Annotated in this window: 52 protein-coding genes and 1 pseudogene (1 of these 53 running past the window's edge); 21 read left to right on the top strand and 32 right to left on the bottom strand. The window is 70.2% G+C overall.

Annotated elements, in window-relative coordinates; translation table 11 throughout:
• Nucleotides 1-153, top strand: the final stretch of a protein-coding gene (locus tag DS079_RS15840) for a restriction endonuclease subunit S (protein ID WP_126988761.1). The gene continues 1,020 nt to the left of window position 1, outside the view; 153 of the gene's 1,173 nt are visible here — the last part of the coding sequence; the start codon falls outside the window, past its left edge; it ends in the stop codon at nt 151-153.
• A gap of 13 nt (nt 154-166) precedes the next feature.
• On the opposite strand, the gene DS079_RS15835 is transcribed toward DS079_RS15840, so the two are convergent.
• Both DS079_RS15835 and DS079_RS15830 read right to left on the bottom strand, forming a co-directional pair.
• Nucleotides 167-976: a hypothetical protein gene (locus DS079_RS15835; protein WP_126988760.1), complete on the bottom strand. Its 810-nt coding sequence runs from the start codon at nt 974-976 to the stop codon at nt 167-169.
• A gap of 2 nt (nt 977-978) precedes the next feature.
• Nucleotides 979-2,043, bottom strand: coding sequence for a hypothetical protein (locus DS079_RS15830; protein ID WP_126988759.1), 1,065 nt, complete (start codon nt 2,041-2,043; stop codon nt 979-981).
• 143 nt (nt 2,044-2,186) lie between these two features.
• Here DS079_RS15830 and DS079_RS15825 point away from each other — a divergent pair, with 143 nt between their 5' ends.
• Nucleotides 2,187-5,609: a DEAD/DEAH box helicase family protein gene (locus DS079_RS15825; protein ID WP_126988758.1), complete on the top strand. Its 3,423-nt coding sequence runs from the start codon at nt 2,187-2,189 to the stop codon at nt 5,607-5,609.
• Between the two features lie 41 nt (nt 5,610-5,650).
• Here DS079_RS15825 and xylB read toward each other — a convergent pair whose 3' ends face one another.
• Nucleotides 5,651-7,042: a xylulokinase gene (gene xylB / locus DS079_RS15820; protein ID WP_126988757.1), complete on the bottom strand. Its 1,392-nt coding sequence runs from the start codon at nt 7,040-7,042 to the stop codon at nt 5,651-5,653.
• Between the two features lie 308 nt (nt 7,043-7,350).
• Nucleotides 7,351-8,544, bottom strand: a complete 1,194-nt coding sequence (gene xylA, locus DS079_RS15815) for a xylose isomerase (protein ID WP_126988756.1) — start codon at nt 8,542-8,544, stop codon at nt 7,351-7,353.
• Nucleotides 8,545-8,747: 203 nt separating this feature from the next.
• Here xylA and DS079_RS15810 point away from each other — a divergent pair, with 203 nt between their 5' ends.
• Complete coding sequence (locus tag DS079_RS15810) at nt 8,748-9,911, top strand: ROK family transcriptional regulator (protein ID WP_126988755.1); 1,164 nt, start codon at nt 8,748-8,750, stop codon at nt 9,909-9,911.
• Nucleotides 9,912-9,920: 9 nt separating this feature from the next.
• Here DS079_RS15810 and DS079_RS15805 read toward each other — a convergent pair whose 3' ends face one another.
• A complete protein-coding gene (locus DS079_RS15805; protein ID WP_126988754.1) occupies nt 9,921-10,967 on the bottom strand; it encodes a LacI family DNA-binding transcriptional regulator in 1,047 nt (348 codons plus the stop codon).
• 312 nt (nt 10,968-11,279) lie between these two features.
• On the opposite strand from DS079_RS15805, the gene DS079_RS15800 reads away from it, so the two are divergent.
• From DS079_RS15800 to DS079_RS15775, 6 genes are all read left to right on the top strand, one after another.
• Nucleotides 11,280-12,608: an extracellular solute-binding protein gene (locus tag DS079_RS15800; protein WP_126988753.1), complete on the top strand. Its 1,329-nt coding sequence runs from the start codon at nt 11,280-11,282 to the stop codon at nt 12,606-12,608.
• 2 nt (nt 12,609-12,610) lie between these two features.
• Complete coding sequence (locus tag DS079_RS15795; RefSeq protein ID WP_010551881.1) at nt 12,611-13,585, top strand: carbohydrate ABC transporter permease; 975 nt, start codon at nt 12,611-12,613, stop codon at nt 13,583-13,585.
• Between the two features lies 1 nt (nt 13,586).
• A complete protein-coding gene (locus DS079_RS15790) occupies nt 13,587-14,399 on the top strand; it encodes a carbohydrate ABC transporter permease (protein WP_126988752.1) in 813 nt (270 codons plus the stop codon).
• Nucleotides 14,400-14,499: 100 nt separating this feature from the next.
• Complete coding sequence (locus DS079_RS15785; protein WP_241237697.1) at nt 14,500-15,663, top strand: Gfo/Idh/MocA family protein; 1,164 nt, start codon at nt 14,500-14,502, stop codon at nt 15,661-15,663.
• The gene (locus DS079_RS15780; protein ID WP_126988750.1) at nt 15,660-16,421 is read left to right on the top strand and encodes a ThuA domain-containing protein; all 762 of its coding nucleotides are present in this window, start codon (nt 15,660-15,662) and stop codon (nt 16,419-16,421) included. The genes DS079_RS15785 and DS079_RS15780 overlap by 4 nt, the downstream gene beginning before the upstream one ends.
• Nucleotides 16,418-17,506: a Gfo/Idh/MocA family protein gene (locus DS079_RS15775; protein WP_126988749.1), complete on the top strand. Its 1,089-nt coding sequence runs from the start codon at nt 16,418-16,420 to the stop codon at nt 17,504-17,506. Before DS079_RS15780 ends, DS079_RS15775 begins: the two co-directional genes overlap by 4 nt.
• Nucleotides 17,507-17,518: 12 nt before the next feature.
• On the opposite strand, the gene DS079_RS15770 is transcribed toward DS079_RS15775, so the two are convergent.
• Both DS079_RS15770 and DS079_RS15765 read right to left on the bottom strand, forming a co-directional pair.
• The gene (locus DS079_RS15770; protein ID WP_126988748.1) at nt 17,519-18,193 is read right to left on the bottom strand and encodes a maleylpyruvate isomerase N-terminal domain-containing protein; all 675 of its coding nucleotides are present in this window, start codon (nt 18,191-18,193) and stop codon (nt 17,519-17,521) included.
• Between the two features lie 15 nt (nt 18,194-18,208).
• Nucleotides 18,209-19,780, bottom strand: coding sequence for an aspartate:alanine exchanger family transporter (locus DS079_RS15765; RefSeq protein WP_126988747.1), 1,572 nt, complete (start codon nt 19,778-19,780; stop codon nt 18,209-18,211).
• Between the two features lie 288 nt (nt 19,781-20,068).
• Here DS079_RS15765 and DS079_RS15760 point away from each other — a divergent pair, with 288 nt between their 5' ends.
• Nucleotides 20,069-21,151: a Gfo/Idh/MocA family protein gene (locus tag DS079_RS15760; protein ID WP_126988746.1), complete on the top strand. Its 1,083-nt coding sequence runs from the start codon at nt 20,069-20,071 to the stop codon at nt 21,149-21,151.
• A gap of 79 nt (nt 21,152-21,230) precedes the next feature.
• On the opposite strand, the gene DS079_RS15755 is transcribed toward DS079_RS15760, so the two are convergent.
• On the bottom strand, nt 21,231-22,925 hold the full coding sequence (locus DS079_RS15755; RefSeq protein ID WP_164736295.1) for an HNH endonuclease signature motif containing protein: 1,695 nt from the start codon (nt 22,923-22,925) through the stop codon (nt 21,231-21,233).
• A gap of 211 nt (nt 22,926-23,136) precedes the next feature.
• On the opposite strand from DS079_RS15755, the gene DS079_RS15750 reads away from it, so the two are divergent.
• Both DS079_RS15750 and DS079_RS15745 read left to right on the top strand, forming a co-directional pair.
• Entirely contained in the window at nt 23,137-23,607 is a 471-nt protein-coding gene (locus DS079_RS15750; protein WP_126988745.1) for a MarR family winged helix-turn-helix transcriptional regulator, read from the top strand.
• A gap of 73 nt (nt 23,608-23,680) precedes the next feature.
• Nucleotides 23,681-24,985, top strand: coding sequence for an MFS transporter (locus tag DS079_RS15745; protein WP_126988744.1), 1,305 nt, complete (start codon nt 23,681-23,683; stop codon nt 24,983-24,985).
• 287 nt (nt 24,986-25,272) lie between these two features.
• Here DS079_RS15745 and mgtE read toward each other — a convergent pair whose 3' ends face one another.
• The gene (gene mgtE, locus DS079_RS15740; RefSeq protein ID WP_126988743.1) at nt 25,273-26,628 is read right to left on the bottom strand and encodes a magnesium transporter; all 1,356 of its coding nucleotides are present in this window, start codon (nt 26,626-26,628) and stop codon (nt 25,273-25,275) included.
• 94 nt (nt 26,629-26,722) lie between these two features.
• On the opposite strand from mgtE, the gene DS079_RS15735 reads away from it, so the two are divergent.
• Complete coding sequence (locus DS079_RS15735; RefSeq protein WP_126988742.1) at nt 26,723-27,463, top strand: sulfite exporter TauE/SafE family protein; 741 nt, start codon at nt 26,723-26,725, stop codon at nt 27,461-27,463.
• Nucleotides 27,464-27,535: 72 nt separating this feature from the next.
• Here the strand turns inward: DS079_RS15735 and DS079_RS15730 are convergent, their stop codons facing one another.
• The 4 genes and pseudogenes from DS079_RS15730 to DS079_RS15720 form a co-directional block, all read right to left on the bottom strand.
• Nucleotides 27,536-28,045, bottom strand: coding sequence for an SRPBCC domain-containing protein (locus DS079_RS15730; protein ID WP_164736294.1), 510 nt, complete (start codon nt 28,043-28,045; stop codon nt 27,536-27,538).
• 116 nt (nt 28,046-28,161) lie between these two features.
• The gene (locus DS079_RS15725; RefSeq protein WP_271190710.1) at nt 28,162-28,950 is read right to left on the bottom strand and encodes an MFS transporter; all 789 of its coding nucleotides are present in this window, start codon (nt 28,948-28,950) and stop codon (nt 28,162-28,164) included.
• A gap of 64 nt (nt 28,951-29,014) precedes the next feature.
• A pseudogene (locus tag DS079_RS17665) lies at nt 29,015-29,335 on the bottom strand (MFS transporter); the annotation flags it as partial.
• A gap of 299 nt (nt 29,336-29,634) precedes the next feature.
• On the bottom strand, nt 29,635-30,210 hold the full coding sequence (locus DS079_RS15720; RefSeq protein WP_126988740.1) for a mycothiol transferase: 576 nt from the start codon (nt 30,208-30,210) through the stop codon (nt 29,635-29,637).
• A gap of 135 nt (nt 30,211-30,345) precedes the next feature.
• Between DS079_RS15720 and DS079_RS15715 the strand changes: the two genes are divergently transcribed.
• Nucleotides 30,346-31,323 carry a helix-turn-helix transcriptional regulator gene (locus DS079_RS15715; RefSeq protein WP_126988739.1) on the top strand — a complete coding sequence of 326 codons (978 nt, stop codon included), beginning with the start codon at nt 30,346-30,348 and terminating at the stop codon, nt 31,321-31,323.
• Between the two features lie 32 nt (nt 31,324-31,355).
• Here DS079_RS15715 and DS079_RS15710 read toward each other — a convergent pair whose 3' ends face one another.
• Nucleotides 31,356-32,198: a sulfite exporter TauE/SafE family protein gene (locus tag DS079_RS15710; protein WP_126988738.1), complete on the bottom strand. Its 843-nt coding sequence runs from the start codon at nt 32,196-32,198 to the stop codon at nt 31,356-31,358.
• Between the two features lie 196 nt (nt 32,199-32,394).
• Here DS079_RS15710 and DS079_RS15705 point away from each other — a divergent pair, with 196 nt between their 5' ends.
• Nucleotides 32,395-32,595 (top strand): hypothetical protein, encoded by a 201-nt coding sequence (locus DS079_RS15705; RefSeq protein WP_126988737.1) that lies wholly within the window; start codon nt 32,395-32,397, stop codon nt 32,593-32,595.
• Nucleotides 32,596-32,673: 78 nt separating this feature from the next.
• Here DS079_RS15705 and DS079_RS15700 read toward each other — a convergent pair whose 3' ends face one another.
• Nucleotides 32,674-33,345 (bottom strand): DAK2 domain-containing protein, encoded by a 672-nt coding sequence (locus DS079_RS15700; protein WP_126988736.1) that lies wholly within the window; start codon nt 33,343-33,345, stop codon nt 32,674-32,676.
• Between the two features lie 11 nt (nt 33,346-33,356).
• The gene (locus DS079_RS15695; protein WP_126988735.1) at nt 33,357-34,355 is read right to left on the bottom strand and encodes a dihydroxyacetone kinase subunit DhaK; all 999 of its coding nucleotides are present in this window, start codon (nt 34,353-34,355) and stop codon (nt 33,357-33,359) included.
• A gap of 130 nt (nt 34,356-34,485) precedes the next feature.
• Between DS079_RS15695 and DS079_RS15690 the strand changes: the two genes are divergently transcribed.
• A complete protein-coding gene (locus DS079_RS15690) occupies nt 34,486-34,989 on the top strand; it encodes a DUF3592 domain-containing protein (RefSeq protein WP_126988734.1) in 504 nt (167 codons plus the stop codon).
• Between the two features lie 232 nt (nt 34,990-35,221).
• Here DS079_RS15690 and DS079_RS15685 read toward each other — a convergent pair whose 3' ends face one another.
• From DS079_RS15685 to DS079_RS15645, 9 genes are all read right to left on the bottom strand, one after another.
• Complete coding sequence (locus DS079_RS15685; protein ID WP_126988733.1) at nt 35,222-36,334, bottom strand: dioxygenase family protein; 1,113 nt, start codon at nt 36,332-36,334, stop codon at nt 35,222-35,224.
• 487 nt (nt 36,335-36,821) lie between these two features.
• Complete coding sequence (locus DS079_RS15680) at nt 36,822-37,151, bottom strand: metal-sensitive transcriptional regulator (RefSeq protein ID WP_126988732.1); 330 nt, start codon at nt 37,149-37,151, stop codon at nt 36,822-36,824.
• A gap of 26 nt (nt 37,152-37,177) precedes the next feature.
• Nucleotides 37,178-39,307 (bottom strand): heavy metal translocating P-type ATPase, encoded by a 2,130-nt coding sequence (locus DS079_RS15675; protein WP_206516183.1) that lies wholly within the window; start codon nt 39,305-39,307, stop codon nt 37,178-37,180.
• A gap of 66 nt (nt 39,308-39,373) precedes the next feature.
• Complete coding sequence (locus DS079_RS15670; protein ID WP_164736293.1) at nt 39,374-40,567, bottom strand: FAD-dependent oxidoreductase; 1,194 nt, start codon at nt 40,565-40,567, stop codon at nt 39,374-39,376.
• A gap of 73 nt (nt 40,568-40,640) precedes the next feature.
• Nucleotides 40,641-40,904 (bottom strand): YHS domain-containing protein, encoded by a 264-nt coding sequence (locus tag DS079_RS15665; RefSeq protein ID WP_126988730.1) that lies wholly within the window; start codon nt 40,902-40,904, stop codon nt 40,641-40,643.
• Nucleotides 40,905-40,940: 36 nt separating this feature from the next.
• A complete protein-coding gene (locus DS079_RS15660) occupies nt 40,941-43,157 on the bottom strand; it encodes a heavy metal translocating P-type ATPase (RefSeq protein ID WP_126988775.1) in 2,217 nt (738 codons plus the stop codon).
• A gap of 105 nt (nt 43,158-43,262) precedes the next feature.
• Complete coding sequence (locus tag DS079_RS15655; protein ID WP_241237695.1) at nt 43,263-44,009, bottom strand: Ig-like domain-containing protein; 747 nt, start codon at nt 44,007-44,009, stop codon at nt 43,263-43,265.
• A gap of 200 nt (nt 44,010-44,209) precedes the next feature.
• Entirely contained in the window at nt 44,210-44,425 is a 216-nt protein-coding gene (locus DS079_RS15650) for a heavy-metal-associated domain-containing protein (RefSeq protein WP_126988729.1), read from the bottom strand.
• A gap of 124 nt (nt 44,426-44,549) precedes the next feature.
• On the bottom strand, nt 44,550-46,115 hold the full coding sequence (locus tag DS079_RS15645) for an MFS transporter (protein ID WP_126988728.1): 1,566 nt from the start codon (nt 46,113-46,115) through the stop codon (nt 44,550-44,552).
• Between the two features lie 168 nt (nt 46,116-46,283).
• Here DS079_RS15645 and DS079_RS15640 point away from each other — a divergent pair, with 168 nt between their 5' ends.
• Nucleotides 46,284-46,910, top strand: coding sequence for a TetR/AcrR family transcriptional regulator (locus tag DS079_RS15640; protein ID WP_126988727.1), 627 nt, complete (start codon nt 46,284-46,286; stop codon nt 46,908-46,910).
• Between the two features lie 95 nt (nt 46,911-47,005).
• Here the strand turns inward: DS079_RS15640 and DS079_RS15635 are convergent, their stop codons facing one another.
• Both DS079_RS15635 and DS079_RS15630 read right to left on the bottom strand, forming a co-directional pair.
• Nucleotides 47,006-48,508 (bottom strand): multicopper oxidase family protein, encoded by a 1,503-nt coding sequence (locus DS079_RS15635; RefSeq protein ID WP_126988726.1) that lies wholly within the window; start codon nt 48,506-48,508, stop codon nt 47,006-47,008.
• Between the two features lie 31 nt (nt 48,509-48,539).
• Nucleotides 48,540-48,776, bottom strand: coding sequence for an SHOCT domain-containing protein (locus tag DS079_RS15630; RefSeq protein ID WP_010550444.1), 237 nt, complete (start codon nt 48,774-48,776; stop codon nt 48,540-48,542).
• Between the two features lie 191 nt (nt 48,777-48,967).
• On the opposite strand from DS079_RS15630, the gene DS079_RS15625 reads away from it, so the two are divergent.
• Nucleotides 48,968-49,648: a response regulator transcription factor gene (locus DS079_RS15625; protein WP_126988725.1), complete on the top strand. Its 681-nt coding sequence runs from the start codon at nt 48,968-48,970 to the stop codon at nt 49,646-49,648.
• Between the two features lie 67 nt (nt 49,649-49,715).
• The gene (locus tag DS079_RS15620) at nt 49,716-50,786 is read left to right on the top strand and encodes a sensor histidine kinase (RefSeq protein WP_126988724.1); all 1,071 of its coding nucleotides are present in this window, start codon (nt 49,716-49,718) and stop codon (nt 50,784-50,786) included.
• 34 nt (nt 50,787-50,820) lie between these two features.
• Here DS079_RS15620 and DS079_RS15615 read toward each other — a convergent pair whose 3' ends face one another.
• The 4 genes from DS079_RS15615 to DS079_RS15600 form a co-directional block, all read right to left on the bottom strand.
• A complete protein-coding gene (locus tag DS079_RS15615; protein ID WP_126988723.1) occupies nt 50,821-51,588 on the bottom strand; it encodes a cytochrome c biogenesis CcdA family protein in 768 nt (255 codons plus the stop codon).
• Entirely contained in the window at nt 51,588-52,184 is a 597-nt protein-coding gene (locus DS079_RS15610) for a TlpA family protein disulfide reductase (protein WP_164736291.1), read from the bottom strand. The genes DS079_RS15615 and DS079_RS15610 overlap by 1 nt, the downstream gene beginning before the upstream one ends.
• Nucleotides 52,185-52,243: 59 nt before the next feature.
• Nucleotides 52,244-52,807 carry a CueP family metal-binding protein gene (locus tag DS079_RS15605; protein WP_126988721.1) on the bottom strand — a complete coding sequence of 188 codons (564 nt, stop codon included), beginning with the start codon at nt 52,805-52,807 and terminating at the stop codon, nt 52,244-52,246.
• An 89-nt stretch (nt 52,808-52,896) separates the two neighbouring features.
• Entirely contained in the window at nt 52,897-53,481 is a 585-nt protein-coding gene (locus tag DS079_RS15600) for a YdhK family protein (protein ID WP_126988720.1), read from the bottom strand.
• A 221-nt stretch (nt 53,482-53,702) separates the two neighbouring features.
• On the opposite strand from DS079_RS15600, the gene DS079_RS15595 reads away from it, so the two are divergent.
• Nucleotides 53,703-54,113 (top strand): four-helix bundle copper-binding protein, encoded by a 411-nt coding sequence (locus tag DS079_RS15595; protein ID WP_126988719.1) that lies wholly within the window; start codon nt 53,703-53,705, stop codon nt 54,111-54,113.
• Nucleotides 54,114-54,189: 76 nt separating this feature from the next.
• On the opposite strand, the gene DS079_RS15590 is transcribed toward DS079_RS15595, so the two are convergent.
• Nucleotides 54,190-55,020, bottom strand: a complete 831-nt coding sequence (locus DS079_RS15590) for a C40 family peptidase (protein ID WP_126988718.1) — start codon at nt 55,018-55,020, stop codon at nt 54,190-54,192.
• 549 nt (nt 55,021-55,569) lie between these two features.
• Here DS079_RS15590 and DS079_RS15585 point away from each other — a divergent pair.
• Nucleotides 55,570-55,866 carry a transposase gene (locus DS079_RS15585; protein WP_126988717.1) on the top strand — a complete coding sequence of 99 codons (297 nt, stop codon included), beginning with the start codon at nt 55,570-55,572 and terminating at the stop codon, nt 55,864-55,866.
• Nucleotides 55,867-55,961 lie beyond the last annotated feature (95 nt).

The following is a 55,961-nucleotide window of genomic DNA, read 5'->3' as shown; positions in this document are numbered from 1 at the left end:
CTCCTTCCGAAACCATCGATAGACGAACAAAGAGTATTCGCCAACAGCGTGAATGCAATCCGCGCCGAACGTGATCGCGTCGCCAAGGCCCTCGAGGCCGATGAGGAACTGTTCGCCGCGCTCCAGCACACGGCGTTCCGCGGCGAGCTCTGACCGCCCCGTCTCGTCAGAGCTCGCCGAACAGCTCCGCCACCAGCGCCGCGAACGACGGCGCAATCGTCCTGTCGCCGTGGGCGGCGGCCGCTGCGAGCTGCGCGATACGGCCGCCCGCCGTCGACGCTTCCGCGCGGTAGATCTCTATGGCCTCCGCCGTGACCGCACGCGCGTGCTCGTCGACCGCGTGCGAGGCGAAGCCCTGCACGAGGACCTCCGTCTCGACCACCTGAAAGATGCGGAAGGCATCCAGGGCGTCCTTCTCACGCAGACGGCTCGGCTGAACCGCGGCCTGCTCGAGCCGCTCCCCGAGCTTGATGGCCTTCGCCGTCAGCAGTGCCGCAGGCCCCGCCACCTTCAGCCCCACCTGGCGGTCATCGCCCGGTTCGAGCGCCGCCATGCACACGATCTCGTGATCGACGAGCGCGGGCTCGAGCCCTCGGGCGACGCGCGCAGTCGCCTTGTCATGGGGCGGCAGGCTTGCTGCACGCGCGGAGGGCTTCGTCCTCCCCGACTGGTGCGGCACGACCATCAGATCGACCGCCACCTGCCGGGCATCGACCCAGTGCCCCGGATTCGTCCCGGGCGAGAAGCCCGCCGCTCGCAGGATGTCGCCGATCTCCGGGCTGTCCTCGAGTCCTTGCGTATCGATCGCGAGATCCGCGTCTGTGGTGAACAAGGGGACACGGAGTTCTGTGTCGCCGGTGTGGTGATAGACCGCCTGCGCGCCCACGAGCACCAGATTCGGGACGTGACACTCGAGTGCATCGAGGGCGTCGAGCAGCACCCGTCGGGCGACGACGTACTCCGGGGCGACATCCATGGTCAGTCCTTCCAGGCCGGGTCGGTGAGGGCGAGGGCGTCAGCGAGCTGCTCAGCCTCGGCGTCCGCGCGCCCCGGCAGGGTGAGCAGGTCTGCGATCACGAGCGCCGCAGGGGCGAGTGGCATGTCCAGTACACGCTCATCCTGGGGCGCGGCGATCACGACGTTCGCCTCCGCAGGGTCCGCGGGAACCAGCCGCAGCTCAGCCGCGAGCGCCTCGGGGTCGGAGCTGTAGAGCGCGAGAAGGCGCAGTGGCACGACGGAAGTCGCCCCGTCGGGCAAGTACCGACGGGCTGCCGCCGAGCCTGTGAGCGTTGTGGGCTGTTCGAGTTCAGCCAGCCGGCTCTGCGTGCGGTCGAGACCTCGCGGCGCGATGAAGTGGCGCAGGGACAGGTTGGTCCTGCGGAAGCTGTAGTCCTGCACCCACCGTCTGACCAGCGCACGTCGGCGCACCGCCATCACCGCACCGCGACCACCTCGGTCGAGCACACCCTCCCGAGCGAGTGTCGGAAGCACCTTCGACACGGACCCCGGAGACACACCCGCGCGGTCGGCGAGCGCGCGCACACCAAAGGGAACTTCGACGGCACAGAGCGTCCGGATGATCCGGCCTGCGGCGATACCGTCGAGACGTGCGACAGCCGACGACTCCCTGGCTCGAGGCGACCGATCCGCCCCGCGCCCGGTCAGCAGGATGAGCGGAGCGGTCGTGGACACCCGGACCCATCCCGTCCCGTCGGCATAGCTGAATCCCTCTGCGGCGAGCGCGTCTCGCAGAGCGGGACCCACGTAGTCGGTGACGAAGAGGACCGGCAGTTCGAACTGGACCGCCATCTCGCGCAGGCGGGGAAGCAGCACACCGACCGACGCTCCGGAGGGCTTCGCCTCGACCACGAAGCGCACCGTCGACCCGTCCGAACCCGTCAGCACTGCCAGAGCATCAGCGCGCAGCGGGCCTCCCTGGCCGTCGGCCTCCGTGCGCAGTGACCATGACGCAGGCAGCAGCGCTGAGATGCTCCGCAGAGCGGCGTCCACCAGTGTCGTTTCTCGGTTCGAAGCGTTTCCCATAGCGAGAAACATGCTAGATCGAGAAACACGTGACGGGCAACCACCCCTGTGGACATCGCACCGCGCCTCGTGCGTCATTCTCACGCCACCCGTCCCATCCCGTCGATACACTCTGACCTGGGGAACGACCAAGGAGGGCGGCAGTGAGCAACTTCAGGTTCATCCGGCAGCAGTGGCCGGAGCTCTTCGACACTTGCCAGCGCGCCGAGTCCTATGCCCTCTCAGACCCCGACAGCGCCGCCTTCCACGCGCGTGTCGCCGTGGAAAAGGTCGTCGAGTACCTCTTCGTGGACGTGTTCGGACTGCCCGAGGGGTACCGCTCCGATCTCAGCGCCCGGATGAACGACCCGGCGTTCAAGAACCGCACGAACGCCATCAACAACCAGCTGAACCTCCTGCGCCGGCGCGGCAACGACGCCGCTCACGGCAACCGTCGGCTCTCCCGCCAGGAGGGCGTCGCCACACTGCGGGACCTCTTCGACGTGATCATCTGGACGGTCAAGCACCAGTCCACGTTCCCGGAGGCCGCACCGTTGGGCACCGCCTTCGACGTCAGCATCGCCCAGAAGCGCGCACCGCTCGGTCCCGCCGAGCTCGCCAAACTGGCGAAGCGGTTCACCGAACAGCAGGAGGCTTCCCGGCGCGAGATCGCCGAGCGCGACGAGAAGCTCTCCGCCCTGGAGGAGGAGCTCAAGGAGCTGCGGAAGCAGATCGCCGCGGCGAAGGCGGCCGACGCCGCAGCAGACACCCACGACTACCGCGAGAACGAGACGCGCGCCGCGCTCATCGACGAGCAGTTGCGCGATGCGGGGTGGGCGCTCGACGAACCACAGGACCGCGAGTATCCCGTCGACGGGCTCCCGATCACCCCCGGTACCAACGCCACTGGGACCGGCCGCGTCGACTACGTGCTGTGGGGAGCCGACGGTCTCCCGCTCGGCATCGTCGAGGCCAAGCGCTCCTCCCTCGACCCGTCGGCCGGAGAACGGCAGGCGACCCTCTATGCCAACTCACTCGACGCGAAGTTCGGGCAGCGCCCCGTCATCTTCCTCAGCAACGGCGACCGGCACCTGCTGATCGAGGACCCGGACACGCCTGCTCGAGAGGTCGCAGGTTTCTTCACCCGTGGCGAGCTCGAGACGATGATCCGACGCCGCACCCTCCGCTCACCGCTCTCTGGAGCGCCCGTCGACCCGGCGATCGCGGGTCGCCCCTATCAGCAGCGGGCGATCGCGAAGGTGGGGGCCCACTTCGATCAGAAGCAGCGCCGCGCTCTGCTCGTCATGGCCACCGGCACCGGCAAGACTCGCACCACGATCGCGCTGGTCAAGCAGCTCATGGAGCAGGGATGGGCGAAGCGGGTGCTGTTCCTCGCCGACCGTGCCGCGCTCGTGAAGCAGGCGCACCGCGCCTTCTCCAGCCTCCTCCCGGACGTCGCGTCCGTGAACCTCACCGTCGACAAGGAGACCGAGGCCAGGGTCTACCTCTCGACCTATCCCACGATGCTCAACCTCGTCGATGCCGCACGCAATACGACAGGGCGACGCTTCGGTCCGGGGTTCTTCGACCTGGTCGTCATCGACGAGGCGCATCGTTCCGTCTACCAGAAGTACGGAGCGCTGTTCGACTGGTTCGACGGGCTCCTGCTCGGACTCACGGCGACCCCCGTCGACGACATCGCGCGCAGCACGTTCCGGCTGTTCAACATCGAGGACGGGGTCCCTACGGACCTTTACACGCTGGACGAAGCCATCGCTGAGGGATACCTCGTGGGTCCCGAGAACCACGTCTACGATCTCGGATTCCATCGCAAGGGCATCCGCTACGACGACCTCCCCGAGGACGAGAAGGAGAAGTGGGAGGAGATCGACTGGGAGCGCGTCGACGGCGAGGAGCATCCCGAGACGGAGATGCCCACCGAGGTCGAGGCGCCGCGGGTGTTCCGCTCGCTGTTCAACGCCGACACCGCGGACAAGGTGCTCGCCGAGCTCATGCAGCACGGGTTCACCGTCTCGGGCGGCGACCGCATCGGCAAGACCATCGTGTTCGCAATGAACCAGCGCCACGCGCAGTTCCTCAAGGAACGCTTCGACGCGCAGTATCCCCATCTCGGTGGGGACTTCGCGCAGGTCATCACGAGTCACTCCGCCTACGCGCAGACCCTCATCGACTCCTTCTCCCAGCCGGAGAAGGCCCCGCACATCGCGATCAGCGTGGACATGCTCGACACCGGCATCGATGTGCCCGAGGTGCTGAACCTGGTTCTCTTCAAGCAGGTGTTCTCCAAGACCAAGTTCTGGCAGATGATCGGCCGCGGCACACGGCTCTCGCCCGGGATCTTCAGCGACGGGGACAAGACGGCGTTCCGCGTCTTCGACGTCTGCGGGAACGTCGAATACTTCTCCCAGGATCCAGCTGATCGGACCGTCAGCGTCCAGGTCCCCCTCTCGCAGCGACTGTTCACGGTCCGTGCACGACTCGTCGCAGGCATCGACGCGACCGCCGGGGATGACACGGTCCGTGCCGACGCGGTCGACTGGCTGAGCGGCTTCGTCGCCGGCGTCCCCGCCGACTCCTTCCTCGCCCGTCCCCACCGTCGGCTTCTCGACGCCTACTCGTCACCCGAAGGATGGGACGCCCCGCTGACCGCACTCACGGCCGACGACATCTCGAGCGCCCTCGGGGCTCTGCCGTCGTCGGCCGCTACAGACGATGAGCAGGCCAAGAGGTTCGATCTCGTGGTCCTCCAGCGGGAGCTGGCCCAGCTCGAGAACGACGACGCCCTCGCCGCGCGCACGCGGACGGTCATGCAATCGGTGGCGGCCCAGCTTCTCGAGAAGCAGACGATCCCGCAGGTCGCCGCCGCTGCGGAGCTGCTGCAAGAGGTGGCCGGGGACGACTGGTGGGAGGACATCACCCTCCCGATGCTCGAACGGGCCCGTCGCGGAATGCGCAGCCTGGTGCAGTTCCTCGACCGGAAGAAGCGCTCGATCATCATCACGGACTTCGAGGACGATCTCGGGGAGTCCCGCTCGGTCGATCTGCCGCTCGCCACCGCCGGCGTCGACCAGAAGCGCTTCCGCGAGAAGGTCACCGCCTACATCCGCGAGCACCGTGACCACGTCGCCATCCAGCGACTGCGACGTAACATGCCGCTGACCGAGACCGACCTCGAGGAGCTCGAGCGGATCCTCGTCGAACAGGGAGAGGGCACCCCGGAAGCCCTCGCCGCGGTCAGCGGTGAGCGCGGACTCGGGATCTTCGTGCGCTCTCTCGTCGGCCTCGATCGTGCCGCCGCCGAGGCTGCGTTCGCCGAGAAGATCGCGCCGGGTGGGCTGAACGCCACTCAGCTCGAGTTCCTCACGATGGTGATCGACGAGCTCACGCGACGCGGCGAGATGACACCCGATCGGCTGTTCCAGTCCCCCTACGAGGACAAGTCCACGACTCGCATTGACTACGTCTTCCCCCGTGAACAGGACGCCGACGCCGTGATCACCGTGCTGCACGACATCGAGCGCGCCGCGAACCCGTCCGGCACCGCCGACGAGCGCTCGCTCGCCTGACCACGGCCCGCCGACGTTCCCGCGGGAACGCCTCCGCGCCGTCAGCCCCACCCCTCGGTGCGCTCCTTCAGCTCCCGATACGCCTCGAGCACCTGCGGCGTCGCCTCGGCCGAGACCACGCGGGAGCCGCTGATCTCCCAGCTCGGCGGCTCCTCGGTGCCGGCGAGCGCCCAGGCGGCCTGACGAGCGGCACCGAGCGCGACGAACTCCCCGTCGGGCGCGATCGTGACCTCGCGGCCGAAGATCGCGGGGGCGAGCTGCTGGACAGCGCGGGAGCGGGCTCCGCCGCCGATCAGGGTGATGCGGCGGGCGGCCGTGCCGGTGCGCTCCTCGAGGGAGGTGATGCCGTCGGCGAGGGAGCACAGCAGGGCCTCGACGTAGGCGCGGGCCACGTCCTCGCGGGTGGTGGAGGTGCTCATGCCGGTCAGGGTGGCGCGGGCGTGGGGGCGGTTCGGGGTGCGCTCCCCGTCGAAGTAGGGCAGCAGGGTCACGCCGTTCGCGCCGGGCTCGGAGGCGAGCGCCAGCTCGGCCATCTCGTCGTGGCTGACGCCGAGCAGGGCGCGGCCGGCCTCGAGGATGCGGGAGGCGTTGATGGTGGTGGTCATGGGCAGGAAGCGGCCGGTCGCGTCGGCGAAGCCGGTCACCGTGCCGCTGGCATCGCCGGGACGCGCATCGCTGACCATCGCGCACACCCCGGAGGTGCCGATCGAGACGGAGACGTCGCCGGGGCCCAGCGACAGGCCGAGCGCGGCGCCCATGTTGTCGCCGGTGCCGGCCGCGATCGCGGCCCCGGAGGCGGTCCGGGCCATGACCTCGTTCGGGGCCGAGGGCAGGCGCGGCAGCTCGAGGTTCTTCCCGAGCGCGGCCTCGACGAGCTCGGGCTTCCATGCCTCCTCGCGGGTGGAGTAGTAGCCGGTGCCGGAGGCGTCGCCGCGGTCGGTGAACGGGGCGGTGCCGGACTCGGCGAGGTGGAGGGAGACGAAGTCGTGCGGGAGCAGCACCTGCGCAGCACGTTGCGCGTTCTCGGGCTCCTCGTCGCGCACCCAGCGCAGCTTGGACGCGGTGAAGGAGGCGACCATGAGGCTGCCGATCTCCTCGACGCTCGCCTGCGGCCCGCCCATCTCATCGATCAGCGTGGTCGCGGCGTCGGCGGAGCGGGTGTCGTTCCACAGCAGCGCAGGCCGCACCACCTCGCCGGCCTCGTCGAGCAGCACCATGCCGTGCTGCTGGCCGCCGACGGCGAGCGCGTCGGCCCGCTCGAGCAGGGGGCCCGCCGCCTCGTCGACCGCCCGGAGCCAGGCACGGGGATCGACCTCGGTGCCGTCGGGGTGGGAGGAGCGGCGCTCCTCGAGCACCTGCCCGGTCTCGGCGTCGACGAGCAGTGCCTTCGTGGACTGGGTGGAGGAGTCGATGCCGAGGACGAGCGGGGCCATGAGGGGTCCTTTACGAGCGGGTCGGGACGGAAGGGCAGGTGGGGCGGGGCATGTCAGGCGGCCTGCGGGGCGCGGAAGCGCACCGCGCACGAGGCCAGGGTACGGGCGAGGAGCGACCGGCCGCCCCCGGAAGCCGGCCTCGGGCCGGGGCGGTGCCGGAGGGTGCGCGGGCCCGGCCGCTGCATCCAGTGGCGCTCAGCCCGCAGCCACCCGGCCTATGGCCGATGGCTGCGGGTTGAGCGCCAGTGGAAGACACGGGCCCGATGCAGGGCGCCCGCCGACCAGCCTCGGGCCCCGGTCCGCGATCCTCAGGCGCGGAAGCCGAGGAGGTGCTGCATGGCCAGCTGCTGCAGGCGCACGAAGCCGTAGTTCCGCTCCCCTGCCGCATCGGCGTCGAAGTCCTCGAAGGTCGAGCGGTCCGCGAGGAGGTCCGCGAGGGTCTCGCCCTCGCCGAGGGTGGGCTGCGAGAGCTCCTCGATGCCGGAGTAGGCCATGGCCTCCTGCACCTCGGAGTCCTGGCGGAACGCGATCGCGCGCTCCTTGAGCATCAGGTACATCTCCATGTTCGCCGCGGCAGAGTCGTACTGGCCCTGCTCGTGCTCGGTGCGGGAGGGCTTGAAGTCGAAGTGGCGGGCGCCCTCGTAGGCGCCGGGCTTCGAGGGGAAGCCGTTCTCGAGCAGGTCCACGGTGAAGAACGCGCTGATCAGGTCGCCGTGACCGAACACGAGGTCCTGGTCGTACATCGGGCCGTGCTGGCCGTTGAGGTCGATGTGGAAGAGCTTGTCGCTCCACAGCGCCTGGGCGAGGCCGTGGGTGTAGTTCAGGGTCGCCATCTGCTCGTGCCCGGTCTCGGGGTTGATGCCGACGATGTCGCCGTGCTCGAGCTGCTCGATGAAGGCGAGTGCGTGGCCGACGGTGGGCAGGAAGATGTTGCCGCGGGGCTCGTTGGGCTTGGGCTCGAGGCCGATGCGCAGGTCGTAGCCCTTGTCCTTGATGTAGCCGGCGACGGTGTCGAGGCCCTCGCGGTAGCGCTCGAGCGCGGCGTGGAGGTCCTTGGAGCCGTCGTACTCGGAGCCCTCGCGCCCGCCCCACATCACGAAGGTGCTCGCGCCGAGCTCGGCGGCGAGGTCGACGTTGGCGAGCACCTTGCGCAGGCCGAAGCGGCGCACGGAGCGGTCGTTGGAGGTGAAGGCGCCGTCCTTGAAGACGGGGTGGGCGAAGGTGTCGGTGGTGACCATCTCGATCACCAGTCCGGTCTCCTCGGTGACCTTCTTGAGCTGGTCGATGATCCGCGAGCGCTCTGCGGGGGTGGCGTCGAAGGGGATCACGTCGTTGTCGTGGAAGGTGAAGCCCCAGGCGCCGAGATCGGCGAGGCGGCGCACGTGGGCGGTCAGCTCGAGCGGCGGGCGGGTGGCGGAGCCGAACTGGTCCTGCGCCTGCCAGCCCGTGGTCCACAGGCCGAAGGAGAACTTGTCGTCACGGGTGGGGGTGGGGGCGGTCATGGGGTGCTCCTCGGTGGTGGTCGACGGCGTCGTCGGGGGTGCTGCGCACGGCGGCGGTCCGCCATGGCGGGGGTGCACCCCTTCCCTTAGTAAGTTTCCGTTACTAATCTACGCATGGGAGGCTGTCCCGCACAACCCGGGGAGCCGACGAACCCCGAACGCCGACGACGACGAGCACGGACGAGCACGAGAGGACGGACGCGATGCAGTCCACCCACCTGCGCGAGCACAACCTCTCCGCCGTGCTGCGCGCCCTGCAGACCGCCCCCTCCCCCGCCTCCCGCGCGGGCCTCGCGACGCTCACGCAGCTCACCAAGCCCACCGTCTCCAAGCTCGTCGAGGAGCTGATCGGCGCGGGCCTCGTGACCGAGGGCGAGCCGATCGCGGCGGGCGCCGGGCGGCCGATGGTGCCGCTGCGCCCTGCCGCCGGGACGCTGCTCGCGATCGGGCTCGAGATCGCCGCGGACCACATCTCCTGCCTCGGCATCGACCTCACCGGCGCCGAGCTCGCGCGCCGCACCACCTACCACCGGGTCGCCGAGGGCACGGCCGAGGACGCCCTCGCGCTCGCGGCCCAGCTGGTCCACGAGGTGCGGGAGGAGGCGCCGGAGCTGCCTGTGGTCGGCGTGACCGCCGCGATCCCGGGCCGTCTCTGCCCCGAGGACGGCCGGATCCTCTCCGCCCCGGGGCTGGACTGGGCGGACGTCCCCGTGATCTCCCGCCTGCAGGAGCTGCTGGCGCCCGCGGACTGGCCCGTCGGCGCCCAGAACGACAACCGCCTCTCGGTGCTCACCGAGATCGACCGCCGCCCCGGCGAGTCGTTCCTCTACGTGCGCGGCTCGACGGGCGTCGGCGGCGCGGTGGTGCTGGACGGCGCGGTGCTCGAGGGTGCGCACGGCTGGGCCGGCGAGTTCGGGCACACGGTCGTCGCGCCCGACGGGCGGCAGTGCCGCTGCGGGCGGCGCGGCTGCCTCGAGGCCTACATCTCCTACCTCTCTCTGGTGCGCCAGGCAGGTCTCTCCGACGAGGTGCGGATCGAGGACCTCGTCGAGGAGCTCGCGCGCAGCTCGAGCCGTGCCGAGGTGATCGGGGTGATCGGCCGCTCGCTCGGCCTCGCGATCGCCAACGCCCTGAACGTGCTGGACCTGTCCACCGTGGTGCTCTCCGGCTATCTCGCGCCGATCGCGGAGGAGATCACGCCGGTGGTGCAGGAGACCGTGGACCGCCACGCCCTGGCCGCCGAGGCCGGCCCCGTCGCGATCGAGCGGGCCGACGCACTCGCGGACCCCGCGCTGCACGGCGCGGCGCGCGCGGCGCGGCAGCCGGTGTTCGACGCGCCGGGAAGCTGGATCGAGAAGGAGCGCTGAGCCCGCGCCTCAGCCCTGCTCGGCCCGGCCGGGGTCCGGCGGCCCCGCCGTGGTCCCCCGCACCATCAGGCGGGTGCGCAGCTCGAAGGGGTGGGCGAAGCGGCGCGGGTCGTCGAGCAGGGCGAGCAGCCGCTCGACCGCAACCTGCCCCATCTCGAACAGCGGCTGGCTGACGGCGGTGAGCTGCGGCTGGGTCCAGCGGGTGATCATCGTGTCGTCGAAGCCGACGATGCTGAGCTGCGCGGGGATCTCGAGCCCGTGGGCGCGGGCGGCGCGCATCGCGCCGTGAGCGAGGTTGTCGGAGGTCGCGAAGAGCGCCGTCGGCGGATCGGCCAGGGCGAGCATCCGCGCCGTCCCCTCCTCGCCGAGCTCCGCGCTGAAGTCGCCGCCGTGGATCAGCTGCTCGTCGACCTCGATGCCTGCCGCCGCGAGCGCACTGCGGTAGCCCTCGGTGCGCTGGCGGCCCGGGACGGAGCCGGCGGGGCCGTTGAGCAGCCCGATCCGGCGATGCCCGAGGTCGAGCAGGTGCTGGAGGGCGCTGCGCCCACCCTCCCAGTTGGTCGCGGAGACGGCGAGGAGCCCGTCGACGTCGGCCTCGCGCAGGATCGGGTCGATCACGATCAGCGGCAGGTTCAGGCTCCGGCTCCAGCGCACGTGACGGGAGTCGATCGGGGTGGTGAGGGCGACGACGCCCTCGACCCCGTCACCGGCGGCCTGCGCCATCCAGGCCCGGGAGATCCCCTGCTTCTCGGAGCTGATCACGAGCAGATCCGCGCCGGCGCCTCGCGCCGCGGACTCCGCCCCGGCCAGGACCCCCATCACGTAGGGGCTGTCGGCGACCTCGAGATGGAGGGCGATCCGACGGCGGCTCTGCGCACGGCGCGGGCGCAGCGCGTAGCCGAGGGACTGCGCGACCTCGGCCACCCGTTCGGCGGTGGAGGCGCTGACCGTGCCGCGGCCGTTCATCGCCTTGGACGCCGTCGCGAGGGACACCCCGGCCGCCTCTGCCACCTGCGCGAGCGTGACCTGCCCGCGCGACCTCCGTGTGCTCTCCATGGCGCGCATACTACTCCCGCGATAGAAACTTTCTGCCATCTGTGCCACGCCTGCCCATCGACCCCGGCGGCTGGCGGCCATCACCGCCCCGAGCAGGCAGGGCGACACGCCATGGCACACCCCGTCACCGGCAGATCGCCGCAGACATCCGCATACCCCCAGGTCACAAAGCGACCGCGCTTCCCAAGGTCTCGATCCCGCCACCCTGTTGACCCACACCACCCCGATTGGTAAATTGCGCTTACTTACCGGCGACGCCCCCACGGCCCCCGCCGAGCACGGCCCCGTCAACGTCGACACCAGGAGCAGGTCATGCGAAACATTTCACTCACCCGTCGCGGCATGCTCGGCGCCACCGCCGGGCTCTCCGCCCTCACCCTCGGCGCCTGCGGCACCTCCGGACCCGGCGGTGCCGGCGGCGGCGGAGGCGGCGACAGCGCCTCCTACTGGGCCCTGTCCGGAGAGCCCAACGAGACGATCTACGGCGATGCCGTGAACGCCTTCAACGAGGGTGATTCCGGTCAGGTCGAGGTCACGTTCTTCCAGAACGACGCCTACAAGCAGAAGATCCGCACCGCGATCGGTGCCGGCGAGGCGCCGACGATCATCTACGGATGGGGAGGCGGCGGTCTGCGCACCTACGCCGAGGAATCGCAGGTCCTGGACGTCACCTCGTGGCTCGAGGAGAACGCGGACTACAAGAACCGATTCGTCGAGTCCGTCTGGGACGCCGCGACGGTGGACGACAAGATCTACGCCCTCCCCCAGGGCGCCACTCAGCCCATCATCCTGTTCCACAACAAGAAGGTGCTCGGCGACATCGGCGCCGAGGCGCCGGAGACCTGGGAGGACCTCCTCGGCGTGGTCGAGAAGGCGAAGTCCGCCGGCATCGCGCCGATCTCGCTCGCCGGGCAGTCGAGGTGGACCTCGATGATGTGGCTCGAGTACCTCCTGGACCGCGTCGGCGGCCCCGAGGTCTTCGCGAAGATCGCCGCCGGCGACAAGGAGGCGTGGCTCGACGACGCCGTCCTCGCGATGGGCGAGAAGGTCCACGAGCTGCTCGAGATCAAGGCCTTCGCCGACGGCTTCGAGTCCATGGCTGCCGACTCCAACACGGACCAGGCCCTGCTCTGGACCGACCAGGCCGCCCTCATGCTCCACGGCGGCTGGACCTTCGGCAGCATGAAGGCCAGCGGCGGGGAGTTCGTGCCGAGCGGCAATCTGGGCTTCGGCCCGTTCCCCACGATCGAGGGCGGTGCCGGCGAGCTGAAGAACCTGGTCGGCAACCCCTGCAACTACCTCTCGCTCTCCTCGGCCGCAGCCGACGAGGAGATCGAGGTCGCCAAGGCGTTCCTCCAGGACGGGGCGATGTCCGACCAGGTCGCCTCCGACCTGATCGCCGCCGGCTCGGTCCCCGTGATCGTCGGGCAGGACGAGGCCCTCGCCGCGAGCGAGGACGCCGAGTACCTCCAGTGGGTCTACTCCTCGATCCAGGAGGCCCCCGCCTTCACGCAGTCCTGGGACCAGGCGCTGCAGCCCACTGACGCCGAGACCCTGCTGGTGAACACCGAGCAGCTATTCCTCGGCGCGATCACCGCCGAACAGTTCGCCGAGAACATGAGCACCGGCAAGGGGGCCTGAGCATGACGGCGCTGTCCAGGGAGTCCGCCCTCCCCGCCACCGGGGCGGGGGTCGAGCGCGCGGAGTCGGCGCGCTCGACCCCGTCGGTCCGTCGTCCTCGCGAGGACCGGGTGAAGATCTCCCACCTCCTCTTCGTCCTGCCGGCGCTGCTGTTCTTCGCGGTGTTCGCCCTGCTGCCCCTGGTGGGGGTCGTGGCCCTCTCCTTCACCACCTGGAACGGGATCGGCGCCATCGAGTTCACCGGGCTGACCAGCTGGATCGAGGCGCTCGGGAGGTCCAGCACCTGGAACGGCCTCGGGCTGGTCCTGCTCATGATCGTCGCCACGTGGCTGCTGCAGACCCCGATGAGCATCCTGCTCGGAGCATTCCTGGCGGGCCCGCAGCGGTACCGCAACGTGCTCGCGATCCTGTACTTCCTGCCCCTGCTGCTCTCCTCCGCGGCGATCGCGATCACCTTCAAGTCGCTGCTGGACCCCAACTTCGGCCTGGCGAACGGCCTGGACATGCCGCTGCTCAAGCAGAACTGGCTGGGCGACTCCGTGCTGGTCTGGGTGGTGCTGCTGTTCATCATCTCGTGGCAGTTCATCCCCTTCCACACCCTGATCTACCAGGGCGCGGTGCGGCAGATCCCCCGCTCGATGTACGAGGCGGCGGAGATCGACGGGGCGGGCCGCGTGCGACAGTTCTTCTCGATCACACTGCCCCAGCTGAAGTACACCCTCATCACCTCCTCGACCCTGATGGTGGTGGGTGCCCTGACCTACTTCGACATCATCTTCGTGCTCACCCAGGGCGGCCCGGGCGCCGCCACCCGGATCCTGCCCTTGGACATGTACCTCACCGGCTTCCGCGGCAACGAGATGGGCGTCGCGAGCGCCCTCGCCGTGATGCTCGTGGTGCTCGGGCTGGGTCTCGCCCTCGGCGTGCAGCGTCTCGGCGGCAAGGACTCCGCCGCCAGCCAGATGGAAGGAGCCTGACATGAAGCGCAACTGGATAGGTGGGGCCTTCGGCTGGCTGTGGCTCGCCGTCGTGCTGCTCCCGATCTACTTCGTGCTGATCACCAGCCTCAAGTCGATCTCGACCTACTTCGGCTCCAACCCGGTGCTGCCCTCGCTGCCGCTGGCGTTCGAGAACGTCACCGCGGTCCTCGAGGCGGACTTCACCCAATACCTGCTCAACAGCGTGCTGGTCGCCGTGGGCACCGTGATCCCCCTGGTCCTGATGGCCTTCATGGCCAGCTACTCCCTCGTGCGCGGGACCCGCCGGGTGTTCAGCCCGATGCGGAGCCTGTTCCTGCTGGGACTGGCGATCCCCGTGCAGGCCACCATCGTGCCGATCTACCTGATGATCATCTCGATGCGGATGTACGACTCCCTGGCCGCGCTGATGATCCCCGCGATCGCCTTCGGCCTGCCGCTGAGCATCCTGATCATCTCGAACTCCCTGCGCGATGTGCCGAGGGAGCTGTTCGAGGCGATGGACGTCGACGGCTCCACCGAGTGGCAGAAGATGTGGCGCCTCGCCTTCCCGATCGTGCGCCCCGCGCTCGTGACGGTCGCGGTGTACCAGGCGCTGATGTCCTGGAACGGGTTCCTGTTCCCGCTGATCCTCACTCAGAGCCCGGACAAGCGCACCCTGCCGCTGGCGCTGTGGAGCTTCCAGGGCGAGTACGCCACCAACGTCCCGGTCGTGATGGCCGCCGTGGTGCTGTCCTCGATCCCGATCGTGATCCTGTACGCCTTCGGCCGCCGCTACCTGGTCAGCGGCATGACCGCCGGCTCCGGCAAGTGACCCCCGACCCCGCCCGCGAACTGCAAGGAGACGTCCCCTCGTGACCTCGACGCCCACCCGCTCGACCCCCCTGAACGTCGGCCTGATCGGCTACGGCTTCATGGGCGCTGCCCACTCCCACGCCTGGCGCACCGCGCACCGCTTCTTCGACCTGCCGGCCTCCCCGGTGCTGCACACCATCGCGGGCCGCACCGCCTCCGCGGTCGCCGATGCCGCCGAGCAGTACGGCTTCGCCCGCCACACCACCCGCTGGCAGGACCTGATCGAGGACCCGGCGATCGACGTCATCGACATCTGCACCCCGGGCGACACCCACCACGAGATCGCGCTCGCCGCGCTCGCGGTGGGCAAGCACGTGCTGTGCGAGAAGCCGCTGGCGAACTCGGTCGCGGAGTCCGAGGAGATGGCCCGCGCGGCAGCCGACGCCGCGACCCGCGGCATCCGCTCGATCTGCGGCTTCTCCTACCGCCGCACCCCGGCGCTCGCCTACGCGCGCCAGCTGGTGGCCGACGGGTTCGTCGGCGAGATCCGGCAGGTGCGCGCCCAGTACCTGCAGGACTGGCTCTCGGACGCCGACGCCCCGATGACCTGGCGACTCGACAAGGACAAGGCCGGCTCCGGGGCGCTCGGGGACATCGGCGCGCACGTCATCGACCTGACCCAGTGGATCACCGGCACCCAGATCGATCAGGTCTCCGGCACCCTCGCCACCGTCGTCCCCACCCGTCCCGCGGCCGGGACCGCTCAGGGCCTCGGCGGGAAGGGCGATGCCTCCGGCGAGCGCGGCCAGGTCACGGTCGATGACGTCGCCCTGTTCTCCGCCCGCTTCGCCGGCGGCGTGCTCGGCGCCTTCGAGGCGACCCGCATGGCGCAGGGCCGCAAGAACGCGATGCGCGTGGAGATCAACGGTGCGAAGGGCTCGGTCGCCTTCGACTTCGAGCGGATGAACGAGCTGGAGGTCTACGACGCCACCGCCCCGGCGGGCCGCCAGGGCTTCACCCGCGTGCTCACCACCGAGCCGGAGCACCCCTACGCCGCGGCATGGTGGCCCACCGGCCACGGCCTCGGCTACGAGCACACCTTCACCCACGAGATCGCCGACCTGATCCGCGCGATCGGCGAGGGCACCGATCCCTCGCCGTCCTTCGCCGAGGCGCTGCACGTCCAGCGTGTCCTCGCCGCCGTCGAGGCGAGCGACGCCGACGGCTCGCGCTGGACCGCCGTCGGCCCCCAGCACCCCACCACCGAGGAGACCACCGCATGAGCACCGCCCCCACCCGAGTCGCCCTCGTCGTCCGCGGCGGCTGGGACGGCCACCAGCCCGTCGAGGCCACCGACATGTTCCTCCCCTTCCTCGAGGAGAACGGGTTCAGCGTCCGGATCGAGGAGTCCCCCGCGGTCTACGCCGACGCCGAGTACATGGCCACGGTCGACCTGATCGTCCAGTGCAACACCATGAGCACCATCGAGCGGCCCCAGTTCGAGGGGCTGCGCGCCGCGATCGAGGCCGGCACCGGCATGGCCGGCTGGCACGGCGGGATCGCCGACAGCTACCGCAGCGAGTCCGACTACCTCACCCTCATCGGCGGCCAGTTCGGCTGCCACCCCGGCAAGCACCCCGACGAGCGCAAGGGCGAGCAGGCCGACAACTACGTCCCCTACACCGTGAACCTGCTCCCGGAGGCGGCAGACCACCCGATCACCGCCGGGATCAGCGACTTCGACCTGGTCACCGAGCAGTACTGGGTGCTGGCCGACGACTACTGCGACGTCCTCGCCACCACCACCCAGAAGGTCCGCGACTGGGACCCGTGGCACCGCGAGATCACCTCCCCGGCGCTGTGGACGCGACTGTGGGGCAAGGGCCGCATCTTCGTGACCACCCCCGGGCACCGCGTCGAGGTGCTCGAGGACCCGAACGTCCGCACCATCGTCGAGCGGGGCCTGCTCTGGGCCGCGCGCGGCAGCGACATGCCCTACGGCGACCACGGCAGGACCCGAGCGAAGGAGGCGACCCGATGAAGGTCGGCATGATCGGCTGCGGGGTCATCTCGCGCCAGTACCTGGAGAGCTTCGACCGTCTGCCCGACGTGCAGCTGGTCGCCGTCGCGGACCTCGACCGCGCCCGCGCGGAGGCCGCGGCCGAGGGACGCGAGGGGGTGCGGGTGCTGAGCGTGGACGAGCTGATCGCCGACGCCGAGGTGGACACCGTCCTGAACCTCACCATCCCCGCCGCGCACGCCGAGGTGGACCTGCGCGCGATCGCCGCGGGCAAGAACGTCTACTCGGAGAAGCCCTTCGCGGTCACCACCGAGGAGGGCGCCCGCGTGCTGGAGGCCGCCGCGGCGGCGGGGGTCCTCACCGGCTCCGCCCCCGACACCGTGCTCGGCACCGGCACGCAGACCGCGCGCGCCGTGATCGACGACGGCGTGATCGGCACCCCGATCGCGGCGACCGCCACGATGGTCACCCCGGGCCACGAGCGCTGGCATCCGCAGCCGGACTTCTACTACGTCCCCGGCGGCGGCCCGCTGCTGGACATGGGCCCGTACTACATCCACGCCCTGGTCACGCTGCTCGGCCCGGTCGAGGCGGTGATCGGTGCGGCGAGCCGGCTGCGCACCGAGCGCACGATCGGCTCCGGGCCCCGCGAGGGCGAGACCATCCCCGTCACCACGGACACGCACGTCACCGGCGTGCTGGTGCACGAGTCCGGGGTGCTGTCCACGCTGGTGATGAGCTTCGACGCGGTCGCGACCACTGCGCACCCGATCGAGATCCACGGCACCGCCGGCACCCTCGCCGTCCCGGATCCGAACCGCTTCGACGGGGACGTGCGCCTGCACCCGCTCGGCGGCGAGAGCTGGGAGACCCTTCCCGTGACCGGCGGCTACGAGCAGGCCGGGCGCGGGATCGGGCTGCAGGACATGGCCGTGCGGGGCGCGGACCTGCGGGCCTCCGGCGAGCTCGGCCAGCACGTGCTCGAGGTGATGAACGGGGTGCTCGAGGCCGCCGCGTCGGGCACGCTCATCGAGATCACCAGCACCGTGGAGCGCCCGGCGGCGGTGCCGCTGACCGCGGCCGACGGCGCTGTGGTCGCCGGCTGACGACGAGGCCGCTCACCCGAAGGACAGCGGCAGCATCTCCCCGCGCGGGCCGAGCTCCTCGAGCTCGGCCCGCTGCGCATCGGTGAGGCTCTCGCGCCCGGTCGCTCGGCGCAGCGCGTCGGCGTCGGACCATCCCGCAGGCAGCCGCACCCGAAGCCGGCGCTCGACCATGTCCCGCGCCTCGGCGAGACCCTCGACGGGCGGAGGGGCGGCGGCGTCCTCGGGGTCGAGGTGGGCGAGCAGGTCCAGATGGTGCAGCGTCCACTCGAGCACGTAGGCGTGCAGGTAGTCCCGCACGGTCAGGCTCATGCCCTGGGTGGCGACCGGGAGGTCCGGCTCCGCGAGCAGCGCGGCCCGCTCGGCGGCCCCGCCGAGGTCCTCGAGGTGGTCGCGCAGCAGTCCCGGATCCTCGTACGCGGCGGCGAGGCGCACGGTGAGGGCGTCGTGCGGATCGGTGCCGTCGGGCGGGGTGGGCGTCGGCGTCCAGCAGCTCAGCGCGTCCGCGGTCGGGGCGGTCTCCGCCGGGGTCGCCAACGTGATCAGCACGTCCTGGGCGTCGATCACGAGGTGGCCGACGAGGTCGCGCACCAGCCAGCCGCGGCATCCCGAGGGCAGGGAGAAGGCGTGCTCGGGCAGCTCGTGGACGGCGCGGCGCAGCGCGGCCCAGCTCGTCGTGAACAGCTCCATGGGCGAACGCTAGCCCTATACGTTCCAGATCACCGGAACCAGCAGGATCTTCACCACCATCGCGAAGGCGAAGAGTGTGGCGTAGGCGGTCTCGATCCGCTCGTCGGCCTTGCGGGAGTTCGCGGCGTCAAGCACCGCGGGCTGGCCGAGGAAGCCCGCGACCGCGCCAGCGGAGCGCGCGGCGGAGATGTCCAGCACCCAGCGGGCGGCCAGCAGCAGCACCACGCAGGAGAGCGCGGAGACGACCACGGACAGCAGCGCGGCGCGCCAGGCCATCGGCGAGGCGAGGACGGCGGCGACCTCGGGCCCGGCGGTGAGGCCGAGCGCGGCGAGGAACAGCAGCAGCCCCATCTGGCGCACGGTGGTGTTCGCACCGCCCGGCAGGGACCAGACGATCGGGCCGGTGCGGCGCAGCGCCCCGAGGGCCATGCCGACGATCAGCGGTCCCGCGGCCGGGCCGAGGGAGAAGGCGCTCCCGCCCGGCATCGGCACGGTGACCATGCCGAGGCCCACGCCGAGCATCAGCCCGAGGCCGAGGGAGAGCACGTCCAGCTCGCTCACCTGGCGGTCGGAGTCGCCGAGGAAGCGGTGCACGGCGTCGAGCTCCGCCCGGTCCACGACCACGGCGATGCGGTCCCCGGGCTCGAGGATGAGGTCGTCGCGGGCCAGCAGCTCCAGGTCCCCGCGCCGCACCCGGGTGACCACGGCGCCGAAGCGGACGGGCAGGTTCAGCTCGGCGATGGAGCGGGAGGCGAGGTCCGGGTTCGAGACGGTCATGCGCGTGAACTCGACCAGGGAGCGGTCGTGGGCGACGTGCCGGGTCGAGCGCTCGCCGAGCTCGGCGACGACCTCCTCGACCACCTCGGGCATCCCGACGGCGACCACCTCGTCCCCGGCCAGCAGGTCCTCGCCGGGCACGATCACGCGCACCGTGCCGTCCCGGCGCAGATAGGAGAAGCGCACCCGCTGCTGGTACCACTGCGGCACGTCGCGCAGGTTCACGGTGCGGTGGACGAGCACGGTGGTGGAGGCGAGGCTGGTCCCGGCGAGCGCGGGGGTGTCGCCCCGGCCGGGCCAGGCACGGTTCACGACCATGGAGACCAGCACGATCCCGACGATCACGCCGATCGGATAGCCGAAGGAGTAGCCGACGGACGGGCCCGTCGTGCCGGTCAGGCGCGAGGCGGCGTCGAGCGCGGGCGCGGCGGTCAGCGCGCCGGTGAACAGGCCCAGGCCCAGGTCCCGCTCGATCCCGAGGGCGTGGCCGAGCAGGATCGTCGCGAGCGCGGCGATGACGGTGGCGACGGTCGCGGCGCCCAGCAGCGGCAGCTGCTTGTTCAGCGTGGCGAAGAAGGTGGCGCCGGCGGAGATGCCGACGGTGTAGACGAACAGGGCGAGCCCGAGGGTCTGCACGATCTGCATGCCGTCGCCGAGCTGCGGGGCGATCGCGGACAGCGCCAGGCCCGTGAACAGGGCGCCCGCGGCGCCGAAGCGCATCCGGCCGAAGGGGATGGCGCCGAGCACGGCCCCGGTCGCGACGACCAGGAACAGCGTGAGCAGGGGGCTGTTCGCGAGGGCGTCGATCACGGGGGTCCTTCCCGGGCCCGCCCTCGAGCGGGACGGGCGCGCTCGTGCACGGGCACCGCAGTGTGGGGGTTCAGGTCCACGATAGGCCCGTCGGCCGTGCCCGACGAGCCGGGGTTGTCCGAGGTCACGCCGGAAGGGAGAGCCGACGGAGGTCGCGGCCCGCGCGGCGGCGCCGCCCCGCGCGACTGGCAACCCCCGGCACTCCGCGCCATCGCACCTCGTGGTGCACGACACTGGTGGCGACTATGACCGGGCCCCAGGCCGCACTCTCGACCGAAAGGACTGTCGATGGCCGTCTCCGAAGGTGCCAACTACGCCCCCGCCGCGATGCCGAAGCCGGTGGTCGAGCCCGGGGAGTTCGTGTTCGCCGCGATGCATCTCGACCACGGCCACATCGGCGGGATGACCCAGGGTCTGCTCGGCGCGGGCGGCACGCTGAAGTGGGTGTACGACCCGCAGCCCGAGCGCGCCGCCGCGTTCAAGGAGCAGTTCCCCGAGGTCACCATCGCCTCGAGCGAGGAGGAGGTGCTCTCCGACCCGGAGGTGCACCTCGTCGCCGCCGCGGCGGTCCCCGTGGACCGGGCCCCGCTCGGCATCCGCGTGATGGAGGCCGGCAAGGACTACTTCACGGACAAGACCCCGCTGATCTCCCTCGAGCAGCTCGCCGAGGCGAAGGCGGCCGTCGCGCGGACCGGGAAGAAGTACATGGTCTACTACTCCGAGCGCATCCACGTGGAGGCCGCGGTGCTCGCCACCCAGCTCATCCAGAAGGGTGCGATCGGTAAGGTCCTGCAGATCACCGGCATGGGCCCGCACCGCATGGGCGATCCCTCCTCCCGCCCCGACTGGTTCTTCGAGCGCGCCCGCTACGGCGGCATTCTCACCGACATCGGCTCGCACAACTTCGAGCAGATGCTCACCTTCACCGGCTCGGACGACGCGGAGATCCTCTCCTCCTCGATCGGCAATTTCGGCAACCCCGAGCATCCCGAGCTCGACGACTTCGGCGACGCGCACGTCGCGCTCTCCTCCGGGGCGACGGGCTTCGTCCGCGTGGACTGGTTCACCCCGTCGGGCCTGCGCACCTGGGGCGACGGCCGCACCTTCGTGGTGGGCACCGAGGGCTACCTCGAGCTGCGCAAGTACGTCGACGTCACCACCGACAACGGCCCGAACCAGGTGATCCTGGTGGATTCCGAGGGCGAGCACCGCCTCGAGGCCGACGGGAAGGTGGGCTACCCCTTCTTCGGCGAGCTGGTGCTCGACGTGCTGCACCGCACCGAGAACGCGATGACCCAGGAGCACGCCTTCAAGGCCGTCGAGCTGGCGCTCAAGGCCCAGGAGGCGGCGAAGGAGCTCACCGGCCGCTGAGCCCCACGGCTCGTCGAGTCCGACACGAGGGGCCTGATGCGCACACGCGCGTCAGGCCCCTCCGTCATGCTCGGGGTGCTCACGCCGCCCTGACCAGCACGCTCTCGCACAGCGCCTGCACGCAGTCGGCGAGGCAGAAGCCCTCCCCGCCCGTGGTGGCGGCGATCCGTTCGGGGTCTTGGCCGTCTGGCGTGCCGGGAGCTCTGCCAGCCGTCGTGGAGTGATCCTCGCCGACCGGACCGTCACCCTCGGCCTCGTCAGCCGCCGCCGCTCCGGCTCCTCCCTCGGTGCAGGGTGCCGTGTCGTCCGTCGGCACATCCGGGCGGAGGATCAGCCGCTCGAGCATCGCGGGCCATCGTGCCTGGACCGGGCGGCCGGCCTCGTCGAGCACCTGGAAGCGCGGCGTCCAGGCCGACGGGGCCGCCGTTGCGCCCGTCGACGCGGCCGCCGATGAGACTGCTGACGGAGCGAGCTCCCGGGACGCTGCCGGCTGAGCCCTGCTGCCCGAGGACGCGGACCGGCTATGGACCAGCCGCAGCCCGCCCTCGTGGACCATCACGTGGTGGCGCCGACACAGCAGCGCGAGCTCGTCAAGATCCGTCGGTCCCCCTTCTGACCAGGGCGTGAGGTGGTGGGCGTCCAGGTGCTTGCTCTGGTGGCAGCCGGGGAACACGCAGGTCCCGTCGCGGAGCCGCAGGGCGCGACGCTGGGCCCGGGAGGCGAGGCGCCGGGCGCGTCCGAGGTGGAGGATCTCCCCGTGGACGTCGGAGATGGCGAGCGAGACCTTCCCGGTGCAGGCGAGTCGCTCGGCGGTGCGGGGCTCGAGGGGCCCGCCGCCGACGACGCCGCAGCGCGGAAGCGTTCCCGCGGGAACGTCCTCGACGAGCGACTCGGCGCTGACCTGCACGACCACGAGGTGGCGGTCCTCGCCGGAGCGGTCGTCGGGCTCGGCGGCGAGATAGGTGCGGGCGATGTCGTGGAGGGCGTCGGCCCGACGCTGTTCGAGAGTCGCCTCGGCGGTGATCTCGGCGCAGCGCTCGGCAATCGCGACCGGTTCTGTGCTCGAGGGCAGAGCCGTGCTCGTGGGCGGACTCGTGCCGTCGCGGCCCAGCGCGAGATCCAGGGCAGTGAGCAGCTCGGCACCGGTCTCGGCGGGCAGGACCGCGCGGATCTCGACCATGCCGTCCTCCCGCACGTGCCAGCGCGCCTCACGACGCGACTCCTGGTCGAGCCGGGAACCGTCGACCGCCCGGAAGGAGGAGATGGTGCGGGAGAGCTGGGCGGCGGTCATCGCGCGGGCCATCTCGACCAGGACCTCCTCCTCGACGCGGCCCACGACGCGGGTGATCTCGCGGACCTTGGAATAGGAGAGCCGGCCGGCACCGAACTCGGCGACGGTGAGCGGCAGCTCCGGCAGGGCGCGGGCGACGCGGAGGTGCTCCCTCGCAGTGCCTGCGGCCATCGAGCAGGCCCAGCCGAGCCAGTGCGCTGTCGATTTCAGGCCCTCGTAGAACCGCACCCCCTCGCGGGCGTCGAACTCCGCGAGCATCAGCAGAAACTCACACGTGGCCTGGGCGATCACCGCGGCCTGGTGCTGGATTCGCAGGCCGAGCCGCTCGGCGTCCTCACGGTCGAGCCGCGCCGGCGGGGCGGCAGCAGAGCCGAGTGCGGGCGAGGCGGCGTCGGGCCCGTGTGTGGGCAGGTCGGCGTCAGGGCCGGACGCCGACGGGTCGGGCTCGGAGCCGGGTGCGGGTGGTGGGGCGATGAGCGTCATGACGTCCTCCGACCGAGTGACAGGAGTGCGGCTCCCCAGTCCAGTCGACGCGGACCCGGATTGCACCGTCACCTGCGCAGAAGTGGATCGATGACCGTTGTGGAGGAACGGTCGCACCGGCAGGTGAGACGACGCGGGATCCCGAGGCGGCGGCGGGCGACGCACTCGCACCCCTTGCAATAGTTAACAATGCGAACTACTATCGGTCGCCGTGACCAGAACACCGCCGCCCCACCAGGACCCGTCGGCCGCCGACCCCGCGCTCGAGGAGCTCCCGCAGCACCTCGCGCTCGTGTGCAGCCAGTTCGCCCGGCTCGCCGCGCGGCGCTCGGACGTCGGCGTCGGCACGGTGTCCTGGCGGGTGGTGGCGACGATCGAGCGTCTCGGGCCGCTGCGCCTGAGCGAGATCGCCGAGCGCGAGCGGGTCTCCCGCCCGACGGCCACCACTGTGATCAAGCGGCTCGAGGCGGAGGGGCTGGTGCGCCGCGAGGCGGACCCGACCGACTCCCGCTCCTCGCTGGTCAGCACCACCGAGGCCGGCTCCGCGCAGCTGGCCGCCTGGCGCGGGCAGCTCGCCACCGGCGTCGGCTCCCTCCTCGAGCCCCTGCCGACCGAGGATCTCGCGACCCTCACGCGCGCCTCCGAGATCCTCGCGGGCCTCCTCGAGTCCCACGACCGCTGACCCGTCGGCGACGCCCCTCGGGCGGCCCCGCCGTGCCACCGACCATCCCTCCCCACCCCGGAAGAAGCACCGCATGACCTCGACGGACACCGATCCCTCGACAGCCCCCTCCACGGGCGCAAGCTCCTCGGCCCCCACTCTGCGCGACGCCTTCCACCAGCCGCGCGCCGTGTGGGCGATCGCCTTCGCCGCGACCGTGTCCTTCATGGGCATCGGCCTGGTGGACCCGATCCTCCCCGCGATCAGCGAGCAGCTGGACGCCTCCCCCTCGCAGGCGATGCTGCTGTTCACCAGCTATCTCTTCATCACCGCGATCGCCATGTTCTTCACCAGCTGGTTCGCCTCCGCCGTCGGCGTGAAGCGCACGCTGATGATCGGCCTCGTGCTCGTGGTGCTCTTCGCGGCGCTCGCCGCTGGCGCCGGGTCGGTCAACGAGATCATCGGATTGCGGGCGGGCTGGGGGCTCGGCAACGCGCTGTTCATCTCGACCGCCCTCGCCGCGATCGTCGGCGCCACCGCGGGCCCGAGCGGCGGCGCGATCATCCTCTACGAGACCGCGCTCGGGATCGGCATGGCGCTCGGGCCGCTGCTCGGCGGCCTGCTCGGCTCCGTCTCCTGGCGCGCACCTTTCGCCGGCACCGCGGTACTGATGGGCATCGGCGCGCTCGCGATCGCGGTGCTGCTGCAGCGCGAGGCGAAGCCCGCGCACGTCTCCCCGCTCGCAGCCCTGCGGGCGCTCGGGAACCCGGCGCTGCGCACCCTGGCGCTGACTGCGATCTTCTACAACTTCGGCTTCTTCACGCTGCTGGCCTACTCCCCCTTCCCGCTCGAGGCCGCCGCGGCCGCGCACGGCATGGAATTCGGTGCGATGGGCATCGGCGGGGTGTTCTTCGGCTGGGGCCTCGCGCTCGCGATCACCTCGGTGTTCGCCGCGCCCGTGCTCACGCGCCGCCTGGGCCTGATCCCGACGCTGCTGACGACGCTCGGCCTGCTCACCGCGGTGATGGTGGCGCTCGCCCTGGTCCACACCTCGATGACCGCGATGATCGTGCTGATCGTGATCGGCGGGCTGCTGCTGGGCATCATGAACACGGCGTTGACCGAGACGGTCATGGAGGCGACCGACCTGCCGCGCGGCGTGGCGAGCTCAGCGTACTCCGGCGTGCGCTTCCTGGGCGGCGCGATCGCGCCGGCCGTGGCCGGCCCGCTCGCGGCGGCGACCACCGCCGGGGCCCCCTACCTGCTCGCGGCGCTCACCCTCGCGCTCAGCATGGCCATGCTGATGATCGGCCGACGGCACCTCGCCGCGGTCGGCCAGGAGCACCACCTGAGCGCCGCCGAGGAGGCCGAGGCGATCACCGTCGGCGACGAGGTGTGAGAGCCGGCAGGCCGGCCGGTGCGCGGGTCGGCCGACAGGCGGGGCCCCGGGACACGAAGGCGTCCCGGGGCCCCGCTCGTCGGGCCGTCGGTGGTGGAGATTCCCGTCGGACGCCCGCCTTGCTAAGCTGTTGCGTGTTCCGAAACATGCGTTCTGCTATGCAAAACGTTGGGCGGGGTGCGATGCAAGTACCAGGTCACAAGCCTCTCCTTCACCGACAACGCCGATGTGCGCTGGCATTCGGATGACAGGGCCCGGCTGGAGCGGGCCTGAGGAGTCCCCCGCCCCTACAGCCCCAGCACCACCGTCGCGATCGTGAAGTAGATGATCAGCCCCGTCGCGTCGCAGAAGGTCGAGATGAACGGGTTGGAGAACACTGCCGGGTCAGCGCCGATCCGCTTGGCGACCAACGGCATCAGCCCGCCGACGATCGCGGCCATGATGCAGATCGACAGCAGCGTCAGCCCCATCACGGCCCCGATCGACAGACCGTAGACGAGCCCGGAGACCACGAAGCCGAGGGAGCCGAGCACCGCCCCCAGCACGACGCCGACGCGCAGCTCCTTCCACACCACTCGCGGCAGGTCCCGCACCCGCACCTCCCCGACGGCGAGGGCGCGGGTGACGGTGGTCGCGGCCTGGTTGCCGGTGTTCCCGCCGGTGCCGGTCAGCAGAGGGATGAACAGCGCGAGCACGACGACCTGCTCGAGGCGGTCCTCGAAGATCTCCAGCACCTGCACGGTGAGGATCGCGGAGACCGCCAGCACCAGCAGCCACACGATGCGGGAGCGGACCACGCGCAGGATCGGGGTGGCGAGATAGGAGCGGGTCAGCGGCTCGGAGCCGCTGGTGCGGGCGGAGTCCTCGGCGTTCTCCCGCTCGATGATGTCCACCGCGTCGTCGACGGTGAGCACTCCGACGAGCCGCTCCTCCGCATCGACGATCGGCATGGCCAGCAGCTTCGCGGCGAAGAACCGCCGGGCGGCCTCCTCCCGGTCGTCGGTCGCGCGGGCGCGGACGGCCTCGTGGGCGAGGTCACCCACGCGCTCCTCCGGCGCGGTCAGCAGCAGGCGGCGCAGGCCCACGACCCCCAGCAGCACGCGGGAGGAGTCCACGACGGGCAGGAGGTACACGGTCTCCGCGTCCTCGCCGCGCTCGCGCACCTCGGCGAGCGCCTCGGCGACGGTCTGCTCGGGGCGCAGCGCGAGCACCTCCGGGGACATGTACCGCCCGATCGCGTGGCGCGGGTAGCCGAGCACCGCGGTGGTCATCGCCCGCTCGTCGGCGTCCAGGCCGTGCATGAGGCGCTCGGCGACGGAGGCGGGCAGCTCGTCGAACAGCGAGGCGCGGTCGTCGGGGTCGAGGTCGCCGATGATCTCGGCGACCTGCGGGGTGCGCAGGGCGGAGATCAGCTCGGCCTGGTGGTCGGGGCTGAGGCCCTCGAAGACGGCGAGCGCTCGCGCCTTGTCCAGCACCCTGAACAGCAGCGCGGCCTCGGTCGCGGGGCGGGTGTCGACGAGGTAGACGAGCTCCCCGGCGGGCAGGAGCTGCGCCTCTCGGGCGAGGTGCTCGAGCTCGGCCTCGCTCTGCGGGTCCGCGCGCAGCAGGTCGAGGACGGTGTCGAGGGAGGCGGTGGAGGTCACGGAGCCATTGTGGCCGACGGGCGCTGTGATGCAGGCGGGGTTCGTCGGCCGGCGGACCGGTCGGGCGCCTCGAGCGGCACGTAGCCTGGAGCCCATGACCGGACCGCTCCTGCTCCCGCTGCTGGGGCTCGCCGTGACGGTGCTGGTCGGGGCGCTCGCGCAGCGGTCCACGGGGATGGGGTTCGCGCTGCTGTCCGCGCCGTTCCTGGTGCTGGTGCTCGGCCCCTTCGAGGGGATCCTGGTGACGAACCTGTGCGGGGCGCTGTCCTCGGCGCTGAACCTCGCCGCACAGGGGCACGACGTGGACTGGCCGCGAGCGGCGGTGCTCGTGCCGATGGGCGTGGTGGGGGTGATTCCGGGCGCGGTCGCGGTGTCACTGATCCCCGAGGCGCCGTTGATGGTCACGGTCAGCGCCGTGGTGATCGCGGGTCTCGCGCTGACGCTGCTGCTGCGCGGTCGCACCCTGCCGAGGTCGCAGTCGCTCGGCGCGGTGGGCGGGCTGGCCTCCGGGTTCATGAACGTGACCGCCGGTGTGGGCGGTCCGGGAGTGGTGATCTATGCGCGGGCGACGGCGTGGCCGCACCGGCAGTTCGCGGCGACTGCCCAGCTGCAGTTCCTGGTGTTGAGCATCGTCTCGCTCCTGGCGAAGCGGGCGCTGCCCACCCTGCCGCCGGTGAGCTGGGCGGTGCTCGTCCTCGCGCTGCTCACGGGCACGATCGTCGGGTCGTGGCTGGGGCCGAGGATCCCGCCGGAGCGGGCGATGCGGATCGTGATGGTGCTGGCGGTGGCGGGCTCACTGCTCGCGCTCGTGCGCGGTCTCGTGCTGCTGGGCTGAGCGCCGCGCGCCCGGCGCGCGCGAGATCCGATCGACGGGCGCCCGGCCGGCGAGCGCCCGGTCGGCGAGCGCTCAGCCGGCGAGCGCGGCGTACTCGGGGGCGCGGCTCATGTACTCCGCGTCCCACACGTCCATGCCCGGGATGCGGGAGCCGGTGACGGCACCGACGAGCCGGTCGAGGTACCACTCCCAGCCGGGGCCGATGTGCTCGACCATGTCGGCGGGCACGTCGTGGTGGCGCAGCGCGAGGTGGGTGAGGTCGCCCGCGGCGCCGCCGGCCCCGTCGGAGCCGCCCTCGAGCTCGAGCGAGAGCTTCCAGACCTGGTCGCCGAGGGCGGAGCTGACGATGAGCAGGCGCTCGCGCTCGCAGGCGTGGATGCTCCAGGGAGAGGTGGACGGCTCACCGGGCTCGGCGGTCATGGTCACCTCGACGACGCCGCTCGCGGGGTCGCCGGCGTAGGTCCCGTACCAGGTGGCGAGGCGGTCCGGATCGGTGAGGTGCTGCCATATCCGCGTCCGCGGGGCGGGGACGGTGCGGCGCAGCACGAGGTCGCCGCCGTCGAGTCTTCCGGTGATGCTCATGTGCTCTCCCGAGGTCGGTCGCGGCCGGGCCGGCGCGGTGGCGGCACCACCGTAGCCCGGGGACGGGGCGGGGTCGATCCCACCGCGGCGAGCGGTCCGCCCGTCGGCCGGGCGGCTCATGCGGCGGCGACCAGCCGACGGGAACGGTCGGCCAGGTGCCAGGCCCACAGCAGCGCGCCGACGATCACGCAGCCGAGCGCGGCGAGCGCCACCACGGTGAGGCTGCCGGTGATCAGCGGGGCGATCACCCCGGAGAGCAGCGCGTTCATCACGAGGGTGAAGAAGGTGCCCATCGAGGCGGCGGCGCCGCGCTGGTGCGGGAACAGCTCGAGGATCTCCAGCTGCATCGGGGCGAAGAACAGCGAGGCGGTGAAGGACATCAGCGCAGGGCCGACGAGGACGGGCAGCAGCGTGAGGTCCAGGCCGCCGGCCGGGTCGGGCGCCAGCAGCACGAGCACGAGGTTCAGCACGCTGGTGGCGAGGGTGCCGATGTAGCCGATCGTGATCAGCCGGCTGCGGTCCATCACGTCGGCCGCGCGACCGACGACCAGGGAGCCGGCCATCATCCCGATGATCAGCGGGGCGAAGAGCACCCAGAAGTCCTGCTCGCCCAGGCCCAGCAGGCGCACCACGATGATCGGCGCGGCGGCGACGAACACGAAGTGGGCGGCGAAGCCGAAGGCGGTGGCCAGCGCGATCCGCAGCATCACCGGGGAGCGGCCCACCTCCCACAGGGACCCGATCACGGCGCCGATCCGGAGCGGGATCCGGGCCTCCTTCGGCAGCGACTCGGGCATCAGGGCGGTGAGCACGAGGACCAGCACGCCGTAGAGGCCGACGCCGGCGAACACCCAGCGCCAGTCGCCGAGCAGCAGCAGCCAGCCGCCGAGGACGGGCGCGATCACGGGGGGCGAGCGCGAAGATCATCATGATCCGGGCCATCAGCCGCTGCGCCTCGGCGCCGGCGAACAGGTCCCGCACCACGACGCGGGAGACGATCGTGGCCGCGCCGGCGCTGACGCCCTGCAGGATCCGCAGTGCGATGAGCGCCCCGAGCCCGGTGGCGAGCACCGCCGCGAACATCGCCACGATGTAGATCGCGAGCCCGGTGAGCATGACCTTCTTGCGCCCGAGTGCGTCCGAGAGCGGGCCGTGGAACACGCTCATCACCGCAAAGGAGGCGAGGTAGACGCTGATCAGCTGCTGGAGGACCACGTCGGAGGCGTCGAACTCCTCGCCGATCTGCGCGAACGCGGGGAAGACGGTGTTGATCGTGAACGGGCCGAGCATGCCGAGCGCGGCGAGGGTGAGCGTGATGCGGGCCCCGGCGGTGCGGCGTCGGGTCAGGGTCGGCGGTGCCTGCTCGGCGTCGGGGATGCTCACCCTGCCGAGCCTATGGGCAGGCATTTTCCCTGCCCAGGGAGGTCCACACCCTGGCCGTCCGGGCGGCAGGGCGCTTCGGTGGCGGCGCGCCTGTGCTCGCTGCGCGCCGCCGCCCAGCCGCTCATCCCCGGTGCGCCCACAGGTCGCGCAGCAGCGCCGCCCCCGTGTGCAGGGATGGTCGGGGGCGGGGCGCAGGCGCCTGGCGCTCACCACCCTGCCGGCGGCCACTCCTGCCCGGCGGCGAGCGCGTTGAGCTCGTAGGCGCCCTTCCCGTCGATGCTCTCGCGCAGGATGTCGGCGTGGCCGGCGTGCCGGGCGTTCTCCTCGATCTGGTGCAGGGCGTACCAGCGCAGGCTCCAGCGGGTGCGGCCCTCGAACCAGGGCGCGTCGGGGACGGGCGCGAACATGTCGAGGTCGGCGGCGCGGATCGCGGCGGCGAGCTCCTCCCCCGCCTGGTGCAGCTGCGCGATGAGGGACTCCGGGGTGTCCTCGGGGCGCAGGGCGTCGGGGGCGAGCCCACCCTCGGCCTGCAGCTGCTCCGGGGTGCGCTCGGGGTCGGAGCCCGGTCCGGGGGCGGCGGCGATGGACAGCGCCGCGCCGCCCGCGATCAGCAGGACGTGGCGGGCGAGCGCGCCGAGGCTCATCCCGGAGGCGCTCGGGACCAGGGCGAGCTGCTCCTGGTCGAGCCCGTGCAGGGCGGTGGCGACCTGCTCGATCTGCTGCTGGGCGAAGGTGGCGAGGCTGTCACGCTCGTCGGTGGTCTCGGCGGTCAGGAAAGGCATGGGGTGCTCCTCGGTGGGTGCGGATGCTGACAGGCCCCACCCTCCGCACCGATGCGGACAGATCCTGTCCGTGAAGCGGGGCAGACTGTGCACCACCAGGACCGGACAGCGGTCGACGCGGGAGGAGGAGGCGCGATGAGCGACGTGACCACGAGGGCGCTGCGGCTGCTGGCGCTGCTGCAGTCCCGCTCGGTGTGGACCGGGCCCGAGCTGGCCGACGAGATGCGCGTGACCACGCGGACCGTGCGCCGGGACGTGGATCGGCTGCGGCAGATGGGCTACCCGGTGCTGACCTCGGCCGGGCACGGCGGCGGGTATCAGCTCGGTGCGGGCCGGGCCCTGCCTCCGCTGCTGCTGAGCTCCCCGGAGGCGGTCGCGGTCGCCGTCGGCCTGCGGCTCGCCGCCTCGTCCGGTATCGACGGGCTGGACGAGGAGGCGCTGCGGGCGCTCGCGGCGCTGGACCGGATACTGCCCGCGTCCGTGCGCGCGGAGGTCGGCGCGGTCTCCGAGGCGATGGGCGTGATCTCCCGCCACGCTCCCGGCGCCCGCTCGGAGGTGTTGCTGTCCCTGGTCACCGCGGTGCGGGACGGGGTGCGGGTGCGGGTGGACTACGAGCGGGCCGACGGGGAGCGGTTCGAGCGGCGCCTCGAGCCGCGCCGGGTGCTGTCGATGGAGGGGCGCTGGTACCTCTTCGCCTGGGACCTGGAGCGGGAGGACTGGCGCACCTTCCGCCTGGACCGCATGCACGAGGTGAGCGCCTCGACCCTGCCGATCACCGACCGCCCCGTCCCGGACATCGAGGCCGCGGTGCGGGAGTCGATCACCGTCAGCTCCTACCCCACCGCCTGCACCGTGCGGATTCTGGCCCCGTACGACCAGATCGCACCCCACGTCCCGGCACGCTCCGGCACGCTCGAGGCCGACGGGGAGGACGCCTGCGTGCTCCGCGCCGGCGCCGATGACCTGACCTGGGTGGCGCTGCACCTGGCCCGGATCGGTGCGCCGGTCGAGGTCATCGATCCACCCGCGCTGCTGGAGGAGATCGAACGGCTCGGCCGCTGGGCGGCGTCGGCCGGGCCGGGCGCTGGCGCGGGGGCCGACGAGGAGCCGTGACGGGCCGAGCTGCGGTGAGGGCCCGACCCCGGTCAGGGAATGAGCAGGCCGATCGCGGCGAGGACCGTCAGGCCCAGCACCAGCTTGTCGAAGACCGACTGGGAGATGCGGCGGGCGACCTTCGCGCCCGCGAAGGCGGCCAGCAGCACGACCGGCACGAGCAGCGCGTCCATCGCGAGGGTCTCGGCGGTGAACAGGCCGAGCCCTGCGGAGAAGGGCAGCTTGAACAGGTTGATCACGGCGAAGAACCACGCCGAGGTGCCCAGGAAGGTCAGCACCGGCATCCGCATCATCAGCAGGTACAGCGACATGACGGGCCCGGCGGCGTTGGCGACCATGGTGGTGAAGCCGCCGAGCAGGCCGTAGCCGACGCCCTGCGCAGTCGCGGCGGCGCCCTTGCGGCTGCCGCCCTCGGCCTCGGCGCGGGTCGCGGGCCCGGCGGCCGAAGAGTGGTCCGACGCCTCCGACTCCGCCGCGGTGCGGCGGGCGGCCTGGGCGCGGCGGACGAGGGTGAGGGTGACCAGCGCCAGCAGGATCACGCCGATGGTGACGCGCACAGTCGTGTCGTCGACCGCGGCGAAGAAGAACACGCCGATGATCACGCCGACCATGGCGCTGGGCAGCAGGCGCACGAGGGTGCGCCAGTCCGGTTCGCGTCGGTACACCCACAGCGCCGTCATGTCGCCGAGGATCAGCAGCAGCAGGAGCGCGGCGGTGGACTCCTTCGCGGGCATGGCCAGTGCGAACGCGCCTGCGGCGAGGGTCCCTGCGCCGGGCAGCGCGGTCTTGGAGAAGCCGACGATCAGCGCGCCGAGCACCACCAGCAGCCACGAGGTGGTGCTGAGATCGGGGAGCAGGGCGGCGAGGTCGGACACGAAGAGCGAACCTATCAGCGGGCGAGTCTGCGGTGCGCGAGGTGTCCGGAGCCGTCGTCCACAGTCCTGCGGAACGAGATCCTCATCCAGGAGATCCTCGAGATGTCCCGGAGCGCGCCGGCGCCGCCCGCCATCCCTTCCGGCCGTGCGGGGCTCCTCGGTAGACTCGTGTCCGAACCAGCATGAGGAGATCGCGATGATACTCGGCTCCCGTCCCCGCCCCGATGACAGCGCTCGGACCTACACCGTGCAGATGGAGTCCCGCGGCAACGAGCGCTTCATCGTGGAAGACCGGCTCGACGCAGAGTTCCTGGAGCTCGCCGACGAGTTCGCGATGAAAGCACGCAGGATCCTCGCCGAGAACCCGCGGAAGACTCGGCGTCGAGCACGACGCTGAACCGATCCGCCGCGTTCCGCCGATGGCCCGTCGCCGGCCGAGCTGCTGAGTTCGAAGGCACGAGACGATGCGCGGGCCTCACCCGATCCAGTCGGCGCGGACCTCTCCCCCGTCGGCCCCGGCCGCGGCGCGCAGCGCGCCGACGACCAGAGCCATCGCGCAGGCTCCCGGGTCCATGACTCCCTTCGCGCTGTCGCCGACGTAGCTGGCGCGGCCGCGTCGGGCGGTGAGCTCGGCGGTGCCCTTCGCGGCGTCGATCGCGGCCTTCTCCGCGGCGCCGAGCGCGTGCACGGCATCGGCCCCGGAGCCGGCGGCCTCGCGCAGCGCGGTGACGGCCGGGGCGAGGGCGTCGACCATGGTGCGGTCGCCCACCTCGGCCTCGCCGTACTTCTGGACCACGGCCTGCCCGGCCGCGAGCGCCTCGGCGAGCGCGGCGAGATCCGGGACCTCGCCGTCGCCGGCGGCCCTCGCGAGATCACGGTAGAACATGCCGAACAGGGGGCCGGAGGTGCCGCCCACGCCGAGCCAGGCGCGGGACATGGCGGTGACCCAGCCGCGGTAGTCGGCGGGCTCGCCGCCCTCGAGCTCGCGGCCGAGGTTCTTCATGGCGACGCGGACGTTGTCGCCGAAGTCGCCGTCTCCGGCACGGCGGTCGAGGTCGCCGAGCGCGGGCGCGGCACCCTCGAGGCTCTCGCGAAGGGTCGTGACGACGAGACGGCCGAAGTCGTCGTGCAGGGCGTGGTCGGTCATCGCGGTGCTCCTCACCAGGTCAGGGCAGGGGTCTGGACGGGCGCGTCCCAGAGACGGCGCAGCTCCTCGTCCAGCGGCATCAGCGTCAGCGAGACGCCGTGCATGTCGAGGCTGGTCACGTAGGAGCCGACGAGGCTGCGGCCGACGGCGAGGCCGGCGTCGCCCAGGCGGTGGTGGAGGCGGCGGGCGACGAGGTTCAGCTCGAGCGGGTAGGTGCCGCCGAGGCCGTTGACGATCGCGAGCACCTCGGTGCCGCGCTCCAGGCCCAGCTCCTCCAGCAGAGGGTCCAGGAGCAGGTCGGTGAGTCCGTCGGCGCTGGTGAAGGGGACCCGCCGGGCGGCGCGCTCGCCGTGGATGCCGACGCCGAGCTCGACCTCGTCGTCGCCGAGGGCGAACTGGGGCTCCTCGTCGCCGGGGTGGGTGCCGGCGGTCAGCGCGAGGCTCATGGTGCGGGCGGAGGCGGCGGCGCGCCGGCCCACCTCGGCGACCGCGGCGAGGTCCTGGCCCTCCTCGGCGGCGGCGCCGCACACCTTCTCGACGATCACGGTGGCGGCGGTGCCGCGGCGGCCCGGGCCTCCCCCGTCGGCCGTGTCGGTGGCGAGGTCGTCGTCCACCAGCACGATCTCGGTCTCGACCTGGTCGTCGCCGCTGATCTCGCCGGCGATGCGGAAGTTCAGCACGTCGCCGGTGTAGTTCTTGACGATCTGGACCACGCCGTGGCCGGAGTCCGCGGCCTTGGTCGCCTCGAGGACCTGCAGCGCGGTGGGGCTCGCGAACACGGCGCCGGCGACCGCGACGTCGAGCATCCCGGGGCCGACGAAGCCTGCATGCAGCGGCTCGTGGCCGGAGCCGCCGCCGGAGACGAGGCCGACCTTGCCCGTGGCGGGCTCGGCGCGTCGGACGAAGCGGTGCTCGGCGTCGAGGGCGAGGCGGGCCGGATGGCTGAGGACGAAGCCCTCCAGCGCCTCGGGGACGAGCTGGTCGGGGTCGTTGACGATGCTGCGTCGCATGAGGGTCCTTCCCGCGGGCGGATGCTCCGTCCCGACTCTAGCCGCCGCCGTCCCGCGCCGCACCGTGCCCGGTACGCTCGGTCGGAGTGACACGTCAGCGGGGGCCGACGGGTGAGAGCAAGGGGGAACCATGGACGGGGTGCGCCTGGGCTTCGGCGCGTTCGCGACGCTCTTCGCGCTGGTCGTGCTGCTGCTGGTGCTGGTGGCGCTGTGGATGATGTTCTCGGCCGTGCGGGACCTGCTGCGGGCGCGGCGTCTGGCCTCGAGCGGGATGCGGGCCGAGGGGTGGGTGATCTCCTCGCACGTGCACTACAGCGGCACCCGGGAGGACCGCTCCAGCCGCGTCGTCGAGACGATCGAGTTCACGACCGACCGCGGGCAGACGGTCCGCGCGAACCCGGTGGTCAGCGATGCCGGGACCGTGGACCGCAGCGGCATGAGCGTGACCGTGCTCCACGACCGCGACCGGCCCGAGCGCTTCATCGCGCCGCAGAACGGGCACGCCATCTCCGCGAGGGTCCCGGTGATGCGGATCGGCTTCGCCCTGGTGTTCCTGGCCGTCATCGGGATCATCCTCAACGGCAGCTGGATGATCATCGGCTACGTCCCGTTCCCCTGGCGCGCTGCCTCTTGAGGACGTGCCTGCATAAGGAGGACGTGCCTGCATAAGGGGGACTCCAGCGGCACGGCGAGGAGCTGAGCTCCGCAGCGTGCCGCTGGAGCCCCCTTTCTGCTGATCACCCTGCCGCCGTGGGCAGCTCGTCCGAGTCAGACCTGCTCGTGCCGGGTCAGCTCTCTCCAGGCCGCATCAGCTCGACCGGAGCCGCGTCTGCCCTGCTTGCCGCATCATCCCTGCTGGTGCCGCGTCAGCTCTGCGACGTCCCGCTGCCGTCCTCCGAGGTCGCACCGCCCGGTGCGCCCTCGCCCGGCGCACCCTCGGGCGGGGTGCCGCCGGGTCCGCCCTCGCCGCCGCCCATCCCCCCGCCGCCCATCCCGCCGGCCTCGGGCTCGGTGGTGGTGTCGATCGGGACGTCGATGGCGAAGGAGTAGCCGGAATCGAGGTCGCCGGAGAGGGACGCGAGCTGCTGCTCGTAGCCGTCGGAGAAGATCCCGTCGGTCTCGAGGGTGAGCTGGGAGAGGTTCTCGGCGCTGCCCGCGTACTCGGTGAGCTCGTAGACGCCGTCCGCCTCCGTCTGGGGCAGCGCGATCTGCGAGGTGAGGATCGCGTTGGTCGCGTCGACGATCGACTCCGCGTCGGGGAACACCTCGAAGTGGAGGTGGGGCCAGCGGCCGGCGTAGCAGCCGGGGAAGATGGAGGTGAAGGTGACCTTGCCCTGCGCGTCGGCGATCTGCACGCCGCGCAGGTAGGTCTCCTCCTCCACGCCCTCGGAGTACATCGAGTACTGCCCGGCGGCGTCGCACTGCCACAGGTACACGGCCGCGCCCTCCATCGGCACGTCGCCGCCGGCCATGTCGATGATGGTCATGGTGATGTCGAGGGGGACGCCCTCGGCGGTGGTGTCCGAGTCGATGGAGGAGCGGATGTCGGAGCGCTCCACGCCGCTGGTCTCGAGCACGTCGGCGCCGTTGGAGCCGTCGCCCGGGTAGGGGCCGGCGGTCTCGCCGGGCATCTCAGTGAGCTCGGAGGAAGCGCCGGAGTCGCCGGCATCGCTCGCCCCTCCCCCATCGCTCGCGGCGCCGGTGGTGGAGGCGGAGCCGCCGGTGCAGGCGGCGAGGACGGCGGTGACGCTGCCCGCGCCGAGCACGCCGAGCGCGCCGCGGCGGGAGACCAGAGTGCCGACGTCGAAGGCGAGGCCCTGGTCCTCGACATCCTCGGCCGGGTGGTGGAGGGGCCGGCCCTCGAAGCTGTTGCGCGGTGCGGTGCCCGAGGGGACCGCTCCGGCGGAGTTATGTGCGACGGTGTGCTCGCGCGCCTCGGGATAGGGGCGGCCGACGCGGCGGGGGTCGGTGGTGTCCATGACGGGTCCTCTCGGTCTCCTGGTGTGGAGCCGGAAAGCTAGAAGCGCAGGCTGTAGAGCCGCTGTCAGCTTTCCGTGATCTGCCGGGAGGGTGTCGGGGAGCTCGCTGGGAGCCATGGGCGACGCGGTCCCGGGGGCGTCGGCGAGGGGCCGGACCGAGACGGCCGCGGAGTCTCGGTCACGTCGGTCCTGACCTGCGGCGGGGGCGCGGTCCCCGGCGGCCGGCGAGCGCGGCGGCGAGACGCTGGAGGCGCCGTCCCGGAAAGCGGCCGAGGTCGAGGGCGCTGTGATGCAGAACGCCTGTAGGTTCTCGCGCGACCTGTCAGGGGTGCGACGCCGTGAACTGCGGCGCGACAAGGAGGTTACCTGCTCGAATTCTCATGAAGTTGTCGGGTTCCTCAAGGCGGTGAGTGGTGCCCGAGGGCAACCTGGTCGAATCCAAAGCTGTGCCGTTGATCGATTGCGTTGTCGGTGGTGGTGGAATGGTTCAAGACTTGACGAGGCGCCGTACTGCGTCCGAAGCCTCCTTCAGCTTCTTCTCGGCCTCGTCTCCGCCTTCGCGGGCGGCATCGAGGACGCAGTGACGGAGATGGTCGTCGAGCAGGCCCAACGCAACGTTCTCGAGCGCGCTGTTCAGAGCGGAGATCTGGGTGAGGATGTCGATGCAGTAGACGTCCTCGTCGACCATGCGGGAGATACCGCGAGCTTGCCCTTCGATGCGCTTGAGACGGTTGAGGTAGCGGGGCTTGTCTTGGATGTATCCGTGGGGCCCGCTGTGGCAGGCCTGGTCTTCTGCGGTTTCAGGGACAGTGGTCATCAGTATTTCCGTTCGGTGAGAGAGGATCAGCGGCGATTTCGTATGGCGGCGACGGTCGCTTCCGGACGCAGGTCGAGGCGTCGCAGGAGCTGGGCGTTCAGGGCGACGACGACGGTGGACAGGGACATGAGGATCGCGCCGACGGACATAGGCAGCACGAAGCCGATGGGGGCGAGGATCCCGGCTGCGAGTGGCACGGACAGCAGGTTGTAGCCTGCGGCCCACCAGAGGTTCTGCTTCATCTTGCGGTAGGCGGCTCGGGAGAGTTCGATGACCGAGAGTACCGAGCGCGGATCGGAGCTGGCGAGTACCACCCCGGCCGAGGCGATCGCGACGTCGGTGCCGGCACCGATCGCGATGCCGACATCTGCCTGAGCGAGTGCAGGGGCGTCGTTGACGCCGTCGCCGACCATCGCGACCTTCTTGCCCTCCTTCTGGAGCTGGGCGACCTTCGAGGACTTATCCTCGGGTCGCACCCCGGCGAAGACACGGTCGATACCGAGCTCCTTGCCGACGCTGTTCGCGACCGCCTCGGCGTCTCCGGTGATCATGACGACCTCGACGCCCAAGTTGTGCAGCGCATCGATGGCCTCGCGAGACTCGGGGCGCACTTCATCGGTGAGCTTGAGACCGCCGATCATCTCACCGTCCCGCAGGACGTGAAGAATGATCGCGCCCTCCCGGCGCCAGGCCTCAGCCTCTTCGACCTCGCTCGCTCCGGTCTCCTCGAGCAGGCGGGGACCGCCCACGCGGATCTCGTGCCCGTCCACCTGGGCACTCACGCCCAACGCGGGGGTGGAGCTGATGTCGGAGCCCGCAGGAATCTGGGCTCCCTCGGCCTGTGCCTTGGCGACGATGGCGCGGGCGAGCGGGTGCTCGCTCTCCGCCTCGGCGGCAGCTGCCAGGGTCAGCATCACGGTCTCGTCCACGCCGCGGGTGATGATCTCAGCGAGGACGGGCTCACCCTTCGTGAGGGTGCCGGTCTTGTCGAACAGGACGGCGTCGACTGTCCGCATTGCTTCCAGCGCCAGACGGTCCTTTACCAGGACTCCGCCGCGGGCGGCCCGCTCGGTGGCGATGGAGACGACCAGCGGGATCGCGAGCCCCAGCGCATGGGGGCAAGCGATGACCAGGACCGTCACCGTGCGAACGACGGCCTCATCTGGCATCCCGAGCAGCGACCAGACAATCGCGGTGATCACGGCAGCGCCGAGAGCGAACCAGAACAGCCACGCCGCAGCGGTATCCGCGATGCGCTGGGCCCGGGACGAGGAGTTCTGCGCCTCGGTGACCAGGCGCTGGATACCGGCGAGGGCGGTGTCGTCGCCCGTGGCGGTGACTTCGATGCGGAGACTGGAGTCGGTGGCGACGGTGCCCGCCACGACGGAGTCTCCGGTGGAGCGCGTCACTGGGCGAGACTCGCCGGTGACCATGGACTCGTCCACGTCGGCGCGGCCTTCCCGGATCGTGCCGTCGGCCGGGACGCTCGCCCCGGGGCGGACGAGGACGAGGTCGCCTCGCTGCAGCTCGTTGGGCGAGACGCTCACGAGCTCGCCCCCTTCGATGCGTTCTGCCATGTCCGGCAGCAGTGCGGCCAGAGAGTCGAGCGCGGAGGTGGTCTGGGCGAGGGAACGCATCTCGACCCAGTGGCCCAGCAGCATGATCACGATCAGCAGGGCGAGCTCCCACCAGAACTCGAGCTGGTGGTCGAGGATCCCGAGAGTCGCACCCCAAGAGGCGATGAACGCGACCGTGATCGCGAGCCCGATCAGGAGCATCATCCCGGGCTGACGGGAACGGATCTCGGAAACGGCGCCGGTGAGGAACGGGCGGCCGCCCCAGATGTACATGACTGTGCCGAGAACCGGGGCGATCCATAGAGCGCCGGGGAACTCGGGAACGCTGTACCCGAGCAGCATCGCGAACATCGGCGAGAACACGACAACTGGGACCGCGATGATCAGGTTGATCCAGAACAGCCGCCGGAACTGCCCGACGTGGTCCCCGTGCCCGGCGTGGCCCCCGTGCCCTGAGTGACCCTCGTGTCCCGAGTGGTCTCCGTGAGTTCCGTGGTCGTGATGCGCCTCGGGTGCGTCGTGCTCAGCAATACCGGTGTGGGCGCCATGAGGCGTGGGGGAAGGATGAGAGTGCTGCATGCCGGGTTCTCCGTGGTCGTGACGGTGTGGGTGGTTGCCAGCGTTCATGCACCCCACCATATACCCCTAGGGGGTATGTGTCGAGGGGTCGGATTCTGCTGTCAACATCGGCGTGATCGAGGTGTGGAGGCGCGGCACGAGAGCCATCACGTCGGGGCCGGAGTCCAAGCCGCTGACTCCGACGAGCCGACCCGCTCGGTCGTGGGTGAGAACGAGGGGGCTGGTAGAGAAGGCGCGCGAATTCCCGAATCGGCCTGTGTGTCCAGCAGCGAGATAGAGGTGCTGGTGGATCTGTGCGCTGTAGAGGGCGCGGGGTCGGTAGGGCCCGGGGGCGTCCGCGCGCCCGAGCGAGGCCAGGACGCTGCGTGCGGCGTGCGCGCCCTGTGCCTCGGCGTCGCTCCAATGATCGATGCGCCAGGTTGTGCCGTCAGTCTCGTGGACCGCGACGCCTCCTGCGGCGTAGACGTTCTCGTGGTCACGGCTGCGCAGCCGAGAATCGACAGCGATCGCTCCTCCCCATGGGGAGGGGGAGTGCGGGCGCGTTCCAAGGGCGGTGATGGCCAGGTCCGCGGCAATGACGCGGCCGTCGGTGAACTCGGCGTGCAGCTCGCTCTCGACGAGCTCAAGGCGCGTCAGCGCGTGACCGAAGTGCGTGTCGACAGTGTCCCGATGTGCCTGGGAAAGCTGTCCTGCGACCTGGGCGCCGAAGGCGGTGGCCCCGGGGATGGGCGACGAGGCAGCGAGCGTGACCCTGCATCCAGCGTCGCGGAGGATTCCCGCGGTCTCGGCTCCGATGAACCCTGCCCCGTAGATCAGGACCCGCGGGGAGGGCGTGCGGTCGAGGACGCCGCGCACACGGAGCGCATCGTCCAGGGAATGCAGATGCGTCACCCGTCCGCTCTCCAGGGCGGCAGGGCTGGTGATACCCGGAGGCAGGGCGCGTGGCACGCTTCCCGTAGCGACGATCAGCGCGTCATAGTCCACGCGGGCTCCAGAGCGCAGGTGAACGGTCTGCTCTTGGGGGTCCACCGCCTGGACGCGATCCCGGACTGGCGGAGCGGACAGTACTGGCAGATGTGCGTGATGGGGTTCGAGGAGGCCGGTGGCGACAGCCTTGTTGACCAGAGTGCGGTTATACGGGGTGGTTTCCGTATCGATGATTGCGGTTGTAGTGATCTCTTCGTGCTGGGCGAGTTCCCGAACGGCGGCCGCCCCCGCAGCTCCTGCACCGATGACGAGAACGTGTGTCGTGTCGGGCATTGCCGAGCTCCGATCTATATGGGGGAGGGGGCGCACTGCCTGACAGTGGCCCCCTCCCGCTGAGCGGTGGTCCTCAGGCGGCGACGTACTTCTGCGGGTCGGCATCGAACAGGGGACCGCACCCGGCGCAGCACAGCCAGTAGCGGGTGCCCTCGTAGTCGCGGTACAAGCCCGCGGCCTCGGCGATGCTCTTGACGACGGGCCGGCCTTCCATCACCGGACAGGTGGCCATGTCGTCCTCCGCGGCGCCCATCAGGTTCGGGCGCCCCTCGGACTCCACGGAGGAGTGGGAGGTGTGGCCGCAGCAGCTGGAGGTCTGGTCGGTCGTGTCGTTCATGGGGTTCCTTCCATAGTGGTTTCGTGCGGGGAGGGGTCAGTTCTTCGCGATGGAGGTGAAGCCGCGCAGGCGCAGGCTGTTGCCCACGACGAAGACGCTGGAGAAGGCCATCGCGGCGCCGGCGAGCATGGGGTTGAGCATGCCGAGCGCGGCGATGGGGATCGCGGCCGTGTTGTAGGCGAAGGCCCAGAACAGGTTGGTTTTGATGGTCGAGAGGGTCTTGCGGGACAGGCGGATGGCATCGACGGCGCTGCGGAGGTCGCCTCGTACCAGGGTGATGTCGCTGGCCTCGATCGCGACGTCGGTGCCGGTGCCCATCGCCAGTCCCAGGTCGGCCTGGGCGAGGGCAGGTGCGTCATTGACGCCGTCGCCGACCATTGCGACGGTGCGGCCCTCGCGCTGGAGGCGGGAGACCACATCGACCTTCTCCGACGGTAGGACTTCGGCGATGACCTCGTCGATGCCGACCTCAGCGGCGATCTGGCGGGCCACGGCCTCGTTATCGCCGGTCAGCAGGACCGGGGTCAGACCCAGCGCCTTCATCGCGGTGACGGCCTCAGCGCTGGTGGGCTTGACCGTGTCGGCGACCACCAGGATCCCGCGGGCGATGCCGTCCCAGCCGATGGCGACGACGGTCTTGCCCTGCTCCTCGGCGTCCGCCTTGGCGGCAGCGACCTCGGGGCTCAGGGTCATCTGTGTCTCGGCGAGGAGGCTCTCGCGGCCGACGACGACGGTGCGTCCCTCGACGGTGCCGCGCACGCCCTTGCCCTCGACGTTGGTGAAGTCCGACAGCGTCGGGAGTTCGCCGACCTCCTGGGTGGCGCCCTTGGCGATCGCCTGGGCGATCGGGTGCTCGGAGGAGTCCTCAACGGCGCCGGCCAGTCGCAGCAGCTCGGCGCGATCGGTGCCTTCATCGGTGACGACATCGGTGAGGGTCATCTTGCCGGTGGTGACGGTGCCGGTCTTGTCCAGCACCACGGTGTCGACCTTGCGGGTGGATTCGAGCACCTCGGGTCCCTTGATGAGCACACCCATCTGGGCTCCGCGGCCGGTGCCCACCAGCAGCGCGGTCGGGGTCGCCAGACCCAGCGCGCAGGGGCAGGCGATCACGAGCACGGCGACGGCTGCAGTGAAGGCCGCGGTGACGGGGAACCCGGCGCCGAGCCACGCCCCGAGGGTCAGCGCGGCGACCAGGATGACGATCGGCACGAAGATCCCGGAGATGCGGTCGGCCAGGCGTTGGACCTCGGCCTTGCCGGTCTGGGCGTCCTCGACGAGCTTCGCCATCTGAGCCAGCTGGGTGTCGGAGCCGATGCGCGTGGCGCGGACCACGAGGCGTCCGCCGGCGTTGACGGTGGCGCCGGTGACGGCGTCCCCCTCACTCACCTCGACGGGAACCGACTCCCCGGTGAGCATGGAGGCGTCGACCGCGGAGGTGCCGGAGACGACGGTGCCGTCGGTGGCGATCTTCTCGCCGGGGCGGACGATGAAATCGTCACCCTCTACGAGATCGTCGATGGCGATCTTCTGCTCCTGGCCTCCGCGCAGCACGGAGACTTCTTTCGCGCCGAGCTCGAGCAGGGCGCGCAGTGCGGCGCCGGCCTGGCGCTTGGAGCGCTTCTCGAAGTAGCGGCCGGCCAGGATGAACATCGTGACGCCCGCGCCGACCTCGAGGTAGATGTTCGCCGCACCGTCGGAGGGCGCGATCGTCAGCTCGAAGGGGTGAGTCATGCCTGGGGTGCCGGCGGTTCCGAAGAACAGTGCGTACAGGGACCACAGCAGGGCGGCGGAGGTGCCCATCGAGATGAGCGTGTCCATCGTGGCTGCGCCGTGCTTGAGGTTCGTCCAGGCCGCCTTGTGGAACGGCCAGGCGCCCCACACGATGACCGGGGCCGCGAGCGCGAGGGAGAGCCACTGCCAGTAGGGGAACTGAATGGCGGGGATCATCGCCATCGCGATGACCGGGACGGTCAGCGCGACCGCACCGATCAGCCGGTGGCGTAGCGAGGTCAGCTCCGGGTCGGAGTCCTCCTGATCGTCCCCAGGCGTGTTCGCTGAGTCCTTGCCGGTGGTGGGCTTGGGTAGCGCGGCGGTGTAGCCGGTCTTTTCGACTTCACTGACGAGCAGCTGCGGATCGTAGCCCTCTGGGGCCGTCACCTTGGCTTTCTCGGTGGCGTAGTTGACGGTCGCGGTGATGCCGTCGAGCTTGTTGAGTTTCCGCTCGATCCGGTTCGCGCAGGATGCGCATGTCATGCCGCCGATTTCCAGCTCGATGCCGGCCTCCGCGATGAGCGGTGCTTCGGTGTTCACTCCAGGTCCTTTCCGATCTGTTGCGACGGTCGATCCGGCCCGGAGGGGTCAGTGACCGTCCGGGTGCGCATCGGCGCTCTCGTTCTCGGTGCCCTGCTCCGCCTCGACGATGAACTGCGCGGTGTGCACCTCGCCATCGATCTGGAAGTCCAGATAGAGGTAGTAGCGGCCGGCCGTAGGGGCCTCCGCCATGAAGGAGATCTCCGGGCCGGAGGTCTCCCCGGCAGCCGGGTCCTCGCCCTCGGCGTGGACGTGGAGGTACTCCATATCGCCCTCGCGCAGGGCGACGAGATGGCCGAAGGCGCCGAGGTAGGGCTCCAAGGTGGTCACCGGAGCGCCGTCCTGGGTGACGCTCAGCGTGAGGTCGCTGGATGTCCCGGCAGTCAGCTCTCCGTCCAGAGTCACCTCGAACCCGTCGACCTCGTCCTTCGCGGAGAGGAGACGGTCGGTGACCGGCGTGAGTTCGCCGGCAACGTCAACGGTTCGCGACAGCGTCAGGGTGTCCTCGCCGTCGCCGGTGGGGGCGAAGTCGGCGTAGATCTTGTACGTACCGGCTTCCTCCCACTGCCAGGGCAGGGACCAGCTGCCGGTGGATGGGTCCAGCTCCGGGTGCACATGGCGGTACTGGGTGCCGTCGGTGCGGACAACGATCAGGTGCATCTCCTTCTCATGAGCCTCCTGATACTCCGTGACGGGGCTCCCGTCGGGCCCGGTGATCGTGTAGGCGAGCTCTCCGGCCTGCTCAGCGGACTGCGGAGCGGAAACCTCGGACAGCACGTATCCCTGCGATGACATCGATACTCCCTTCTGCGGTGCGGCCTCGGGCTGCGTATCCGCGCCTCCACCGTGGTCGGGATCGTCGTACGATGTGTCGGCTGCCTGCGCCGACCATCGCTCGACGACCCGGTCCGGGACGACGGCGCCGGCTGCGACGAATGCGCCGCCGAAGGTCACTGCGATCGCAGCGCCGTAGGCGATCAGTCGTCCCGCGGCATTCATCGGGTCTTGACCGCCGAGTAGCCGGCCTCCTCGACCGCGGTGAGGACCTGTGCGTCGTCGAGGGGCTCCTCGGAGGTGACGACGAGGCGGCCCGTCTGGGCGCTGACCTGAATGTCAGTCACCCCGGACAGCTCGCCGACCTCCTCGCGGACGGACATCTCGCAGTGCCCACAGGTCATTCCGGTCACCTGATACTCGTTCGTCGTCGTCATGGTCGTGCTCCTCTCAATTTGTATACCCCCACGGGGTATCTTTCCAGGGTTGAGGCTATACCCCCTCCCGGTACCACGCAAGGCCTGTGGCTACGAGTGCCGGGCAGCGGCTCGCCGGCTCCACTCACCGCACGGATTCCTCGGCGGGCCTCGATTCGGACGCGGACTCACCGGTGGGTCGGATATGGCGCAACCGCGTAGCGGCAATGAGTGCGGCGAGAGCGGCGATGGCAGCGGAGACCATGCCGGCGGTGTTCAGCCCGCTGGTGAACGCCTGTTGCGCCGCGGTGGTCAGGGCTGCGCCGACCGCGTCGGGCAGCTGTCCCGCGGTGGCGAGGGCTCCATCGATGCCGGACTCCGCGGCGACCGCTGCTTCTGCTGGCACGCCGTCGGGCATGGTGTCGGCGATCTGGCCGCGGTAGGTGGCAATGCCAATGCTGCCGATGACCGCCACCCCCAGGGAGATGCCCAAGTCGTTCACGGTGGTCGCCAAACCGGAGGCGCCGCCGGCCTTCTCCGGCGGGACCGAGCTGACGACCAGTTCCGTCGTCAGCGCCATCGATGGTGCAACCCCCGGGTATGTGACCACGAAGCTCGCGATCACGAGTGCGAGGCCCGTGCCGGCGTCCAGCTGCGTGAACAAGATGTACCCGACGATCTGCGTGAGCAGGCCGAGCGCGATCACGTTGCCAGGACGGAATTTCCGGGCCAGCATCGGGGAGAGGGTGGAGACGACGATGAGGACCGCCGCGGCGGGGATGATCGATAGCCCCGCCTGCATCGGCGAGAGCCCCTGAACCTGTTGCAGGTACTGGGTGAACAGGGAGTACACCCCTCCCAATGCCGCAGCCGACAGGAGGAAAACGGTGAGCGCTCCACTGACGGTGCGGTTGGCGAACAGTCGCACATCCAGTAGAGGGTGTGTGGCGCGCAGCTGCCGGATCACGAACCATAGACCGATCAGCGCTCCGGCGACCAGCAGTCCGATCGATGGCCCGACCGGCTCCTGGGTAGCGAAGCGCTTGATGCTGTAGATGATCCCGAGTAGCGAGGCGACGAGAAGTAGGGCGCTGAACAGGTCGATCTTCGCAGTACGATCCTTGTGCTCAGGTAGGAGCAGCGGGGCACCGATCGCGACCAGCGCCATCACCGGGACGGCGACTAGGAAGGTCGACTGCCAGCCGAACGCCTCGAGCAGGAGCCCGCTGAGCAGGGGGCCGAGCGCGACACCTGCGGAGATGCCGCCGGCCCACACCCCGATCGCGATTCCGCGGGCCTTCGGGTCGGCGAACAGCACGAAGATCAGCCCGAGGGTGGAGGGAAGCATCATGGCTCCTCCGAGCCCGAGAACGGCTCGCCAGAGGATCATCAGCTCCGGGCTCGTCGTCAGCGCCGCGGCGATCGAGACGATCCCGAACACGATGGCGCCGAGAACCATGAGTCGGCGCTTGCCGACGCGGTCGCCGAGGACGCCCATCGCGACGAGGAACCCGGCCATCACGAACCCGTAGATGTCGAGAATCCATAGCAGCTGTGCGCTCGTCGGGATCAGGTCCGCGGCCATGTTCGGGGCCGCGAGGAACAGGATCGTCAACATCATGAACAGCAGCGTGGAGGGGATCACGAGTACCGCAAGACCCCACCACTGCTTCGCCCCCGTCCGGGGTACAGGTGCATCCGCTTCAGACATGGCGCACCTCGTTCGTCTCATGCTTCTTCATTCTCATGGCCTCTGGCCCTTCCGTCCTTGACTGCGTTTCCGTGGGGTGGGACCCCACAACACCGAACTCGAACATCGGTGTACGGGTTACAACCGATAGAGTAACCCATACATTCCCGTACGAGTTAGAGGTGTAAGATGCCGAACGTCAAGGGCACGACCGCAGCAGGTGAACGCGGCAAGAGCGGTCTGGCGGTCAATCAGCGAGTCGACGCACAGCGCAACCGGGCGAAGATCCTCGCCGCCGCGCCGGTCGCGCTGCGCAAGAACCCGGACGCTTCTGTCGCCGACATCGCCGCCGAAGCCGGCGTGGGCCGCATGACCCTGTACGGGCACTTCGCCAACCGCGCGGCACTGATCGATGCGACCCTCGCGGACAGCCTCGAGCAGGCCGAGGACGTCCTCGGGAACGTACCCCTCGACGGGGACCCAGCGGCAGCGCTCGAAGCCCTCATCGCGTCGAGCTGGTCTCTCCTGGAACGTGTCCGCTCTGTGCTCGTGGTGGCACAGCGCGAATTGCCGTCAGCGCGTATCCGTGAGATGCATGAGGTGGCCGAGGGGCGCATGCAGGGTCTCTTCGAACGCGGACAGCGTGAAGGGGTGTTCCGCGCAGAGCTTCCGGTCAGCTGGCTTCTCGCCGTCACCCATCTGGCCATGAACGCCGCCGCCGAAGAGGTGACCGCTGGACGGATCGAGCGCAGGGACGCGGCCGACCTCATCATCGGAACCCTGCTCCCAGCCTTCACCGCCTCCGAAGGACGCTGACGGCCACACTGGGGTAGCAGTCAGTTCTCGCTCCTGCCAAGCCATAGGCCCCCGACGTCTGCCTCCCTCGACGTCGGGGACCTGCACGTACGACGTCAGGACGCGTAGTCGATCCCTGTCATCATGCCGGCTTCCTGGTGGTACGCGTTGTGGCAGTGCGCTGCCCACCGGCCCGGATTGTCCGCATCGAAGTCGAGGGCGAACGATTCCATGGGCGCGAGCATCACCGTGTCCTTCCGGAGCCCCGACGGCAGGGCGAACGTATGCCCGTGGATGTGGAGGGGGTGGCTCATCATCGTCTCGTTGGTCGCGGTGATCCGCACCCGCTGCCCCTCGCGGATGCTGAGTGGAGTGTACTGACCGTAGGGAGCGCCGTTAATGGCCCACTGATACGGCTGCATTGACCCCTGGAATGCGAGCTCCAGCTCGGTGTCGACGGCGCGGTCCTCGAGCCGTGCGGTCTCGGCCGGTTCCAGGGTGGACCCGATGAGGACGTCCTCGTCGAGCTCCCGGACCTGAACGTCCGGAGCGGGCACTTCCCCGGCACCGGTCCTCAGCACGGCGAGCCCTTGACCGCCGCTGGACTTCCCGACGGGACGCGCCACCAGAGGGAACATGCCGTTCTTCACCGTGACCACCACGTCATACCGCTCACCCATGCCGAGGTACAGCGCCTTGACGGTGACCGGCTCGACGGCGAACCCGTCCGATTGGGTGACGGAGAGGTCGTGGTCGCCGAGCGCGAGGGCGAAGATGGTGTCGGCGGAGGCGTTGATCAGACGGATGCGCACGCGCTGGCCGGGCTTCGCCTCGAAGATCTCCGGTGCTTCGGGAACCCGGCCGTTGACCAGGAAGTGGGGGTAGGCCACGTCACCGGCGTCGCCCCAGGGCTCGTCCCCCATCGGCATGCCGCCGTGGTCCATGCCGCCAGGTCCGTCGTCGCCCATGGGCATGTCGCCGTGGTCCATGCCGCCGCCATCCGAAGGCCGGGCGCCGGTCAGCGCGGCCAGGACCTCGTCGGGGGTCTGCCCGGTCCCATCGATCCAGTCATCGAGAGTCACGATCCATTCCGCATCGTAGTCACCGGGTTCGTCGGGATCGTCGATGATCAGCGGCGCGTAGAGCCCGCGGTCCAGCTGCAGGCCGACGTGGGAGTGGAGGAAGTAAGTGCCGGGGTCGGGGGCGACGAACTCGTAGGTGAAGGAGGTGTCCGGCTTGACCGGGTCCTGCGTCATCCCCGGAACCCCGTCGGCTGCATTGTGCAGTCGGATGCCGTGCCAGTGGATCGTGGAGGCCTCGGGCAGGCGGTTCTCGAGCGTGATGCGCAGCAGATCCCCGGCCGTGGCGCGGATCAGCGGCCCGGGGAGGGACTCGCCGTATGCCCAGGTCGAGACCGTCTTCCCTCCGAGGTCCACCGTCGTCGGCGCCGCGGCGAGGGTCTGGGTGACGACGTTCTGACCGGCTTTCGGCGTCAGGGCAGGAGGCGGTGCGAAGCCTCCAACTTCGGTCGGAGCGGCTCGGTCGCCACATGCCGCGAGCGTCAGTGCTGCCGCGCCGAGGCCTCCGGAGAACACGGTGCGGCGGGAAAAAGTCTTCACAGGTGCAGTCCTTCTAGAGCGAGGGGTGGTGTCATGGCCGAAAGGCGTCCAAGACCAGTCGTCGTCGTTGCTCGAACTCATCGGCCGTGATCTCTCCTCGAGCCAGGCGCAGCGAGAGTTCCCCGATCGCCTCGTTCTCGTCCCGAGCGCGTCGGGGGCGCCCGGGCAACACGGTGCGTGCCAGCAGCAGCGCCGAGGCCCAGAGGAGAACGAGGAGACCGGCGACCATCGCCCACATCAGCCACGACATCGCATCGGTCGGCATCATCGAGGGGCTCCCTTGGTCGAGTACGTACGCGACACGGTCCCCACCAGGTTCCCCGGGACGGTCGAAGTTCTCGTCGAGAATTCCTCAAGATCCGGTCCAGATAGTCCGCCTGCACCTCCATAGACGCGCGGTGTCCAGGAACGGAGACCAGACTGGAGCTCATGAGGAGTGAATCGGCTCGAGCCGCAGCGATGGTTCTCGTCGTCGAGGACGAAGCGGCGCTGTCGGACGTCGTCCAGGCGTATCTCGCGAAGGCCGGCTACGCGACTGCGAGCGCGCGGAGCGGTCCGGAGGCGGTGGAGATGGCCCGTGCCCTGGCGCCGGACGTGATCGTCCTCGATCTCGGCCTGCCTGGTTTAGATGGCTTGGAGGTGATGCGCAGGATCCGCACTTTCTCGGACTGCTACGTGCTGATCACGACGGCGCGATCCGAGGAGGTGGACCGCCTGGTGGGGCTCTCGGTGGGGGCGGATGACTACCTCACCAAGCCGTTCAGCGTGCGTGAGCTTGTCGCCCGGGTCCAGGCCGTGCTGCGTAGGCCCCGCGCCGAGTCAGGGAATGCTTCAGGCATGGTGTGTACGTTCGGCGAGCTTGAGATCGACACTGCTGCCCAGGAAGTACGACTCGCTGGCCGGATGGTCCCGCTGACCCCCACCGAGAGGGGGCTCCTGATGACCCTGGCGCACCGGCCGGGCCAGGCTTTCAGCCGCGGCCAGCTGATGGAAGCCGTCTGGGGCGACAGCTGGATCGGAGATGACCATCTCGTTGATGTGCACATCGCCAACCTCCGACGAAAGCTCGACGAGACGGCTGAGTCTGCACGGTTCGTCACCACGGTGCGCGGTATCGGATACCGGATGGGGAAGGGCTGAGCTTGTGACCGCCCCCAGTTCATCTGTTCGAACGGTTCGTCCTGGCACCAGCTTGGCCTCGCGCCTGATGGCGGGCCAGCTCATCGTGTTGCTCGCCGGCGCGCTCACCATCACGGTGCTGACGGTGATCATCGGGCCTGCCGTCTTCCATTACCACCTGCTCCAGACCGACCTCCCCGTGGGCAGTGCCGAGCTCGTCCATATCGAGCGCGCCTACCGCGATGCGCTCGCACTCGCCCTCGGAGTCGGACTGGTGGTCTCCCTCCTGGCCGCGGGACTTGTCACCTGGAACTTGGCGCGACGACTCCGCCAGACGCTGCACGGTCTCACCTCGGCTGTCGATGAACTGTCCCGGGGCCACTACTCCACACGCGTTCCCTCCGTCGGAGCCGGGACCGAGCTGGATTCGCTGGCGGCCACGCTCAACGACATGGCTGCACGCCTGGATGCCGTCGAAGAGACCCGACGCCAACTGCTCTCCGACCTCGCCCATGAGCTGCGCACCCCCATCGCCACCCTCTCCGCGCATCACGAGGCCATGGCCGACGGCGTCATCGAAGCCGATGCGGCCATGCCCATCCTCGCCGGCCAGACCGTGCGACTGTCGCGGTTGGCCGACGACATCAGTGAGGTGTCCCGGGCCGAGGAGGGCCAGCTCCCGGTACAGCTGCACCCCCTCGCCGTCGATGACTTGCTGGCATCAGCACTCCAGGAATGGGAGGAACGGTTTGAGACAGCGGGTGTGGCATTACGACGAGAAGTCGCCCTGCCCCACTCCGTGACGATCCACGCGGACCCGGACCGCCTCGCCCAAGTACTTGGGAACTTGCTGAGCAATGCTCTGCGGCACACTTCCCCCGGAGGCACCGTCACGGTCTCGGCAGCCACCCACGGCAGCACGGTGGAGATCGCGGTAGCGGATGACGGCGAAGGGTTCACCGCTGAGGACCGGTCTCGCCTGTTCGAACGCTTCTTCCGCGCCGACAGCTCCCGCACCCGTGAGAACTCCGGCTCAGGCATCGGCCTGACGATCAGTCGAGCCCTGGTCGATGCGCACGGCGGGACCATGGCCGCGGCCAGTGAGGGCTCAGGGCGGGGAGCCACCTTCACCATCCGGTTGCCCCGAGCAATCGTCTGACCGCTGAGCCGGCCGCGTACGGCGGGCTCAGCGATCAGACGATCGTGGTGAAGTTGCCGATCCGCACCTGGAGCAGTGCCATCCACTGCTCCCACACTCCGGAGACCAGCAGGAGTCCGATGGCGATGAGCACGGAGCCGCCAACGATCTGGAGCGTGCGGCGATGCCGGGACAGCACCCTGGAGATTCCGAGGGCACGCCGGAACACGAGGGCGAAGAGGATGAACGGGATCCCGAGCCCGATCGCATAGCCGAAAGCCAGGAGAGCGCCGCGGCTCGCGGAGGCCTCCCCGAGGCTGAGCGCCGCGACTGCGGCGAACGTCGGCCCGATGCACGGGGTCCAGGAGAAGCCGAACGTTATCCCGAGCAGCGGGGCGCCTGCGAGTCCGGCATCGGGGCGCTTCCGGATCCGTTTCTCACCGGAGAGGCGGGGGAAGATTCCCACGAACACCAGGCCCATGAGGATGACCAGCACCCCGGAGATCCGATTGATCGCGCTCGTGTACTGGATCACCAATGACCCGAGTGCACCGACGAAACCGCCGATGACCAGGAACACCGCCGTGAAGCCCGCGACGAACAGTACAGCGCCGGTGACCAGGCGCCATGGCCGTTCCCCGGGATCGCCGGTGCGGGGCGGCCCGGCGCTTCCTCCGGTGAGCCCGGTGATGTATCCGAGGTAGCCGGGGACCACCGGAAGCACGCACGGCGAGAGGAACGCGACCAGACCGGCCACCATCGACAGCAGCAGGGCTGCGGCCAGGGGTCCGCTCAGCACGGTGGTGGCGAACAGTTCACCCATCAGGCGGCCTCCGCTAGCACGGCATCCAAGAGGCTCTCTAGGGTGCTCTGATCGGCTGCGCCCGCGATCCGGGCGGCTACTCGTCCTTCAGCATCGAGGATCAAAGTCGTGGGGACGGCGTTGGGCGAGACGCTGCCGTCCATGGACGCGATCACCGCGCCGTCGGTGTCGGGGATCGAGGGGTAGGTGATGCCGAAGGTCTCCTCGAACGCGGCGGCCGGCCCGGTCTTGTCGCGCGTGTTCACGCCCACGAATTCCACTCCCAGGGCGCTGTACTCGGAGTGCACGGCCTTCAGCGCCGGTGCTTCGACCCGGCACGGCGGACACGACGCATACCAGACGTTGATCAGCAAGGGTGCACCGCGCAGCGCCGTGGAGTCGAAGTCGTCGCCGTCATAGGTGGTTCCCCGAATCTCCAGAGGATCGGCGCGTCCCTCCGGGGGGATCTCGACGACAACCCCATCACCGGAGACGTACCCGGCGTTCGCCTCACTCGCCGCATCCGAAGAACCGCTGCACGCCGCAAGAAGGGGCGCGAGGACGAGCAGGCTCCCGCCCCGCCGCAGCGTGGTCCGCCGACTCAGGCGTGGTGTCACGCTCCGCCCAGTTGGGCCGACCACCGAATGCCAGAAGGCGGACCGGGTGCTTCGCCTGCTCACGTCAGCTGGAGACTGGTCAGACAGGTCAGATCATCCTCCGCCTGGGTCGAGATGGACGCGGTCCCCGTGTAGTCCTCGAGGGTGCACGTGAGCTCCGCGGTGATCCCGCGCGGTAGCCAGAGACCGAGGAACCCGTTGTCATGCGTGGTGCGAGGGCCCTCTTCAAGGACCTCGCCCGAGCTGCTGTCGACCACGCTCACGGTGAGCTCGCGGCTGCGCAGTTCTCCGCGGCACGTGGTCAGGCTGTGGAAGGCGCACTCGTGGGTGGTCTCGACGAACGGGGCCACCGACAAATAGAACTGGTCCTCGGGAAGGGGCAGCTCGGCCTCGCGCCCTGCATCGTCTTGGAGCTGCAGAGACGTCGCGGTGACGCTGGCGATCAGATCCTGCGGTCGCTCAGCCACCGGGAGCGCCTCGAGCCGGTCGATGATCTCGTGCGCGTCCGCGTCGGCGAAGCCATGTTCCTGAAGCAACTCCTGATCACCCGTGATGGATGCGGGCTCGGACCCACCGGCCCCGCAGCCGGCGACCACGAGCGGGAACAGGCCGGCACCGAGCACGAGCGATCGGCGCGGCAACCGGCCGGTGCGACGACGGGGCCTACCCCCGGAGGAGGCGAGCGCACCTCGAGGGCTCGACGGGGAGGTCATCACGCAGGCTCGATCTCGCTCTCGACGACCCACTTGTGGTTCGTCATCATCATCCCGTCGGCTTCGTAATCGACCATGTACACGGTCTCCTCGGTGGCACTGTCGATGGTGGCCTCAGCACCCTCCATCCCGGTCATGTGATCGGCGGTGATGACCACCTCGGTGCCCTCTGCCAGCGGTGCCTCGCCCGGGTTCTCGAGCTCCTCGTGAACGACCCACTTGTGGTCAGTGACCGGCTCACCGCCATCGGTCGGCGTGAAGCTGACCGAGTAGGTCGTGGTGTCGAAGGCGCCCGAGATCGTCGCCGTCGCCCCCTCCATGCCCTCCATGTGGTCCGCCGTGAGCGTCACCTCCGTGCCGACCGGGAACTCGGGATCCTCCGCAGACGCCATACCTTCGGGCGCAGGGCCGCCATCCATCGGGTGCTCCATGCCGCCGTGGCTGCCTCCATCGGACGCCTCCGACGCTTCTGACTCGCCCGGCGTCTGACCCTCCTCAGACCCGCTGTCGGTGCAGCCGGCAAACACAATCGCACCGGTGACGACGACGGCCGCGAGACGGCCGAGAGAGCGACGAGAACGCATGATTTCTCCTAGTCAGAGGACACTTTGCACCAGCCTATGACCCCTAGATCAAGGTCTCCTCAAGGTCAGATCTTGACTTCTTGAGCACAGCGTTGGCCAGTCATTCCGCATTGCCTCCAAACGAGTGGTCTATCCGCTTCCGTCCTTCGGGGGGCGATGGTTAGCGTCGTCAGGACGGGCCGGCATCCGCCGGTCCGTCCGGAACGAGAAGGAGCAGGATCATGACCCATCACGTCGCATCAATGCTTCAGACCTTCCCGAAGGACCTCGGCACCATCGACCAGCAGAAGCTCGCCGAATGCATCGAGGCCTGCTTCGAGTGCGCTCAGACCTGCACCGCCTGCGCGGACGCCTGCCTGGCCGAAGACATGGTGGCGGAGCTGACCCAATGCATTCGCCTGAACCAGGACTGCGCCGACGTCTGCGAGGTCACCGGCCGGGTTCTATCCCGCCAGACCGGGAAGAACGTCGCCCTCAACCGTGCCCTGCTCGAGGCGTGTCAGGCGGCGTGCCGGTCCTGCGCCGAGGAGTGCGAGAAGCACGCTGAAATGCACAAGCACTGCAAGGTCTGCGCGGACGCCTGTCGCCGCTGCGAGCAGGCCTGTGCAGAGCTGTTGGCCTCGATCAGCTGATACCGCTGCCTCTGCACGCAAAGGGAGCCCCGACCGTTGGTCGGGGCTCCCTCTGCGCGGGCGTTGCGACCTGCGGTCAGCGGAAGGTGACGAAGGTCGGCGAACCCCAGATGGTCCGCTCGGTGACGGCGCCCGGGGTGCGCCCCGCGTCGATGACCGTGTCGCCACCGGCGTAGATCCCGAGGTGGCCGGGCCACACCACGAGGTCGCCGGGCTGGGCCTCGGACTTGGAGATCGTGGTGCCGGCCGCGACCTGCTGCGACGAGGTGCGGGGCAGGTCGATGCCGGCCTGTCCGTACGCGTAGGAGCTCAGGCCCGAGCAGTCGAAGCTGACCCCCGGCTTGGAGGTGCCCCACGAGTAGGAGGCCCCGATCTGGCTGCGCGCGGCGTCGACGATCGCCTGCTGCGAGTTCGTCGCGGAGTTCGAGGGGGCGGGAGCAGAGGTTCCACCGCCCGAGGTCGATGCGCCGCCGTTCAGTGCGCCGCGCGTCTCGGGGCCCACGATGCCGTCGATCTTCAGGCCATGCGAGCGCTGGAAGTCCTTCACGGCCCCATGGGTGAGCTTGCCGAACTTGCCATCGACCGACAGCGAGGCACCGTGTTCGTTCAGTGCCGTCTGGAGCTGCTCGACCGACGAGCCCTGCGATCCCCACCGCAGCTTCTCGGCCGCAAGCGCGGATGTCGCATGTGCAGGAGCCGGTGCCGTGGGGGCTGAAGCCTGCGCAGCAACGGCAGGTGCGGCGGGCGAGCCGGCGGGGGCGGCCTGCGCGGGGCCCGCGAGCAGTGCGGAGCCGATGACGACCGTGCCGAGCACAGCGGCACCACCGGTGCCCCGCAGTGCGCGGCCGGCGGTCCCGACAGGCGTGACTGCTCGGCCGACGGCGCGGTGGGTGTTGTTCTGGGCCATGGTTCTACTCCGTAAATTTCCCACTCGAGTCGGGCGGGAGTTGATGACTTCGTCGGGGCCACAGCGACAGCGGAGCGAGCATCGAGGGGACGGCTCATGTCGTGGGCGGCGAGATCAACCTACGGCCCTGCGCGGCTCAGCAGAACAGCGATGGACGGCTCTGCTCGAGGATTTAACTGAGGCTTGACGCCATCCCCCAGATACCCCCAGAGGGTAGGACTCCGCTTTACCCCCCAGAGGTACGGAGTTGGAACGTGGACCCAGCTTGTCCTCAGCCTCTCGGGTGGCGTGGAGAGTGCTGAGCTTCCTGGCTGGGGGTATCAGGGACAGGTGCACGTGCCAGTGACTGAACCTCCTTGGACGGACTCGGACTGTCGAGTTCGGAGAGGTGCTCCGCGGGGAAGCATGCGCGGTAGCGGTTCCGGAAGGGTAGCGCGGGCAGGGTTGGGCGGTCGGGGATCAGGGTGTTGCTCTTGAGATCTGGGCTTACCCTCCTGATGTTGACGCCTGAGATAGCGGGTCGCGCTGACCTGCGGGAGGGTTGTCGTCATGGGAAAGCGGAAGAAATACACGCCGGAGTACCGCCGAGAGGCCGCGGCTCTGGTGCTGGATACGGATCGTCCGATCGCGCACGTGGCCGAGGAGATCGGCATGGGTGCGCAGCTGCTGGGCCGCTGGGTCCGGCAGGAACGCGAGCGCCGCGACCCGCTGCCGGGGACGGATACGCCCTTGGCCGCCGGGGAGCGGGAGGAGTTGAAGAAACTGCGGCGGCGGGTCCATGACCTGGAGCGGGACAATGAGTTCCTGGGAAAAGCTGAATCGCCCCGGGTCTGGTGGAGGCTCTGATCCCACGGGAGGATGAGGAGCATGGCAGCACCGAGGAAGTACCCCGATGAACTTCGGGAGAGGGCCACGAGGATGGCCGTGGACGCGCGGCGGGA

The organism is Brachybacterium paraconglomeratum, assembly GCF_003994255.1.
Lineage (GTDB): Bacteria > Actinomycetota > Actinomycetes > Actinomycetales > Dermabacteraceae > Brachybacterium > Brachybacterium conglomeratum.
The sequence above is the reverse complement of the archived record's forward strand: the minus strand, read 5'-3'. Positions and strand labels throughout refer to the sequence as shown.

What these genes read in the sequence shown, in the direction of transcription:
- DS079_RS15755 (WP_164736295.1), bottom strand. Translation starts at nt 22,925, where the DNA reads ATGACGCTCATCGCCCCACCACCCGCACCCGGCTCCGAGCCCGACCCG.
- DS079_RS15690 (WP_126988734.1), top strand. Translation starts at nt 34,486, where the DNA reads ATGGACGGGGTGCGCCTGGGCTTCGGCGCGTTCGCGACGCTCTTCGCG.
- DS079_RS15665 (WP_126988730.1), bottom strand. Translation starts at nt 40,904, where the DNA reads ATGAACGACACGACCGACCAGACCTCCAGCTGCTGCGGCCACACCTCC.
- DS079_RS15615 (WP_126988723.1), bottom strand. Translation starts at nt 51,588, where the DNA reads ATGGGTGAACTGTTCGCCACCACCGTGCTGAGCGGACCCCTGGCCGCA.
- xylA (WP_126988756.1), bottom strand. Translation starts at nt 8,544, where the DNA reads ATGACCGCCCCCACCCCCACCCGTGACGACAAGTTCTCCTTCGGCCTG.
- DS079_RS15700 (WP_126988736.1), bottom strand. Translation starts at nt 33,345, where the DNA reads ATGACCGACCACGCCCTGCACGACGACTTCGGCCGTCTCGTCGTCACG.
- DS079_RS15720 (WP_126988740.1), bottom strand. Translation starts at nt 30,210, where the DNA reads ATGCCTTTCCTGACCGCCGAGACCACCGACGAGCGTGACAGCCTCGCC.
- DS079_RS15810 (WP_126988755.1), top strand. Translation starts at nt 8,748, where the DNA reads ATGCAGTCCACCCACCTGCGCGAGCACAACCTCTCCGCCGTGCTGCGC.
- DS079_RS15600 (WP_126988720.1), bottom strand. Translation starts at nt 53,481, where the DNA reads ATGCGTTCTCGTCGCTCTCTCGGCCGTCTCGCGGCCGTCGTCGTCACC.
- DS079_RS15775 (WP_126988749.1), top strand. Translation starts at nt 16,418, where the DNA reads ATGAAGGTCGGCATGATCGGCTGCGGGGTCATCTCGCGCCAGTACCTG.
- DS079_RS15645 (WP_126988728.1), bottom strand. Translation starts at nt 46,115, where the DNA reads ATGTCTGAAGCGGATGCACCTGTACCCCGGACGGGGGCGAAGCAGTGG.
- DS079_RS15835 (WP_126988760.1), bottom strand. Translation starts at nt 976, where the DNA reads ATGGATGTCGCCCCGGAGTACGTCGTCGCCCGACGGGTGCTGCTCGAC.
- DS079_RS15780 (WP_126988750.1), top strand. Translation starts at nt 15,660, where the DNA reads ATGAGCACCGCCCCCACCCGAGTCGCCCTCGTCGTCCGCGGCGGCTGG.
- DS079_RS15590 (WP_126988718.1), bottom strand. Translation starts at nt 55,020, where the DNA reads ATGGCCCAGAACAACACCCACCGCGCCGTCGGCCGAGCAGTCACGCCT.
- DS079_RS15785 (WP_241237697.1), top strand. Translation starts at nt 14,500, where the DNA reads ATGGGCGCTGCCCACTCCCACGCCTGGCGCACCGCGCACCGCTTCTTC.
- DS079_RS15760 (WP_126988746.1), top strand. Translation starts at nt 20,069, where the DNA reads ATGGCCGTCTCCGAAGGTGCCAACTACGCCCCCGCCGCGATGCCGAAG.
- DS079_RS15660 (WP_126988775.1), bottom strand. Translation starts at nt 43,157, where the DNA reads ATGACATGCGCATCCTGCGCGAACCGGATCGAGCGGAAACTCAACAAG.
- DS079_RS15795 (WP_010551881.1), top strand. Translation starts at nt 12,611, where the DNA reads ATGACGGCGCTGTCCAGGGAGTCCGCCCTCCCCGCCACCGGGGCGGGG.
- DS079_RS15620 (WP_126988724.1), top strand. Translation starts at nt 49,716, where the DNA reads ATGGCGGGCCAGCTCATCGTGTTGCTCGCCGGCGCGCTCACCATCACG.
- DS079_RS15705 (WP_126988737.1), top strand. Translation starts at nt 32,395, where the DNA reads ATGATACTCGGCTCCCGTCCCCGCCCCGATGACAGCGCTCGGACCTAC.
- DS079_RS15745 (WP_126988744.1), top strand. Translation starts at nt 23,681, where the DNA reads ATGACCTCGACGGACACCGATCCCTCGACAGCCCCCTCCACGGGCGCA.
- DS079_RS15595 (WP_126988719.1), top strand. Translation starts at nt 53,703, where the DNA reads ATGACCCATCACGTCGCATCAATGCTTCAGACCTTCCCGAAGGACCTC.
- xylB (WP_126988757.1), bottom strand. Translation starts at nt 7,042, where the DNA reads ATGGCCCCGCTCGTCCTCGGCATCGACTCCTCCACCCAGTCCACGAAG.
- DS079_RS15830 (WP_126988759.1), bottom strand. Translation starts at nt 2,043, where the DNA reads ATGGGAAACGCTTCGAACCGAGAAACGACACTGGTGGACGCCGCTCTG.
- DS079_RS15630 (WP_010550444.1), bottom strand. Translation starts at nt 48,776, where the DNA reads ATGATGCCGACCGATGCGATGTCGTGGCTGATGTGGGCGATGGTCGCC.
- DS079_RS15670 (WP_164736293.1), bottom strand. Translation starts at nt 40,567, where the DNA reads ATGCCCGACACGACACACGTTCTCGTCATCGGTGCAGGAGCTGCGGGG.
- DS079_RS15805 (WP_126988754.1), bottom strand. Translation starts at nt 10,967, where the DNA reads ATGGAGAGCACACGGAGGTCGCGCGGGCAGGTCACGCTCGCGCAGGTG.
- DS079_RS15715 (WP_126988739.1), top strand. Translation starts at nt 30,346, where the DNA reads ATGAGCGACGTGACCACGAGGGCGCTGCGGCTGCTGGCGCTGCTGCAG.
- DS079_RS15685 (WP_126988733.1), bottom strand. Translation starts at nt 36,334, where the DNA reads ATGGACACCACCGACCCCCGCCGCGTCGGCCGCCCCTATCCCGAGGCG.
- DS079_RS15770 (WP_126988748.1), bottom strand. Translation starts at nt 18,193, where the DNA reads ATGGAGCTGTTCACGACGAGCTGGGCCGCGCTGCGCCGCGCCGTCCAC.
- DS079_RS15655 (WP_241237695.1), bottom strand. Translation starts at nt 44,009, where the DNA reads ATGTCATCGCAGGGATACGTGCTGTCCGAGGTTTCCGCTCCGCAGTCC.
- DS079_RS15695 (WP_126988735.1), bottom strand. Translation starts at nt 34,355, where the DNA reads ATGCGACGCAGCATCGTCAACGACCCCGACCAGCTCGTCCCCGAGGCG.
- DS079_RS15640 (WP_126988727.1), top strand. Translation starts at nt 46,284, where the DNA reads ATGCCGAACGTCAAGGGCACGACCGCAGCAGGTGAACGCGGCAAGAGC.
- DS079_RS15585 (WP_126988717.1), top strand. Translation starts at nt 55,570, where the DNA reads ATGGGAAAGCGGAAGAAATACACGCCGGAGTACCGCCGAGAGGCCGCG.
- DS079_RS15625 (WP_126988725.1), top strand. Translation starts at nt 48,968, where the DNA reads ATGGTTCTCGTCGTCGAGGACGAAGCGGCGCTGTCGGACGTCGTCCAG.
- DS079_RS15675 (WP_206516183.1), bottom strand. Translation starts at nt 39,307, where the DNA reads ATGCAGCACTCTCATCCTTCCCCCACGCCTCATGGCGCCCACACCGGT.
- DS079_RS15650 (WP_126988729.1), bottom strand. Translation starts at nt 44,425, where the DNA reads ATGACGACGACGAACGAGTATCAGGTGACCGGAATGACCTGTGGGCAC.
- DS079_RS15800 (WP_126988753.1), top strand. Translation starts at nt 11,280, where the DNA reads ATGCGAAACATTTCACTCACCCGTCGCGGCATGCTCGGCGCCACCGCC.
- DS079_RS15680 (WP_126988732.1), bottom strand. Translation starts at nt 37,151, where the DNA reads ATGACCACTGTCCCTGAAACCGCAGAAGACCAGGCCTGCCACAGCGGG.
- DS079_RS15735 (WP_126988742.1), top strand. Translation starts at nt 26,723, where the DNA reads ATGACCGGACCGCTCCTGCTCCCGCTGCTGGGGCTCGCCGTGACGGTG.
- DS079_RS15730 (WP_164736294.1), bottom strand. Translation starts at nt 28,045, where the DNA reads ATGAGCATCACCGGAAGACTCGACGGCGGCGACCTCGTGCTGCGCCGC.
- DS079_RS15790 (WP_126988752.1), top strand. Translation starts at nt 13,587, where the DNA reads ATGAAGCGCAACTGGATAGGTGGGGCCTTCGGCTGGCTGTGGCTCGCC.